This is a genomic window from Curvibacter sp. GW821-FHT09D12 (assembly GCF_059416245.1).
The window spans coordinates 338,707-395,866 of sequence record NZ_JBWKOU010000005.1 but is presented as its reverse complement, the minus strand read 5'-3'; the positions used below and the strand labels follow the sequence as shown (position 1 = coordinate 395,866).

47 protein-coding genes (2 of these 47 running past the window's edge) are annotated in these 57,160 nt (G+C 66.3%); 20 read left to right on the top strand and 27 right to left on the bottom strand.

The window, feature by feature from the left end; genetic code table 11:
• Positions 1-97 carry the final stretch of an HDOD domain-containing protein gene (locus AC07PT_RS11270; RefSeq protein ID WP_494656709.1) on the top strand. It extends 1,043 nt beyond the left edge of the window, so only the last 97 of its 1,140 coding nucleotides appear in the window; its start codon lies beyond the left edge, outside the window; its stop codon occupies positions 95-97.
• 105 nt (positions 98-202) lie between these two features.
• Entirely contained in the window at positions 203-1,222 is a 1,020-nt protein-coding gene (locus AC07PT_RS11265; protein WP_492347074.1) for a GGDEF domain-containing protein, read from the top strand.
• Between the two features lie 76 nt (positions 1,223-1,298).
• On the opposite strand, the gene boxA is transcribed toward AC07PT_RS11265, so the two are convergent.
• The 4 genes from boxA to AC07PT_RS11245 all read right to left on the bottom strand — a co-directional run bounded on the left by boxA (position 1,299) and on the right by AC07PT_RS11245 (position 7,009).
• On the bottom strand, positions 1,299-2,573 hold the full coding sequence (gene boxA, locus AC07PT_RS11260; RefSeq protein WP_494656708.1) for a benzoyl-CoA 2,3-epoxidase subunit BoxA: 1,275 nt from the start codon (positions 2,571-2,573) through the stop codon (positions 1,299-1,301).
• 200 nt (positions 2,574-2,773) lie between these two features.
• Positions 2,774-4,201, bottom strand: a complete 1,428-nt coding sequence (boxB, locus tag AC07PT_RS11255) for a benzoyl-CoA 2,3-epoxidase subunit BoxB (RefSeq protein ID WP_027478232.1) — start codon at positions 4,199-4,201, stop codon at positions 2,774-2,776.
• Positions 4,202-4,289: 88 nt separating this feature from the next.
• Positions 4,290-5,948 (bottom strand): 2,3-epoxybenzoyl-CoA dihydrolase, encoded by a 1,659-nt coding sequence (boxC, locus tag AC07PT_RS11250; protein WP_492347076.1) that lies wholly within the window; start codon positions 5,946-5,948, stop codon positions 4,290-4,292.
• 119 nt (positions 5,949-6,067) lie between these two features.
• Positions 6,068-7,009 carry a helix-turn-helix transcriptional regulator gene (locus AC07PT_RS11245; protein ID WP_492347077.1) on the bottom strand — a complete coding sequence of 314 codons (942 nt, stop codon included), beginning with the start codon at positions 7,007-7,009 and terminating at the stop codon, positions 6,068-6,070.
• Between the two features lie 116 nt (positions 7,010-7,125).
• Here AC07PT_RS11245 and AC07PT_RS11240 point away from each other — a divergent pair, with 116 nt between their 5' ends.
• From AC07PT_RS11240 to AC07PT_RS11225, 4 genes are read left to right on the top strand one after another with little or no spacing between them, the layout of a single operon-like run.
• Positions 7,126-7,641: a 4-hydroxylaminobenzoate lyase gene (locus AC07PT_RS11240; RefSeq protein ID WP_494656707.1), complete on the top strand. Its 516-nt coding sequence runs from the start codon at positions 7,126-7,128 to the stop codon at positions 7,639-7,641.
• Positions 7,638-9,185, top strand: coding sequence for a 3,4-dehydroadipyl-CoA semialdehyde dehydrogenase (locus AC07PT_RS11235; RefSeq protein ID WP_494656706.1), 1,548 nt, complete (start codon positions 7,638-7,640; stop codon positions 9,183-9,185). The genes AC07PT_RS11240 and AC07PT_RS11235 overlap by 4 nt, the downstream gene beginning before the upstream one ends.
• Positions 9,186-9,213: 28 nt before the next feature.
• Positions 9,214-10,797: a benzoate-CoA ligase family protein gene (locus tag AC07PT_RS11230; RefSeq protein WP_494656705.1), complete on the top strand. Its 1,584-nt coding sequence runs from the start codon at positions 9,214-9,216 to the stop codon at positions 10,795-10,797.
• Positions 10,794-11,615 carry an alpha/beta fold hydrolase gene (locus AC07PT_RS11225; protein WP_494656704.1) on the top strand — a complete coding sequence of 274 codons (822 nt, stop codon included), beginning with the start codon at positions 10,794-10,796 and terminating at the stop codon, positions 11,613-11,615. The genes AC07PT_RS11230 and AC07PT_RS11225 overlap by 4 nt, the downstream gene beginning before the upstream one ends.
• Here the strand turns inward: AC07PT_RS11225 and AC07PT_RS11220 are convergent.
• Together AC07PT_RS11220 and AC07PT_RS11215 are read right to left on the bottom strand one after the other, a co-directional pair.
• A complete protein-coding gene (locus tag AC07PT_RS11220) occupies positions 11,599-12,621 on the bottom strand; it encodes a pyridoxamine 5'-phosphate oxidase family protein (protein WP_494656703.1) in 1,023 nt (340 codons plus the stop codon). The genes AC07PT_RS11225 and AC07PT_RS11220 overlap by 17 nt on opposite strands.
• A gap of 46 nt (positions 12,622-12,667) precedes the next feature.
• Positions 12,668-13,030, bottom strand: coding sequence for a single-stranded DNA-binding protein (locus tag AC07PT_RS11215; RefSeq protein WP_494656702.1), 363 nt, complete (start codon positions 13,028-13,030; stop codon positions 12,668-12,670).
• A 224-nt stretch (positions 13,031-13,254) separates the two neighbouring features.
• Here AC07PT_RS11215 and AC07PT_RS11210 point away from each other — a divergent pair, with 224 nt between their 5' ends.
• On the top strand, positions 13,255-13,635 hold the full coding sequence (locus tag AC07PT_RS11210) for a hypothetical protein (RefSeq protein ID WP_494656701.1): 381 nt from the start codon (positions 13,255-13,257) through the stop codon (positions 13,633-13,635).
• A 136-nt stretch (positions 13,636-13,771) separates the two neighbouring features.
• On the top strand, positions 13,772-15,124 hold the full coding sequence (gene miaB / locus AC07PT_RS11205; RefSeq protein ID WP_492347085.1) for a tRNA (N6-isopentenyl adenosine(37)-C2)-methylthiotransferase MiaB: 1,353 nt from the start codon (positions 13,772-13,774) through the stop codon (positions 15,122-15,124).
• 46 nt (positions 15,125-15,170) lie between these two features.
• Here the strand turns inward: miaB and ffh are convergent, their stop codons facing one another.
• Positions 15,171-16,544 carry a signal recognition particle protein gene (gene ffh, locus AC07PT_RS11200; RefSeq protein WP_494656700.1) on the bottom strand — a complete coding sequence of 458 codons (1,374 nt, stop codon included), beginning with the start codon at positions 16,542-16,544 and terminating at the stop codon, positions 15,171-15,173.
• Between the two features lie 109 nt (positions 16,545-16,653).
• Between ffh and AC07PT_RS11195 the strand changes: the two genes are divergently transcribed.
• The 8 genes from AC07PT_RS11195 (at position 16,654) to AC07PT_RS11160 (ending at position 27,078) form a co-directional block, all read left to right on the top strand.
• Positions 16,654-17,454: a cytochrome C assembly family protein gene (locus AC07PT_RS11195; RefSeq protein WP_492347087.1), complete on the top strand. Its 801-nt coding sequence runs from the start codon at positions 16,654-16,656 to the stop codon at positions 17,452-17,454.
• The gene (locus tag AC07PT_RS11190) at positions 17,451-17,717 is read left to right on the top strand and encodes a PP0621 family protein (RefSeq protein WP_492347088.1); all 267 of its coding nucleotides are present in this window, start codon (positions 17,451-17,453) and stop codon (positions 17,715-17,717) included. Before AC07PT_RS11195 ends, AC07PT_RS11190 begins: the two co-directional genes overlap by 4 nt.
• Entirely contained in the window at positions 17,714-19,444 is a 1,731-nt protein-coding gene (locus AC07PT_RS11185) for a sensor histidine kinase (RefSeq protein ID WP_494656699.1), read from the top strand. The genes AC07PT_RS11190 and AC07PT_RS11185 overlap by 4 nt, the downstream gene beginning before the upstream one ends.
• 2 nt (positions 19,445-19,446) lie before the next feature.
• Entirely contained in the window at positions 19,447-21,015 is a 1,569-nt protein-coding gene (locus tag AC07PT_RS11180) for a sigma-54-dependent transcriptional regulator (RefSeq protein WP_494656698.1), read from the top strand.
• Positions 21,002-21,607, top strand: coding sequence for a 1,6-anhydro-N-acetylmuramyl-L-alanine amidase AmpD (gene ampD / locus AC07PT_RS11175; RefSeq protein ID WP_494656697.1), 606 nt, complete (start codon positions 21,002-21,004; stop codon positions 21,605-21,607). Before AC07PT_RS11180 ends, ampD begins: the two co-directional genes overlap by 14 nt.
• 350 nt (positions 21,608-21,957) lie before the next feature.
• Positions 21,958-24,873 (top strand): ribonucleoside-diphosphate reductase subunit alpha, encoded by a 2,916-nt coding sequence (locus AC07PT_RS11170; RefSeq protein WP_492347092.1) that lies wholly within the window; start codon positions 21,958-21,960, stop codon positions 24,871-24,873.
• Positions 24,874-25,092: 219 nt separating this feature from the next.
• A complete protein-coding gene (locus tag AC07PT_RS11165) occupies positions 25,093-26,256 on the top strand; it encodes a ribonucleotide-diphosphate reductase subunit beta (RefSeq protein ID WP_492347093.1) in 1,164 nt (387 codons plus the stop codon).
• 177 nt (positions 26,257-26,433) lie between these two features.
• On the top strand, positions 26,434-27,078 hold the full coding sequence (locus AC07PT_RS11160) for a histone (protein ID WP_494656696.1): 645 nt from the start codon (positions 26,434-26,436) through the stop codon (positions 27,076-27,078).
• Positions 27,079-27,174: 96 nt separating this feature from the next.
• On the opposite strand, the gene AC07PT_RS11155 is transcribed toward AC07PT_RS11160, so the two are convergent.
• From AC07PT_RS11155 to AC07PT_RS11125, 7 genes are all read right to left on the bottom strand, one after another.
• Positions 27,175-28,071 carry a carbohydrate kinase family protein gene (locus AC07PT_RS11155; protein ID WP_494656695.1) on the bottom strand — a complete coding sequence of 299 codons (897 nt, stop codon included), beginning with the start codon at positions 28,069-28,071 and terminating at the stop codon, positions 27,175-27,177.
• A gap of 27 nt (positions 28,072-28,098) precedes the next feature.
• Positions 28,099-29,727, bottom strand: coding sequence for a zinc-ribbon and DUF3426 domain-containing protein (locus AC07PT_RS11150; RefSeq protein WP_494656694.1), 1,629 nt, complete (start codon positions 29,725-29,727; stop codon positions 28,099-28,101).
• 79 nt (positions 29,728-29,806) lie between these two features.
• Positions 29,807-30,694 carry a 50S ribosomal protein L11 methyltransferase gene (gene prmA, locus AC07PT_RS11145; protein ID WP_494656693.1) on the bottom strand — a complete coding sequence of 296 codons (888 nt, stop codon included), beginning with the start codon at positions 30,692-30,694 and terminating at the stop codon, positions 29,807-29,809.
• A 57-nt stretch (positions 30,695-30,751) separates the two neighbouring features.
• Complete coding sequence (accC, locus tag AC07PT_RS11140) at positions 30,752-32,101, bottom strand: acetyl-CoA carboxylase biotin carboxylase subunit (protein WP_019577108.1); 1,350 nt, start codon at positions 32,099-32,101, stop codon at positions 30,752-30,754.
• Positions 32,102-32,211: 110 nt separating this feature from the next.
• Positions 32,212-32,664 (bottom strand): acetyl-CoA carboxylase biotin carboxyl carrier protein, encoded by a 453-nt coding sequence (gene accB, locus AC07PT_RS11135; RefSeq protein ID WP_492347098.1) that lies wholly within the window; start codon positions 32,662-32,664, stop codon positions 32,212-32,214.
• 173 nt (positions 32,665-32,837) lie between these two features.
• Positions 32,838-33,401 (bottom strand): TlpA family protein disulfide reductase, encoded by a 564-nt coding sequence (locus AC07PT_RS11130; RefSeq protein ID WP_492347099.1) that lies wholly within the window; start codon positions 33,399-33,401, stop codon positions 32,838-32,840.
• On the bottom strand, positions 33,398-33,991 hold the full coding sequence (locus AC07PT_RS11125) for a hypothetical protein (protein WP_492347100.1): 594 nt from the start codon (positions 33,989-33,991) through the stop codon (positions 33,398-33,400). Before AC07PT_RS11125 ends, AC07PT_RS11130 begins: the two co-directional genes overlap by 4 nt.
• 168 nt (positions 33,992-34,159) lie before the next feature.
• On the opposite strand from AC07PT_RS11125, the gene mpl reads away from it, so the two are divergent.
• The gene (gene mpl, locus AC07PT_RS11120) at positions 34,160-35,545 is read left to right on the top strand and encodes a UDP-N-acetylmuramate:L-alanyl-gamma-D-glutamyl-meso-diaminopimelate ligase (protein ID WP_494656716.1); all 1,386 of its coding nucleotides are present in this window, start codon (positions 34,160-34,162) and stop codon (positions 35,543-35,545) included.
• 11 nt (positions 35,546-35,556) lie between these two features.
• Here the strand turns inward: mpl and phnE are convergent, their stop codons facing one another.
• The 5 genes from phnE to AC07PT_RS11095 form a co-directional block, all read right to left on the bottom strand.
• Positions 35,557-36,417, bottom strand: coding sequence for a phosphonate ABC transporter, permease protein PhnE (gene phnE, locus AC07PT_RS11115; RefSeq protein ID WP_494656692.1), 861 nt, complete (start codon positions 36,415-36,417; stop codon positions 35,557-35,559).
• A complete protein-coding gene (locus AC07PT_RS11110; protein ID WP_492347102.1) occupies positions 36,414-37,247 on the bottom strand; it encodes a PhnE/PtxC family ABC transporter permease in 834 nt (277 codons plus the stop codon). The genes phnE and AC07PT_RS11110 overlap by 4 nt, the downstream gene beginning before the upstream one ends.
• Positions 37,244-38,080, bottom strand: coding sequence for a phosphonate ABC transporter ATP-binding protein (locus tag AC07PT_RS11105; RefSeq protein ID WP_492347439.1), 837 nt, complete (start codon positions 38,078-38,080; stop codon positions 37,244-37,246). The genes AC07PT_RS11110 and AC07PT_RS11105 overlap by 4 nt, the downstream gene beginning before the upstream one ends.
• Positions 38,081-38,108: 28 nt before the next feature.
• On the bottom strand, positions 38,109-38,996 hold the full coding sequence (locus AC07PT_RS11100; protein WP_492347103.1) for a putative selenate ABC transporter substrate-binding protein: 888 nt from the start codon (positions 38,994-38,996) through the stop codon (positions 38,109-38,111).
• 77 nt (positions 38,997-39,073) lie between these two features.
• Complete coding sequence (locus AC07PT_RS11095) at positions 39,074-39,319, bottom strand: hypothetical protein (RefSeq protein WP_492347104.1); 246 nt, start codon at positions 39,317-39,319, stop codon at positions 39,074-39,076.
• A gap of 267 nt (positions 39,320-39,586) precedes the next feature.
• Between AC07PT_RS11095 and AC07PT_RS11090 the strand changes: the two genes are divergently transcribed.
• Both AC07PT_RS11090 and AC07PT_RS11085 read left to right on the top strand, forming a co-directional pair.
• Positions 39,587-41,410: a sensor histidine kinase gene (locus tag AC07PT_RS11090; RefSeq protein WP_494656691.1), complete on the top strand. Its 1,824-nt coding sequence runs from the start codon at positions 39,587-39,589 to the stop codon at positions 41,408-41,410.
• 87 nt (positions 41,411-41,497) lie between these two features.
• The gene (locus AC07PT_RS11085) at positions 41,498-42,160 is read left to right on the top strand and encodes a hypothetical protein (RefSeq protein ID WP_492347106.1); all 663 of its coding nucleotides are present in this window, start codon (positions 41,498-41,500) and stop codon (positions 42,158-42,160) included.
• A 75-nt stretch (positions 42,161-42,235) separates the two neighbouring features.
• On the opposite strand, the gene AC07PT_RS11080 is transcribed toward AC07PT_RS11085, so the two are convergent.
• Genes AC07PT_RS11080 through AC07PT_RS11055 form a run of 6 tightly spaced genes read right to left on the bottom strand, consistent with a single transcriptional unit; the run spans position 42,236 to position 46,892 of the window.
• Positions 42,236-43,015 (bottom strand): lysophospholipid acyltransferase family protein, encoded by a 780-nt coding sequence (locus AC07PT_RS11080; RefSeq protein WP_494656690.1) that lies wholly within the window; start codon positions 43,013-43,015, stop codon positions 42,236-42,238.
• 31 nt (positions 43,016-43,046) lie between these two features.
• On the bottom strand, positions 43,047-44,354 hold the full coding sequence (locus AC07PT_RS11075; RefSeq protein WP_492347108.1) for a dihydroorotase: 1,308 nt from the start codon (positions 44,352-44,354) through the stop codon (positions 43,047-43,049).
• Between the two features lie 14 nt (positions 44,355-44,368).
• Positions 44,369-45,331: an aspartate carbamoyltransferase catalytic subunit gene (locus AC07PT_RS11070; RefSeq protein ID WP_019577122.1), complete on the bottom strand. Its 963-nt coding sequence runs from the start codon at positions 45,329-45,331 to the stop codon at positions 44,369-44,371.
• A 36-nt stretch (positions 45,332-45,367) separates the two neighbouring features.
• Positions 45,368-45,874 carry a bifunctional pyr operon transcriptional regulator/uracil phosphoribosyltransferase PyrR gene (gene pyrR / locus AC07PT_RS11065; RefSeq protein ID WP_492347109.1) on the bottom strand — a complete coding sequence of 169 codons (507 nt, stop codon included), beginning with the start codon at positions 45,872-45,874 and terminating at the stop codon, positions 45,368-45,370.
• Positions 45,871-46,296 carry a Holliday junction resolvase RuvX gene (ruvX, locus tag AC07PT_RS11060; RefSeq protein ID WP_494656689.1) on the bottom strand — a complete coding sequence of 142 codons (426 nt, stop codon included), beginning with the start codon at positions 46,294-46,296 and terminating at the stop codon, positions 45,871-45,873. Before ruvX ends, pyrR begins: the two co-directional genes overlap by 4 nt.
• Entirely contained in the window at positions 46,293-46,892 is a 600-nt protein-coding gene (locus tag AC07PT_RS11055) for a YqgE/AlgH family protein (RefSeq protein ID WP_492347111.1), read from the bottom strand. The genes ruvX and AC07PT_RS11055 overlap by 4 nt, the downstream gene beginning before the upstream one ends.
• A gap of 21 nt (positions 46,893-46,913) precedes the next feature.
• Between AC07PT_RS11055 and AC07PT_RS11050 the strand changes: the two genes are divergently transcribed.
• Positions 46,914-48,389 (top strand): cryptochrome/photolyase family protein, encoded by a 1,476-nt coding sequence (locus AC07PT_RS11050; protein ID WP_494656688.1) that lies wholly within the window; start codon positions 46,914-46,916, stop codon positions 48,387-48,389.
• A gap of 39 nt (positions 48,390-48,428) precedes the next feature.
• Here AC07PT_RS11050 and AC07PT_RS11045 read toward each other — a convergent pair whose 3' ends face one another.
• The gene (locus tag AC07PT_RS11045) at positions 48,429-54,956 is read right to left on the bottom strand and encodes a hybrid sensor histidine kinase/response regulator (RefSeq protein ID WP_494656687.1); all 6,528 of its coding nucleotides are present in this window, start codon (positions 54,954-54,956) and stop codon (positions 48,429-48,431) included.
• Positions 54,957-54,994: 38 nt separating this feature from the next.
• Positions 54,995-57,160 carry the 3' portion of a methyl-accepting chemotaxis protein gene (locus AC07PT_RS11040; RefSeq protein WP_494656686.1) on the bottom strand. 159 nt of this gene lie beyond the right edge of the window, so only the last 2,166 of its 2,325 coding nucleotides appear in the window; its start codon lies beyond the right edge, outside the window; it ends in the stop codon at positions 54,995-54,997.

The following is a 57,160-nucleotide window of genomic DNA, read 5'->3' as shown; positions in this document are numbered from 1 at the left end:
GCTGCCGGCACTGACACCTCTGCCTGATCTGCTGCAGGGGCCGGAATTGAACCGCCACCTGAAACAGATGCAGCAGGCGCTGCAGACTCGGATTTGACCCTCTGATCCCGCTGCGCGGATGATTGTCAGAAATTTACAATAGAGTTACTTTTCAGTCACAATCAGCGCAGATCCCAACCTCCTCACTGGCCCGCGGGCATCCATGCGATACACAGAATCCAAGGCCCGCAGCGCCGAGTTGCTGCGACTGACGCTGGCCAACATGGGCCATCACACAGCCGCCTTCAACCCCATCACGTTCACGGTGTGGTACGAACATGCCGCTGGCATCAACCCGAAGCTGAATGCCGACATGAGCCAGTGCCTGAGCAAGGGCCTGGCCATGGACGACGAGATGATGCTGCGCTTGTACCGCGACCACATCACGCCCGCGGACACGGAGCAGATGGAGTTGATCGCCCACGAGATGCAGCGCCTGATGCGCAACATGGCCGATTCGGCCGCCGCGACGGGCGAACAGGCCGGCAGTTTCGGTCAGCAATTGGTGGAACTGAATGAAGCCCTGACGGCGACTGAGAACAGCCCTTTGAGCACCCAGGTGACACGCGCCCTGGAGGGCACGCTGGAGATGAAAGCCGCGGTCGACACCTTGCAGGCCCGGGTCAACCAGAGCCAGGAAGAAATCAAGCGCCTGCGCCAGGACCTGGAACGCACGCGTGAGGAAGCCATGCTGGACCCGCTGACCGGCCTGCTCAACCGCAAGGGTTTCGACCAGCGCCTGCAGGCCCTGTTGAGCCAGGCGCCCGACTCAAGCGAAAGCCATTGCCTGCTGATGCTGGACATCGATCACTTCAAGCGCGTGAACGACACCCACGGACACCTGATGGGTGACCGCGTGATCCAGGGCCTGGGCGAGATCCTGCGCACCTCGGTCACCCACCCCAGTCACGCGGTAGCCCGCTACGGCGGCGAAGAGTTTGCCATCGTGCTGCCCAACACCAGCCGCGCCGAGGCCACGCAGATCGCTGAAACCATCCGTGCCCGCACCAAGGCGATGAAGCTGCGCAATCGATCCACCCAGGAGGTGGTGCTGACCGTGACCATCTCCAGCGGCATCGCGACCCTGCGCCAGGGCGACGATGCACACTCGCTGATTGCACGCGCCGATGCTGCGCTGTATGCCTCCAAGAAGGGCGGTCGCGACCGCGTCACTTGCCAGTGACGCCGCCGCGAACAGCCTGCGCCCCCGACCGAAAACAGCCGCGGGCGCATCGGATCGTCGGATCCTCGTCGGATCCTCAATAGGTTTCGAGGTGCAGGCGGGCGCCCTGACGCAAGCCGGGGCCCACACTGTCCCAGGCCAGGCCGGCCTGCTGGGCCACATCGCGCAGGGCCAGCACCACCCCTTCCTCCATGGCCTTGAGGCCGCAGACGAAGAAATAGGTGTCCGGATCGGCCAGCAAGGGCCCCAGGTCGGCTGCGCGTTCGCGGATCAGGTCCTGCACATAGCGCTTGGGAGCCCCGGACTGACGCGAGAAGGCAAAGTTGATGTCGATGAAATCCTTGGGCAGATTTTGCAAGGGCCCAAAGTACGGCAGTTCTTCAGGCGTGCGGGCGCCAAAGAACAGCATCAGCTTGCCGCCCTCGAACTTGCCCGACTGCCGCAGACGGCGGCGCCACTCGGTCATGGCGCGCATCGGGGCACTGCCGGTGCCGGTGCAGATCATGACGATGTTGGAGCGCGGGTGGTTGGGCATCAGGAAGCTGGCGCCAAAGGGCCCGATCACCTGGACCTTGTCCCCCACCTGCAGGTCGCACATGTAGTTGCTGGCCACGCCCCGCACGGGCTGGCCCTGGTGGTCTTCCAACACGCGCTTGATGGTCAGCGACAGGTTGTTGTAGCCCGGTCGCTCGCCATTGCGCGGGCTGGCGATGGAGTATTGGCGGGCATGGTACGGCCGGCCCTGGGCATCGGTGCCGGGTGGGATCACACCGATCGACTGCCCCTCGAGCACCGGAAACGGAAGGTGGCCGAAATCGAGCACCACGTGATGGGTGTCGTAGTCCTTGCCGACTTCGGTGACGCGCACATTGCCGACCACGGTGGCGGTGATGAACTTCTCGGACGCCTTGGGGCCGTAGAGGTTGGTGTAGGCATGGGCCGCCGACCAGGGCGGCAGGGTGGCGCCATATTGGGCGCTGTTGAAACGTTCGCCTTCACCAGGCCCCGCCGGTGCGGTGCTGACGGCAGGGGCCTGATCCGGCGCAGTGGCCGCACCGGCCGCCGCCAGTTGCTCGGCACTGAGTTCGTCGGGCAGGTTGTCCCAGCCCAGTTGGGCCTCGACCGTGTAGGCCATCGCGCGCGGCATGTTGCGCCAGTTGTCGATCGAGCCCGTGGGGCAAGGCGGCACACAGGCCATGCACAGGTTGCACTTGTCGGCGTCGACCACGTAGTTGCGCGAATCGTGGGTGATGGCCGCGACCGGGCAGGTGGCCTCGCAGGTGTTGCAGCGGATGCAGATCTCGGGGTCGATCAGATGCTGCCGGATGACTTGGGGTTCGCTCATGTCCATGGCTGTCTCGACTTGTTGTGGGCGGTGGGGCGGTTCTGGAGCGGGATCTTGAAGGCGGGAAAGGGGGCTGGCAAGCCCCCTTTCCTCAAACCCCGGAGGGCTCGGCGAGGGGCATACCCCGCCGCCGGGCCGCCCCAAGGCGGGGTACGGCCCCCTTGGGGGGCAGCGCATGACATGAAATGCAAAGCGTGGGGGCCATTTCAGTTGAAGCGGACATATTCGAAGTCCACGGGCTGGCGGTTGATGCCCATGACCGGCGGCGCGATCCAGTTGGCAAACTTGCCGGTGTCGGTGACACGGCCCATCAGGCTGGCCACAAAGGCCCGGTCTTCGGCGCTGGGCAGCCAGTCGTTCTTCTTGGCTTGCCATTCGGCTTCGGACACCACACGCCCGTCAGGCGACACCTTGACCCCGGCCAGGGAGCCGATGTTGCGGTGGAAAGCCTTGTGCGGCACGGTCAGGCGGAACGGGATGCCGTTCTTTTCGATCACCTTGTTCCAGCGCTCCACGCCGCCGATCGAATCCTTGATGTAGTCGTCGCGCAGCACTTCGTTGAGTGCATTGAGCATGGGCACTTCCTTCTCGACGAGCTGGCCGTTCTGCACGTTCAGCACCTTGTAGCTCTGGCCGCGCAGCTGGTGGTCGTCGGTGCGCTTGCCTTCTTCAAAGCGGCCCTTGAGACCCGTGCTGTAGAAGGTGGCCGCATTGCTCGACTCGTCGGCACCGAACAGGTCGATGGTCACGCTGAAGTGGAAGTTCAGGTAGCGCTGCAGAGTGGGCAGATCGATGACACCGGCAGCGCGCAGCTTGGCAGGGTCGTCGGTCTTGAGCTCGTTCATGACCTGGCAGGTGCGCTGGATCACGCGGCTCACGCCCGACTCGCCCACGAACATGTGGTGGGCTTCCTCGGTCAGCATGAACTTGGTGGTGCGGGCCAACGGATCGAAACTCGACTCGGCCAGGGCACACAGCTGGAACTTGCCGTCCCGGTCGGTGAAGTAGGTGAACATGAAGAAGCTCAGCCAATCCGGCGTGGGCTCGTTGAAGGCCTGCAGGATGCGGGGGTTGTCCTGCTGACCGCTGCGGCGCTCCAGCAGGGCTTCGCCTTCCTCGCGGCCGTCGCGGCCGAAGTACTTGTGCAGCAGGTAGACCATGGCCCACAGGTGGCGGCCTTCTTCGACGTTGACCTGGAACAGGTTACGCAGGTCGTACTGGCTGGGCGCGGTCAGGCCCAGGTGGCGCTGCTGCTCGACCGAGGCCGGCTCGGTGTCGCCCTGGGTGACGATGATGCGGCGCAGGTTGGCGCGGTACTCGCCGGGCACGTCTTGCCAGGCGTTCTCGCCCTTGTGGTCACCGAAGTGGATCTTGCGGTCTTGTTCGGCCGGATTGAGGAAGATGCCCCAGCGGTAGTCGGGCATCTTGACGTGGCCAAACTGCGCCCAGCCCTGCGGATCCACGCTGACTGCCGTGCGCAGGTACACATCAAAGCCGTGGCTGCCGTCCGGACCCATGTCGTTCCACCAGTCCAGGTAGTTGGGCTGCCACTGCTCCAGCGCGCGCTTCAGGGTGCGGTCTTCGGCCAGGTTGACGTTGTTGGGGATCTTTTCGCTGTAGTCGATCGTGGACATGCTTGTCTCCAGGTAAGTGGTCAGTCAGTCATCAAGAAAATCACACCAGGTTTGAGGGGTGTGGCTGCCGTCACCGGCAGATACCCCCTCAAACCCGGTTCCAGTCGAAGGCGGCCTTGTTGCCTTTGCCGTAGACCTTCAAAGCGCCGTATTCGCCCACCGCATTGGGGCGCTGGAAGATCCAGTTCTGCCAGGCGGTGAGGCGGCCGAAGATGCGGGTGAACATGTTTTCAGGCCCGTTGAAGCGCAGGTTGGCTTCCATGCCGGTCAGGGCGTCGGGTGACATGGCCACGCGCTCTTCGATGGCGATGCGCACCTCGTCGGCCCAGTCGATGTCGTCGGGGTTGCTGGTGACCAGGCCCAGGGCGTAGGCGGCATCGGCATCCAGGGCACGGCCGGCGGCGGCGCGCACGGCCTCCAGCGGAGCGACTTCGTCATAGAAGCGGCGGCCCAGGCGGCTCTGGCCGGTGACCATGGGGTACAGGCCGAAGTTGGCCTCGCCCACCGTGATCTTCGGGGCCTGGTCTTCGTCGTCGGGCAGGGCCAGGTGGTAGCTGCGGTCGCAGGCCAGGGCCAGCTCCAGAAAGCTGCCGGCAAAGCACGAGCCCGGCTCGATCAGGGCGAACAGGCTGCGGCTGGACACGTCCAGGCGGCTGAAGGTGCGGCGCAGCAAGCCGATGGTTTCGCGCACCAGCCAATGGCTGGCATGGGCGCTCAGAACGGCGTCCATGGCCAGCACCGCGGCGGCATCGCCCTGGGTGGTGATCAGCCAGGTGCCGATCTCCAGCTCATTGGTGCGCATGGACAGGATGGCGTCCTCCAGTTGGCGCGCCAAGGCCAGCGGGTACCAGGCGGCCCCTGCGGCTTCGATCCCGGCCACATCGGCGGGTTGGGCACCGGCAGGGGCCTTGACCACGAACGTGGCCGTGCGCTTGGCGCGGTCGATGTTCACGCTGACATGGTCGTAGTGCAGGGCATCGGCCTCGGTCCGGCGCTGCAGGGCCACCAACTCGACCCCGCGGCCATCGGCCGGGCGGTCGCTCTGGGCGGCCAGTTGTTCGGCGCGTTCGCGCACCTTCTGGGCGAACACGGCGGGCTTGGCAATGTCGTCAACCAGGCGCCAGTCCTTGGCCTTCTGGCCGCGCACACCTTCAGTGGTGGTGCAGAAGATGTCGGCCAGATCGTGGCGCACATGGCGCTTGTCGGTGACACGGGTCAGGCCGCCGGTGCCGGGCAGCACGCCCAGCAAGGGCACCTCAGGCAGGCTGACCGCGCTGGAGCGGTCGTCCACCAGGATGATCTCGTCGCAGGCCAGAGCCAGCTCGTAGCCGCCACCGGCACAGGCGCCGTTCACGGCCGCCAGGAACTTCAGGCCGCTGTGCTGGGAGGAGTCTTCAAGGCCGTTGCGGGTCTCGTTGGTGAATTTGCAGAAGTTCACCTTCCAACCGTGGCTGGACACGCCCAGCATGAAGATGTTGGCGCCCGAGCAGAACACCTTTTCCTTGGCGCTGGTGACCACCACGGTGCGCACCTCGGGGTGCTCGAAGCGGATGCGGTTGATGGCATCGTTGAGTTCGATGTCCACGCCCAGGTCGTAGCTGTTGAGCTTGAGCTTGTAGCCGGGGGCCAGGCCACCGTTTTCGTCGAAGTCGGCCGTCAGCGTGGCGATGGCGCCATCAAAGCTCAGTTTCCAGTGCTTGTACTGGCTGGGATGGGTCTGGTAATCGACGCGGGGCGCGGTGCTCATGGTGTGTCTCCGTCGGTGGAAAAATAATGCATTCTTGCGAAACTGACTGCATGTTAGTACATGCATTAAAGTGCGTCAAGCAAGATGCAGTAAATTTCCTATCGCCCCACCACCCAGGGTCAGACCGGCAGTTTCAAGGCCTCCCGGACCTGGGTGCGCAACAGCTTGAAGGTGTCCTGCAGCGGCTGCGAGCTGGTGTTCAGACGCAAATCAGCCTTCGAATAAAAGGCTGAGCGCCCCGCCAGGATCTGCCGTAGGTCATTCATGGCCTCGGCACTGGCAGCCATGGGGCGCAGATCCCCTTGCTCGGCCACGCGCTGCATGTGGTCTTCGGGTTCGGCCTGCAGCCACACCGTGGTGCAGTGCGACAGCAGCAGATTGAAGGTGGCCGCATCGGACACCAGGCCGCCGGGGGTGGCGATCACCACCTCGGGGTAGATCTGGATGGCCTCTTCAAGGGCGCGGCGCTCGTAGCGGCGGTAGGCATTCATGCCATACAGGCCCTGGATTTCAGAGATGCTGCAGCCGGCAAACTTCTCGATCTCGCGACTCAACTCGACAAAGGGGTACTCCAGGTCGTCGGCCAGCATCTGGCCCAGCGTCGATTTGCCCGCACCGCGCAGCCCCACCAGCGCCACCCGCGGCCAAGCCGCGCCCGGCGTGTGCCCACTGACACTGCCATTGCCCAACAACTCACCAATGGCCACGCGCACCCGGCGCAGCGTGGCCTCGTCACGGTGCTCCAGCAACTCGCGGATCAACAGCCACTCGGGCGAGGACGCAGTGATGTCGCCGATCAATTCGGCCATGGAGCATTGCAGTGCACCCGCCACCTGCTGCAGCACCAGAAAAGAAGCATTGCCGGTGCCGTACTCCAGGTTGGCCAGGTGACGCTCGGACACATCGGCCGCCAAGGCCACGGCCTTGCGCGTCATGCCTCGGCGCGCGCGCAGGCTGCGCACCCGCTCGCCCAAGGCCACCAGCGAGGCGTGGCGCTCTTCGCCGGCGGCGTCAGGGGCAGCGGCAATGGCGGGCGCCACCGGGGTGATGGAATCTTGCATCTTGATGATATGGGTAAACCCTGATTTATGAACTATAGTGCTTGACGCCGCTCAGGGCGAGCATTAGCCTTCACGACATGCACAATACTTCACCAGACTTGCCGATGCAAGCCTGCATGTCAAACGGAGGCCCGACTGTGGCACAAAATGCGTTCCGTCAAACCCTGGCCCGGCTCACCGCCGACATCGCGGCCCATCTGGCCGGGCGCCCCCTGGACAGCGAACTGGGCACCTGGCTGAACGCCGACCATGGGGCTGACAGCCCCACCTGGCAGACGCTGAAGCAGCAATGCCTGACCGGCGTGGAACAGGGCTGGCTGTGCGAGCGCGAGGGCGGTGGCATCCGCTATGGCCGCGTCTTCAAACCCGCCGCAGACCTGCACGGTTTCTCGGTCGACGTGGTGGACATGCACGACATTGCCGGCCCGCACCACAGCCACCCGCTGGGAGAGATCGACCTGATCATGCCCCTCGACGGCGAGGCGCAGTTTGACGGCCACCCGGCCGGCTGGCTGGTCTACCCCCCGGGCAGCGCCCACCGCCCCACCGTGAGGCCTGGCCGCGCCCTGGTGCTGTACCTGCTGCCCGAGGGCCGGATCGAATTCACCCGCACGAAAGAAGCCGCCCAATGAGCCCCTCTGAATTGCTGCTGAACCACCTGGGTGGCCAATGGGTTGCCGGCCGCGGCACCGGCACGGCCTTGTTCGACCCGGTGCTGGGGAACGAGCTGGTGCGCGTGGACGCAACCGGGCTGGACCTGCGCGCCGGTTTTGCCTTCGCCCGTGAGCACGCCGGCCCCGCCCTGCGCGCGCTGGGCTATGCCCAACGCGCCGCCCTGCTGGGGGCGGCCGTGAAGGTGCTGCAGGCGAATCGCGACACGTACTACGAGATCGCCACGGCCAACAGTGGCACGGTGAAGAACGATTCGGCAGTGGACATCGACGGCGGCATCTTCACCCTCGCTCACTACGCCCGACTGGGCGAAAGCCTGGGAGACCGACCGCATCTGCTCGATGGCGAGGCCACCCGACTGGGCAAGGACCCGCTGTTTCAGAGCCAGCATGTGCTGAGCCCGGCACGGGGCGTGGCCTTGTTCATCAATGCCTTCAACTTTCCCAGTTGGGGCCTGTGGGAGAAAGCCGCCCCCGCCTTGCTTTCGGGTGTGCCGGTGGTGGTCAAGCCCGGCACCTCGACCGCCTGGCTGACCCAGCGCATGGTGCAGGACGTGGTGACGGCCGGTATTTTCCCGCCCGGTGCGCTGTCAGTGGTGTGCGGCAGCTCGGCTGGGTTGCTGGAGGCGCTGACACCATTCGACCTGATCAGTTTCACCGGCTCGGCTGACACGGCCGAACTGATCCGCTCGCACCCGGCGGTGGCGCGGCGTTCGGTGCGCTGCAACATCGAGGCCGACAGCGTGAACTCGGCCCTGCTGCTGCCGGGCGTGGGCGCTGACAGTGAAGCCTTCGAACTGCTGGCCAAGGAGGTGGCTCGCGAGATGACGGTCAAATCGGGCCAAAAATGCACCGCGATCCGCCGCATCTTCGTGCCCCAGGAACACTACGACACCGCCGCCCAGGCCATCAGCGCGCGGCTGGCCCGGACCACGGTGGGCAACCCACGCAACGAGTCGGTGCGCATGGGCGCCTTGGTCAGTCGCGCCCAGTTTGATGCCGTGCAGGCCGGCCTGACCCGCTTGCAGCAACAGGCCAGCACCTTGCACGACGGCAGCCGCCACCCGCTGGTCGACGCCGACCCTGCCGTGGCCTGCTGCCTGGGCCCCACCTTGCTGGGCAGCCGCGATGCCGAGGCCGATGTGTTCCACGACACCGAGGTGTTCGGCCCGGTGGCCACCCTGCTGCCCTACCGCGACCTGGACCACGCCCTGCACCTGGTGCGTCGCGGCGAAGGCTCGCTGGTGGCCTCGGTGTTCGGCAGCGACGACCAGGCCCTGCAATCGGCGGCCCTTGAACTGGCCGACAGCCAGGGGCGGGTGCACGTGATCTCGCCCGAGGTGGGCGGCCTGCACACCGGCCACGGCAACGTGATGCCCCAGTCGCTGCATGGCGGCCCGGGCCGTGCCGGTGGTGGCGAGGAACTGGGCGGCTTGCGCGCCCTGGGCTTCTACCACCGCCGCTGTGCCCTGCAGGCATCGACCAGCGTGCTGCAAGGGCTGTGACCCCCTCAGAACCAGACAGGAGACCGACATGAACACCCCCACAGCGCCAATAGCCAACGTGCCCCCACCGGGACCCAGTTTCAACTTTGCCCAGCACCTGATCGAGCGCAATGCCGGACGCGGCGCCAAGGCCGCCTACATCGACGACCAGGGCCAGCTGAGCTACGGCGAACTGGCCCAGCGCATCCGCCGCCTGGGCTCGGCCCTGCTGGCCAGCGGCGTGCATCGCGAGGAGCGTGTGCTGTTGCTGATGCACGACTGCAACGACTGGCCGGTGGCCTTTCTGGGGGCCATGCACGCGGGCATCGTGCCGGTGGCCGTGAACACCTTGCTGACGGCCGACGATTACGCCTACATGCTGGAGCACAGCCGTGCCCGCGCCGTGCTGGTGTCGGCCGCGCTGCTGCCGGTGCTGCAATCGGCCATGACCCGGGGCGAGCACGAGGTGCGGCGAGTCATCGCCTCGCGCCCCACCGGCCCGCTGGCCGAGGGTGTGATGGACTTCGAAAGCTTTCTGAGCCTGGGTGAGCCCCATGCTGCCCCCGCCGCCACCGGCCCGGATGACCCTGGCTTCTGGCTGTACTCCTCGGGCTCCACCGGCCGCCCCAAGGGCACGGTGCACCTGCAGGGCAACCCGTACTGGACGGCCGAGTTGTATGGCGGCCCGATCCTGGGCCTGCGCGAGGACGACATCTGCTTCTCTGCGGCCAAGCTGTTCTTTGCCTACGGCCTGGGCAACGCACTGAGCTTTCCGCTCAGCGTGGGGGCCACCACCGTGCTGATGCCCGAACGGCCCACGCCGGACGCCACCTTCCAGCGCTGGACCGAGCAACGCCCCACGGTGTTCTTCGGCGCCCCGACCGGCTTTGCCGGCATGCTGAGTTCGCCCAGGCTGCCCGCACGCGATCAGGTGGCGCTGCGCCTGTGCTCGTCGGCCGGGGAGGCCCTGCCGGCCGACATCGGCGAGCGCTTCACCCGCCACTTCGGGGTCGAGATCATCGATGGCATCGGCTCCACCGAGATGCTGCACATCTACCTGTCCAACCGGGTGGGGGCGGTGCGCTATGGCACCACCGGCACGCCGGTGCCCGGCTATGACATCGACCTGCGCGGCGAGGATGGCCAGCCGGTGCCCGATGGCGAACCCGGCGATCTGTACGTGCGCGGGCCCTCGTCCGCCCTGATGTACTGGAACAACCGCGAAAAGACGCGCGAGACCTTCCAGGGCGGCTGGACCAAGAGCGGCGACAAATACATCCACAACACCGACGGCACCTACACCTATGCCGGGCGCAGTGATGACATGCTCAAGGTCAGCGGCATCTATGTGTCGCCCTTCGAGGTCGAGGCCACGCTGGTGCAGCACCCGGCGGTGTTGGAGGCGGCCGTGATCGGGGTGCCCGACGCCGAGGGCCTGACCAAGACCAAGGCCTTTGTGGTGCTCAAGCCCGGCCAGGTCTGCAGCGAAGACGAGCTCAAGGCTTTCGTGAAGGAACGCCTGGCACCGTACAAGTACCCTCGCCAGATCGAGTTTCTGGAGGAGTTGCCCAAGACCGCGACCGGCAAGATCCAGCGCTTCAAGCTGCGCGAACTGGAGGCCTCGCGTCCATGAGCGCGCAGCACGTGCCCGTGGCCTGGAACGGGGGGGCGGTCGAGATCGAGGTCGCCTGGATCAACCCGGACCGCATCACCACCCCGGTGCTGGTGTTTCTGCATGAGGGCCTGGGCTCGGTGGCGATGTGGAAGGACTTTCCGCAGCGCCTGTGCGATGCGCTGGGCTGGCGTGGCCTGGTGTACTCCCGCCCGGGTTATGGCCGTTCGACGCCGCGCCCGGCCTCAGACGTCTGGGGCCCCGACTTCATGCACCGCCAGGCCCATGAGCTGCTGCCGGCCCTGCTGCAGGCCCTGGGCCTCAGCGGCCCGCAAGCGCCGGCACTGTGGCTGTTCGGTCACAGCGATGGGGGCTCGATCACCCTGCTGTACGCCGCAGGCGCCGGCACGGCCTTGGCGGGGGCCATCGTGCTGGCCCCCCACATCCTGGTGGAAGACATCTCCGTGCGCAGCATCGAAGCGGCGCGCCAGGCTTACGAAAGCGGGACGCTGCGGACCGGCCTGGCCCGCTACCACGACGACCCGGATTCGGCCTTCTGGGGCTGGAACCGCATCTGGCTGAGCCCGGATTTCCGCGGCTGGAACATCGCGGCCGAACTGCAACACATCCGCTGCCCCGTGCTGGCCGTGCAAGGGCTGGACGATGAGTACGGCACGCTGGAGCAGATCCGGGGCATTGCTCGCCAGGCCTCGCACACGCAACTGCTGGCGCTGCCCGACTGCGGCCATTCACCCCACCGGGACCAGCCCGAGCGGCTGATCGCGGCCGTGCAGGCTTTTGTCTCCGACCCAGCGCCAGCGCTCAATCGACCAGCGTGAGGGCGTCGAAAGACAGGTGGTGCATGAACTCACGCAGGATCAGCACCGCGGCGGCAAAGGCTTGGCCTTCGGGCAGCCCTTCGGTGACGGCGGGCCGCCCTTCAGAGACTGCACACACGCGGTTGAAAAGGCGCTCAAGGGCGTCCAGGCTCAGGGTGTTGCCACCGCCGGCCTGCTCCACGATCTGACGCAGCAGAGGGTCAGCACCGTGCAGGGCCGTGCCCACCGGCAGGCGCGGCACCAGGCGCATCAGCTCGTCTTCGACCTCGGCAATCGCGACTTCCAGCTCGGCGGGCCGGGGCGGATCATGCCGCCACAGGCGTTCGGGCAGGCTCAGCGTGCCCAGCGGCAGCTCCAGGGTCAGCGCGGCTTGCTCGCCATCACCGACCAGCACCTGGCAGCGCTGCGACCCCAGTTGCAGCAGGCTGATCAGCCGAGGGGGACGGGGTTCTGGCAGGTTCCGCAGCACGGCCTGCAGACGGCGCAGCCCCGCATCGGCCTCGTAGCTGCCGGACAGGGGGCGCAGCAAAGGCTGCAGTGACTCGGGCTCCAGCGTGCGCGCCGCACCAAAACCGGCGATGTGGCGGCCCGACGTGGGGGTGAGGCACACAAAACGGAAATCACCCAGTTCGGTCATGGGAGCGGCCTCAGGGAAGCGACTCAGGTAAGCGGCACGGCACAAAAGCCACTCGGCATGGTCGGGCCCCTCGGCTTGCAGCACCCTGGCCTGAGCCTGCAGCGTGAGCCGCTGCAGATCATGCACCGGCGCACCCGCCACTTCGGCCTGGGTGATCAACAGCGAGACCGCGCTGCGGGCCTGCAAGTAGCGCGTGTGGGCCGCCAGGGCACTCACATGGATCACCACCCAGGGCCCGTCGGCCACGAGGGCAAAGGGCACCATCGACACAGAGGGCTCACCCGTGTCGGTGCAGGTGCCCAGGGCGGCCACACGGGTGTCGGCCAGCAATTGACGCAGTGCACCATCAAGCCGGGATTCATGGGCCATGCCAGGCTCCTCGTTGTTCAGGGATGGGCCGGAGCGCATGCGGTCTTCAGCGCTCGTGGTGGTCTGGAAACAGGGCATCGTCGTGGCCAGCAGCCAAGGCACGGCGGTGTTGCACGTGGTAGGCCGTCACCACCTGATGGGCCACCATGTCGAGCGAAGGCCGGTGATTGCCTTGTTTGTCGGTCCAGACTCTCGGCGTCAGGCTGCCCGACAGGGCCACTGAATCGCCGTCGCCCAGGGCCAACAGGCCGTCCACCACCTCAGTGTCAAAGGCAATCACGTTCACAAACAGATTCTCGCCATCGCTGGCCGAGGCCCGCACCCGGGCCACCGCAAAAGGCTGGTTGTGCCGGTCGATACGCGACTCAGGGGCGCCATGCAGTCGGCCACAAATCAATCCATCAATCATTTTTCTCAATCCTTGCAAGGCATGCGCCACCACGCCGGTGCCACCCGATAGCTTACCCACATGGACGCGCCCCAAAAGGCAACGCCGCTGAGGGCGGTGTATTTTTCAGTGTCGCCCAGGCTCTGGCACAATCGCGCCCGGACTGACGCTCAAGCGGCCCAGTCTCCCACGCCCCGGGGCTCAGCCTGTCTGACGCCCTTCCGCACAGCCTCTGGATATACACCATGAACCGCTGCCTGAACATTTTTTTACACCATGCCCCGCGCTGGGCCATGCTGGCCAGTGTGATGGCCGTCGCGGCCCATGCGGAGGTGCGTGAGTTTCCGGCGTCCGCACTGCGCGGCACGCTGGTGGTCACCCAACCACCCATCGTGTCCCTGGACGGGGTGCAGACCCGGCTGTCGCCGGGTGCCCGCATCCGGGATGCCCACAACCTGATGGTGCTGTCGGGCTCGCTGGTCAACCAGAGCCTGACCGTGAACTACACCCGTGACACGTACCAGCTGGTGCATGAGGTGTGGATCCTGACGGCCGAAGAAGCAGCGCTCAAACGCGCCTCGGCCGCCCCGACCACCAACATCGTCGTCACGGTACCGGTCAAATAAAAAGCGCGTTGACCTGAGCGCGGTGCCCCGTCGACGCGCCGGGACCAAGCCGCCCCAGGGCGCACCTGCCTGCCCTCCTTTTTCTGAGCCCGCCGAGCCTCGATGGCCCGCGCCCCCCCCACGAACGAGAACTGCCATGAGCAAAAAAGTCTTCATCAAAACCTTTGGCTGCCAGATGAACGAGTACGACTCGGACAAGATGGCCGACGTGCTCCATGCCGCCCAGGGCTATGAGCCGACCCAGAATGTGGACGAGGCCGACCTGATCCTGTTCAACACCTGCTCGGTGCGCGAAAAGGCCCAGGAGAAAGTGTTTTCGGACCTGGGCCGGGTGCAGCACCTGAAGAAAAAGGGCGTGCTGATCGGCGTGGGCGGCTGCGTGGCCAGCCAGGAAGGCGCCGAGATCATCAAGCGTGCGCCCTACGTGGACGTGGTGTTCGGGCCACAGACCCTGCACCGACTGCCCGAGATGCTCAAGGCCCGCGCGCGACTGGAGCGCCCCCAGGTGGACATCAGCTTTCCCGAGATCGAAAAGTTCGACCACCTGCCGCCGGCCCGTGTGGAGGGGGCCTCGGCCTTTGTGTCGATCATGGAAGGCTGCAGCAAGTACTGCAGCTACTGCGTGGTGCCCTACACCCGCGGTGAAGAGATGAGCCGCCCCTTCGAGGACGTGCTGGTGGAGGTGGCGGGCCTGGCCGACCAGGGCGTGCGCGAAGTCACGCTGCTGGGGCAGAACGTGAACGCCTACCGCGGCACCATGGGCGACACCGCCGAGATCGCCGACTTTGCGCTGCTGATCGAGTACATCGCCGACATCCCCGGCATCGAGCGCATCCGCTACACCACCAGCCACCCGAATGAATTCACCCAGCGCCTGATCGATGTGTACGACAAAGTGCCCAAGCTGGTCAGCCACCTGCACCTGCCGGTGCAGCACGGCAGCGACCGCATCCTGATGGCCATGAAGCGCGGCTACACCGCCATGGAATACAAGAGCACGGTGCGCAAGCTGCGCGCCATCCGCCCTGACATGGCCATGAGCAGTGATTTCATCGTGGGCTTTCCGGGTGAGACCGAGGACGATTTCAGCAAGATGATGAAGCTGATCGACGATGTGGGCTTTGACAACTCGTTCAGCTTCATCTTCAGCCCGCGCCCGGGCACCCCGGCCGCCAACCTGCCTGACGACACCCCGCACGAGGTCAAGCTGCGCCGCCTGCAGCAGGTGCAGGCCGCCATCGAAGACAACATGAAGCGCATCAGCGACACCCGCTTCGGCACGGTGCAGCGCATTCTGGTGGAAGGCCCGTCACGCAAATCAAGCGCCGAGAACCCCGAACTGATGGGCCGCACCGAATGCAACCGGGCGGTGAACTTCCCGGCCGGCCCCAACCCTCAGCGGCTGATCGGCCAATTGATCGACGTGAAGATCACCCAGGCCATGCCGCACTCGCTGCGCGGCGAAGTGCTGGTGCGCGAAAGCGCCTGAGCCCCCGCCCTGGGCAAGGCGCCCCTGCGGAGGGGCGCCCCGGGCTTCAGAAAGGCATGCCCGGCATGCCTTTCATGCCCTTCATTCCGCCCATGCGCTTCATCATCTTCATGAGGCCGCCGCCCTTCATCTTCTTCATCATCGTCTGCATCTGCTCAAACTCGTTGAGCAGGCGGTTCACTTCCTGCACCTGAACACCCGCCCCGTTGGCAATGCGGCGCTTGCGCGTGGCCTTGATCAACTCGGGCTTGCGGCGCTCCAGGGCAGTCATGCTGCAGATGATGCCTTCCTTGCGGCGGATGTCGCGCTCGGCCTTGTCCATGTCCATCTGGCCAGCCTTGGCGGTGAGCTGCGCCGGCAGCTTGTCCATGAGGCTGGACAAGCCCCCCATCTGCTTCATCTGCTGGATCTGGGACAGGAAGTCGTTCAGGTCAAAGCCGTCGCCACTCTTGACCTTGGCCGCCAGCTTCTGGGCAGCCTCCAGGTCGACCCCGGCCGTGACCTGCTCGACCAGGGCCACGATGTCGCCCATGCCCAGGATGCGACCGGCATGGCGCTCGGCATCGAACACCTCCAGACCATCGATCTTTTCGGACACCCCGGCAAACTTGATCGGGGCGCCGGTGACCTGGCGCACCGACAGGGCCGCACCACCACGCGAGTCACCGTCGAGCTTGGTGAGCACGATGCCGGTCAGCGGCAGGGCCTCCTTGAAGGCCTTGGCCGTGTTGACCGCATCCTGACCCTGCATGGCGTCGACCACGAACAGGGTTTCGACCGGCTTGAGGGCCACGTGCAGCTGCTGGATCTCCTGCATCAGCACTTCGTCTATGGCGAGGCGGCCGGCCGTGTCAACCAGCAACACGTCAAAGTAATGTTTCTTGGCGTAATCGAGGGCCGCATGGGCAATGTCCAGGGGCTTTTGATCCGGGGTGCTGGGAAACCACTCGGCACCGGCCTGGGCCGTGACGGTCTTGAGCTGCTCGATGGCGGCAGGGCGGTAGACGTCGCCCGACACGGTCAGCACCTTCTTCTTGCGCTTTTCGATCAGGTGCTTGGCCAGCTTGGCGGTGGTGGTGGTCTTGCCGGCCCCCTGCAGACCCGCCATGAGGATGACCGCTGGCGGCTGGGTGGCCAGGTTGATGTCGGCGATGCCTTCACCCATGGTCGCGGCCAGCTCGCGGTTGACGATGCCCACCAGGGCCTGCCCGGGCTTGAGCGAGCCCAGCACGTCCTGGCCCAGGGCCTTGTCCTTGACACGGGCAATGAAGTCGCGCACCACCGGCAGGGCCACGTCGGCCTCAAGCAACGCCATGCGAACCTCGCGCAGCATGTCGGCCACGTTGGACTCGGTGATGCGCGCCTGGCCGCTCATCTGCTTGACGAGGCGCGAAAGTTTGTCGGTAAGGGCGGAGGCCATGTTTGATGTTCCGAGAGGGTTGAGCGGGCTGGGCCTGCAGGGCTTGCGCCAGGCAAAGACGGCGGGCAGCGCGCCGGGCACCCATGTGCAAGACGCTAAACTGTGATCCATGATTTTATCCAGTGAGTCCACCGGTCTGGTGCTGCTGGGCCTGGCAGCCGCCGCCGCCTACGCCGTTCCTGCGGCCGCCGCCTCGCGCATCGCGCCGCGCGGCGTGCGCTTTTCCCTGCTGCTGGCCTGGTTGCTGCACGCCGGCGTGTTGATGCTGGGGCTGGCTGGCGAGCCACCCCGATTCGGTTTTGCCCCGGCCCTGTCCGTCACGGCCTGGCTGGTGCTGACGGTGTACGCCATCGAGAGCCGGCTGTTTCCACAACTCCAGGCCCGCTGGGCCCTGGCCGGCCTGGGCGCCTTCACCGTGCTGCTGTCGCTGGTGTTTCCGGGGCAGGCATTGCACGTCAGCGCCTCGCCCTGGCTGCCGCTGCACTGGGCACTGGGCATTGCCTCGTACGGCATGTTCTCGGCGGCCGTGGTGCATGCCTGGCTCATGACCCGGGCTGAACACCGCATCCGGCAGGCTGCCGACCCGCACAGCGGGGTGCCGCTGCTGACACTGGAGCGCCTCACCTTCCGCTTCGTGGCCGCCGGCTTTGTGCTGCTGACCGCCACCCTGCTGGCCGGTTGGTTGTTTGGTGAGGTGCTTTACGGCCAGGCCTGGCGCTGGAATCACAAGACCGTGTTCTCGGTGCTGTCCTGGCTGACCTTTGCCGTGCTGCTGCTGGGCCGCTCGCGCTTCGGCTGGCGGGGGCGCCGGGCACTGCGCATCCTGTACATCGGCTCGGGCCTGCTGCTGCTGGCCTATGTGGGCTCGCGCTTCGTGATGGAAGTGCTGCTGAGCCGGGGGGGCGCATGAGCAAATACCTGTTGATCATTGGCATTGCGCTGGGCGTCTACTGGCTGTGGCGCCAGGGGCGCATGGCAGAAACCCGGGACGCCAGACCGGCGCCCCCTGCGGCGCGACCTGCCCCACGCACCGGTGCTGAGCCGCAAGACATGGTGGCCTGCGCCCACTGCGGCCTGCACCTGCCCCGCAGTGAAGCCCTGGCCGACGGCCCGGGCGGCAGTGCGCCGTTCTACTGCAGCGCGGCCCACCGCCAGAGCGGCCGCCAGGCATGAGCGCTGACGACGCACCGGCGTCCTGGTTCAGCGCACTCGACCCCGAATCATCCGAATGGCTGTCGCCGCCGGGCACGCCGTCCCGGCTGTGGCACGGGTTTCTGACCGCCCGGCTGATGCTGGCCCTGGCCTTGCTGATGCTGCAGGGCCTGAGCAACCTCCTGACCCCGCCGATCAACATCTGGGTGATGGGCTTGGGCGGGGTGTATTTCGGTCTGACACTGCTGGCCCGCTGGCGAGCGACACCGCAGCCGCCCAATCCGGAGATGGGGCCCCACTGGTTGCCCACCCTCGGGCTGGATCTGCTGGTGTTTTCGGGCTTGCAATGGTTGCAGAGCGGCAGCATGAATTACACGCCCCTGATCGTGATGCCGGTGCTGATGGCCGCCACGCTGGGCTCGCGCCTGCTGACGCTGTCGAGTGCGGCGGCCGGCACGCTGCTGCTGCTGGTACAGACCTGGAGCCAGCACCTGCTGACCGGCAACGATGCGGCGGCCCCGCTCATGCAGGCCGGCATCACGGGTGGTGGCTACTTCGTGGTGGGCCTGCTGGTGCATCAACTGGCCCAGCGCCTGGCCCGCGAAGAGCGTATTTCAAACAGCAGCCGGCTGGCGGCCCAGGTGCAGGCCCAGGTCAACACCCTGGTGATCGAGCACCTGCGCGATGGGGTGCTGGTGATCGACGCCCGCGAGGTGGTATGCGCCCTGAACCCGGCGGCTCGTGCCTTGCTGGGGCCGGCGGCGGCCCAAGCCGCGCCGGGCTTCTGGCTGGGCACCCACCCGCAGTGGCAACCCCTGCTGGACCTGGCCCGTGCCACCTTTGGCCAGGCCTTGCCACAAGTGCAGGACACCGAACTGCGCCTGGACGCCCAAAGCCTGGCCCAAGTGCATGTGCGCACGCAGCTGACCCGCAGTGGTCAGCAAGGGGCCGGCAAGCTGTGCGTCATGTTCGTGCACGATCTGCGCGAGCTGGAGGCCCGGCTGCGCACCGAGAAGCTGGCGGCCATGGGTCGGGTGTCGGCCGCCATGGCGCATGAGATCCGCAACCCGCTGGCGGCCATCACCCAGGCCAACGCCCTGCTGGAAGAAGACGTGCAGGACCCGGGCCAGCGAAGGCTGGTGCAGATGGTTCAACACAATGCGCAACGCTTGGCCCGCATCGTCGAAGAGGTGCTCGACATTGCCCGGGTGGAACATCAGCCGGGCGCTGACCCGGCCAGCGCCATGGCGCTGGATGCCAGCGTGGCGGCCTGCTGCCGGGAATGGTGCCAGCGCGATCCAGCCAGGCGACGCGTGCAGCTGGATCTTCAGGCGGGCCTGACGTCGGTCCACTTCGACCCCGAGCACCTGCGCCGGGTGCTGGACAACCTGCTGGACAACGCCCTGCGCTACCAGGGAACCCATCCCGACTCGCTGCAGGTGTCGACCCGGTCTCGGGCGGGTCAGGCCCCCGGCCTGATGGTGTGGAGCGATGGTGCCCCCATGGAGCCCAGTGTGGAGCGCCACCTGTTTGAACCCTTTTTCTCGTCCGAGAGCCGGTCTTCCGGACTGGGTCTGTACATCTGCCGCCAACTGTGCGAGCGCCATGGCGCCCACATCGCCTACCGCCGCACCCCGGCGGCCACGGCCCGCGGCACCTTGGACGGCAATGCCTTCGTGCTTGATTTCACGGCTGCCCTGGCCAGTGATGGACAGCCCCAGCTTGCGTTTGACACAATGCCCAGCTGACCATGTCCAGTCTCCCCTCCCCATCGCTGCCGGCGCCGGCCCACATCCTGGTTGTGGATGACGAGCCCGATCTGCGCACGCTGTATGAACTCACGCTGCTGCGCGAGGGTTACCGCGTGGAGGCCGCGGGCAGCCTGGCTGAAGCCAGGGCCTGCCTGGACGAGCGCAGTTTCGACGCCGTGATCACCGACATGCGCCTGCCTGACGGGCTGGGGCTCGATCTGCTCAAGCAATTGCGGACCCGCCAGCGCCCTGAGCGCTGCGTGGTCATGACCGCCTATGGCTCGGCCGAGAATGCGGTCGAGGCCCTCAAGGCCGGCGCCTTCGACTACCTGACCAAGCCGGTCGACCTCAAGCAGTTCCGCACCGTGGTGGCCTCTGCGGTACAAGGCAGCCGGGAGACGCTGGTGATTGCTGCCCGCGAAATGGCCCACCCCGTCGAGCCCGGCCTGGGCACTCCACCCGGCGGCTTGCAGGCGCTGGAGCGGCTGGTCGGCCAGTCCGAAGCCCTGCAGTCGGTCAAGCAGCGCGTCGGCAAGGTGGCGCGCGGCATGGCCCCGGTGCTGGTGCGCGGCGAGTCCGGTACCGGCAAAGAGCTGGTGGCGCGTGCGCTGCACGCCTGCAGCCAGCGCGGCCACGGGCCACTGGTGGCGGTGAATTGCGGCGCCATTCCTGAAAGCCTGCTCGAAGCCGAGTTCTTCGGGGCCCGCAAGGGCTCCTACACCGGGGCCCAACAGGACCGCGAGGGCTACTTCCAGGCCGCCAGCGGCGGGACGCTGTTTCTTGACGAGATCGGCGACCTGCCCCTGGCCATGCAATCCAAACTGCTGCGGGCGATCCAGGAACGCAGCATCCGCCCCCTGGGCTCGACCCAGGAGATCCCGGTGGACGTGCGCATCGTCAGCGCGACCCACAAGGACCTGGCCGCCGAGGTGCTGGCCGGGCGTTTCCGGCAGGACCTGTACTACCGCCTCAATGTGATCGAAGTGGTGGTGCCGCCGCTGCGCGAGCGGCGCGAAGACCTGCCCCTGCTCTGTCAGGCCTTGCTTGACCGCATCGCGCGCGAGTCGGGGTTGGCCGCACCACGCCTGACCGAACAGGCCATGGCCCCGCTGTATGCCCTGCCCTTGGCGGGCAATGTGCGCGAACTGGAGAACCTCCTGCACCGCGCGGTGGCCTTGAGCGAAGGCGATGAACTGGCCATGGATCAGGCGCTGTGGCTCCAGGGAGACGCCCTCCCCTGCAAGGCCGAAGCCCCTGCAGCCCTCCCCACGGCCAGCCAGGTGTCGACCGCCCAGCCGACCCTGCCGCACGGGGACGCCAGCACGCCGCAACCCGCCTCCGCGGCAGGCGGCGCCCCCCCTGCACCGCCTGATCCACTGCCCTTCGATCTGCAGGCCTATCTGGACGAACAGGAGCGCGCCATCCTGATGCGAGCCCTCGAAGACAACCAGTTCAACCGGACCGCCACCGCAGCCCGCCTGGGTCTGAGCCTGCGCCAGATCCGCTATCGGATCGAACGCCTGAACATTCCCATTCCCCAGGACAGCGAAAGCCATGAAGCCGGCTGACCCGGCGCTCCCCTTGTGGCGAGGGGGCTGGTACACCCCTGCCCGGGCCCTGGCCTCACCCAACTTCGGCCCGCGCCCCGAGCGCGCCTGCATCGACCTCATTGTGCTGCACTCGATCAGTCTGCCACCGGGCCAGTATGGTGGCGACGAGGTGCAGCAGCTGTTCACCAACCAACTGGATTGGGACGCCCACCCCTACTTTGATCAGATCCGTGGACTGGAGGTGTCCTCGCACTTCTACATCCGACGCGATGGCGAGCTGTGGCAATTTGTCGATTGCAATGAGCGGGCTTGGCACGCCGGCCGCTCGCATTACCGGGGCCGGGACAACTGCAATGACGACTCGATAGGCATTGAACTCGAAGGTCTCGAAGGAAGCACTTTCACGGTGGCACAATACGCGACCCTGATCGGGCTGTGTCAGGCTTTGCGCTGCCACTACCCCATCGCTCACGTGGCGGGTCACGAACACATTGCACCGGGTCGCAAACACGATCCCGGGGCGGGTTTTGACTGGCCTGGGCTGATCGGCCAGCTCGACTGGCCCTCAGGATTTTTCCCTATGGCCGTGGCGCATTTGCCGCGGTCCTGATTTTTTTGCGGCTTCAGGTGCTGCTCGGACGCCGCGGCGATGCGCAGAAACCATGCGGTCCGGCAGCCTGAAATGCCCGGCAAAGCCATGAAACAAGCGGCTCGCTGACTTGAAGCGCAGTCCTGGCGCGGCTTTTGAAGCCGCCCCTCATACAGCAATCACAAAGTGAAATAAAGACCCTTTGCCTGCGCCCATCTTTGGGCTTGGTACACTACAGGTAGTGTCTTGAATTCACTCAAGGCCCCAGATATAGTGTGTAACGATCGGTTCGATCGAACCACCCCCATCACTCGCACGCTCCCACCCGAGCCGTGCCTTCTCCCCTGAAAACAGTTCAAGAAGAGGAATCCATGCAAGTTGCCACGAACGCCCCGGCCTCGGCCTCGACCAGCACCACCTCGCCTCCCGAAGCCGCCGAATCCGGCGTGCCCAGCGTGCTTGCGCACTACCAGATCATCCGCCGCAACGGTGCGGTGGTGCCCTTTGAGCCGCAGAAGATTGCCGTGGCCATGATGAAGGCCTTCCTGGCTGTGCATGGCACACAAGGCGCGGCTTCGGCCAGCGTGCGCGATGTGGTCGATGCCCTGACCCAAGGCGTGGTCAAGGCGCTGATGCGCTCGCGCCCAGGTGGCGGCACCTTCCCGATCGAAGACGTGCAAGACCAGGTTGAACTGGGTCTGATGCGTGGCAGCCACCATGAAGTGGCCCGAGCCTACGTGCTGTACCGTGAACGCCGCGCCCAGGAACGTGCTCACCAGGTCGAGCAAGCCAAGCCCCCAGTGCCGACCCTGCACGTGACCGAGAACGGCCAACGCCTGGCCCTCGACGAGGCCTACCTGCGTTCGCTGATCGTCTCGGCCTGCCAAGGCCTGAGCGCCGACGTCAAGCCCGAACCGATCTTTGCCGAGACCATGCGCAACCTGTACGACGGTGTGCCCATGGAAGAGGTCTACAAGGCGTCGATCCTGGCTGCCCGTACCCTGATCGAAAAAGACCCGGACTACACCTACGCCACCGCTCGCCTGCTGCTGCACACGATCGCCAAGGAAGTGCTGGGTCGCGAAGTCAGCCCGGCCGAAATGGCCAGCAGCTACGCCGAGTACTTTCCTCAGTTCATTCAGAAGGGCGTGGCCAACGAACTGCTCGACGAAAAGCTGCTGAGCTACGACCTGACCCGCCTGGGCGCAGCCCTCAAGGCCGAACGTGATCTGCAGTTCGACTACCTGGGCCTGCAGACCCTGTACGACCGTTACTTCCTGCACGTGCGCAAGACCCGCATCGAACTGCCGCAGGCCTTTTTCATGCGCGTGGCCATGGGCCTGGCATTGAACGAGACCGACCGCGAGGCCCGCGCCATCGAGTTCTACGAAGTGCTGTCGTCCTTCGACTTCATGTCCAGCACCCCGACGCTGTTCAACAGCGGCACGCTGCGTTCGCAGCTTTCCAGCTGCTACCTGACCACAGTGCCTGACGACCTGGACGGCATCTACGAATCCATCAAGGAAAACGCCCTGCTGTCCAAGTTTGCCGGCGGCCTGGGCAATGACTGGACCCGTGTGCGCGCCCTGGGCTCGCACATCAAGGGAACCAACGGCGAATCACAAGGCGTGGTGCCGTTCCTGAAGGTGGTGAACGACACCGCCGTGGCCGTGAACCAGGGTGGCAAGCGCAAAGGCGCCGTCTGCACCTACCTGGAGACCTGGCACCTCGACATCGAAGAGTTCCTGGAGCTGCGCAAGAACACCGGCGATGACCGCCGCCGCACCCACGACATGAACACGGCCAACTGGATCCCCGATCTGTTCATGCGCCGCGTGATGGAAAAGGGCACCTGGACCCTGTTCTCGCCCTCCACCGTGCCCGATCTGCACGACCTGTTCGGTGCTGACTTCGAGCGCGCCTACGTGGCCTACGAAGAGAAGGCCGCCCGTGGCGAAATCAAGCCCAGCCGCACCCTGCAGGCCACTGACCTGTGGCGCAAGATGCTGACCATGCTGTTCGAGACTGGCCACCCCTGGATCACCTTCAAGGACGCCTGCAACGTGCGCTCGCCGCAGCAGCACGTGGGCGTGGTGCACTCGTCCAACCTGTGCACCGAGATCACGCTCAACACCAGCGACACCGAAACGGCGGTGTGCAACCTGGGCTCAGTCAACCTGCTGCAGCACATCACCGACGGCAAGCTCGATCACGAGAAGCTCAAGCGCACCATCAAGGTGGCCATGCGCATGCTCGACAACGTGATTGACATCAACTACTACGCGGTCAAGAAGGCCCGTGATTCGAACCTGCGCCACCGCCCGGTGGGCCTGGGCCTGATGGGCTTCCAGGACAGCCTGTACGAATTGCGCATCCCCTACGCGTCGCAGGCCGCTGTTGAGTTCGCCGACCGGTCGATGGAAGCCATCTGCTACTACGCCTACTGGGCTTCGTCCGAACTGGCCAAGGAGCGTGGCAAGTATTCGAGCTACCCGGGGTCGCTGTGGGACCGCGGCATCCTGCCCTTCGACACCATCGACATGCTCGAAAAAGCCCGCGGCGGCTACATCGAAGTGGATCGCTCGGCCACGCTGGACTGGGATGCCCTGCGCAAGAAGATCGCGGCTGACGGCATGCGCAACTCCAACTGCGTGGCCATTGCCCCCACGGCCACCATCTCCAACATCATTGGTGTGGATGCCTCGATCGAGCCGTGCTTCGGCAACCTCTCGGTCAAGTCCAACCTGTCGGGCGAGTTCACCGTCATCAACGGCTACCTGGTGCGCGACCTCAAGCGCCTGGGCCTGTGGGACGACGTGATGGTGATGGACCTCAAGCACTTTGATGGCTCGCTGCGCCCCATCGACCGCGTGCCGCACGAAATCAAGGCGCTGTATTCGACCGCCTTCGAGGTGGAGACCACCTGGCTGGTCGAAGCCGCAGCACGCCGCCAGAAGTGGATCGATCAAGCCCAGTCGCTGAACATCTACATGGCCGGCGCCTCGGGCAAGAAGCTCGACGACACCTACAAGCTGGCCTGGTTGCGTGGCCTCAAGACCACCTACTACCTGCGCACCGTCGGTGCCACCCACGCCGAGAAATCGACGGTGGCAGCAGGCCGCATGAACTCCGTGTCCTCGGGCAGCGAACCCGGCCTGAGCGCCGCGCCCAAGCCCAGCGCCCTGGAAGCCGCCGCCGCGGCCGCCCGAGCACAGGCCGATGCGATTCCGGCCACGGACATCAAGTTCTGCGCCATCGACGACCCGGGCTGCGAAGCCTGCCAGTAAGGCCTTTGATGAAGCCCCTGCATCGAGAGTCAGGGGCTTCGTCGATGCACTGGATGCCACGCATGCCCGGACCTGTTTCGACCAGAGACAGCCGCGTCATGCAAGGGCCACAGCGTCGATGCGACAGAACAACAAACCTCTCACAAACAAGGCAGCCACGCCCATCGGGTACTTTCCAATTTGCATGGCTGCTTTCATAATCCGGACATTGGAAAACCTATGTTGACCTGGGACGAAGAAGTCAAGCCCTCATCGCAAAATTCACTCGCCGGCGAACTGCAAAACAGCCGCACGGCCGAGGCCGCGTCTCCCACTGAATTCGGCACCCCATCCGCCTCGACAACCGAGGTCGCGGCCGGCGCCAAACGCCGAGTCAACGCAGCCGACAAGCGCATCATCAACGGCCAGACCGACGTCAACCAGCTGGTGCCCTTCAAGTACAAATGGGCCTGGGAAAAATACCTGGCCACCTGCGCCAATCACTGGATGCCGCAAGAGGTCAACATGACCCGCGACATCGCGCTCTGGAAAGACCCCAATGGGCTGACCGAAGATGAGCGTCGCATCATCAAGCGCAACCTCGGCTTCTTCGTGACGGCCGACTCGCTGGCTGCCAACAACATCGTGCTGGGCACCTACCGCCACATCACCGCCCCCGAGTGCCGTCAGTTCCTGCTGCGCCAGGCCTTCGAAGAAGCCATCCACACCCATGCCTACCAGTACATCGTGGAGTCGCTGGGCCTGGATGAGAGCGAGATCTTCAACGCCTACAACGAGGTGAAGTCGATCCGCGACAAGGATGAATTTCTGATCCCGTTCATCGACGCGATCATGAACCCCGAATTCAAGACCGGCACTGTCGAGACCGACCAGACCTTGCTGAAGTCGCTGATCGTGTTTGCCTGCCTCATGGAAGGCCTGTTCTTCTACGTGGGCTTCACCCAGATCCTGGCGCTTGGCCGGCAGAACAAGATGACCGGTGCTGCCGAGCAGTATCAGTACATCCTGCGCGACGAGTCGATGCACTGCAACTTCGGCATCGATCTGATCAACCAGCTCAAGCTCGAGAACCCCCACCTCTGGACAGCCGACTTCAAGAACGAGATCAAGGCCTTGTTCATGAAGGCCGTCGAACTCGAATACGCCTACGCCGAAGACACCATGCCCCGCGGCGTACTGGGTCTGAACGCCTCGATGTTCAAGGGCTACCTGCGCTACATCGCCAATCGCCGTGCCACCCAGATCGGGCTCGAGGCACTCTTCCCCAACGAAGAGAACCCCTTCCCCTGGATGAGCGAAATGATCGACCTGAAGAAAGAGCGCAACTTCTTCGAAACCCGCGTGATCGAGTATCAGTCGGGTGGCGCGCTTTCCTGGGACTGATCACCGCAACGCCATGGCCACCCCATTCATGCCCACCGACCACGCAGCGGCCATTGCGCCTGCCGTGGCGTTGCGCGCCCCCATTCAGACCTGTGGGCACAGGCCCAGAGACCTGGATCGCTTGACGCCGACATGCGAGCGACAAGTGTTCATTGCAATCCGACCAAGGAGAAAATGATGGCAACTGCGAAGAAACCGGCCGCCAAGAAGGCCGCTGCACCTGCAAAGAAGGCGGCTGCACCCGCCAAGAAGGCCGCCGCCCCAGCCAAGAAGGCTGCTGCACCCGCCAAGAAGGCCGCTGCTCCTGCCAAGGCTGCAGCACCCGCCAAGAAGGCCGCAGCACCTGCCAAGGCCGCTGCACCCGCCAAGAAGGCTGCTGCGCCTGCCAAGAAGGCCGCTGCGCCCGCCAAGAAGGCTGCTGCGCCTGCGAAGAAGGCCGCTGCACCCGCCAAGAAGGCTGCTGCGCCTGTGAAGAAGGCTGCTGCTCCTGCCAAGAAGGCCGCTGCACCTGCCAAGAAGGCTGCTGCACCTGCCAAGAAGGCCGCTGCGCCTGCCAAGAAGGCTGCCGCGCCTGCAAAGAAGGCCGCCGCACCCGCCAAGAAGGCTGCTGCACCTGCCAAGAAGGCCGCTGCACCGAAGAAGACCGCAGCCACTGTGGCCAAGAAGGCTCCGGCCGCCAAAAAGCCTGCTGCCAAGAAGGCTGCTGCGAAGAAAGCGCCCGCCAAGCCTGCCGCTGCCCCTGTGGCTCCTGCTGCTCCGTCGGCTCAGACCACACTCAACCCTCAGGCTGCCTGGCCCTTCCCGACCGGCAACAAGCCCTGAACAACACGTTCTCCAACGTGCCAGCCCGACGCCTCACGGCCTCGGGCTTTTTTAATGGGCGAAGCCGCCAGTGCCAGCCGGCCCCTGAGAGCCTGTTCAGGGCTGAAAGTCGAGCTGGTAGTTCTGTGGCCCGCGCTGGGCAATCTTGAGGGCCCCGACGCGGCTGCCGAGGGCGGCACAGCGCACCAGGTCCCAGCCTTGTTCCAGACCGAACAGCAGCGCGCCGCGCCAGGCATCACCACAACCGGTCGGGTCGACCACGGCCTGCGCCTGCACCGGGGGCACATGGGTGCGCTGCCCCGCCACCCAGACTTCGCTGCCTTCGGCACCCAAGGTGATCACCAGGCCGCCCTGCACGCGCTGCGAAATCTCGGCCGGGGTCCAGCCGGTACGGTCGCACAGCATCTTGCCTTCGTAGTCGTTGACCGTGACCCAGGTGGCCTGGTCCACAAAGCGGGCCAGATCGGCGCCGTCGAACATCGGCAAGCCCTGACCCGGATCGAACACGAAGGGAATGCCGGCGGCCTTGAACTGCGCGGCATGCTCAAGCATGGCATCACGCCCATCGGGCGAGATGATGCCCAGGCGCACATCAGGGCGTGCCTCGATGCGGGTCTGGTGCGCCTGCATCATGGCCCCGGGGTGGAAAGCCGTGATCTGGTTGTTGTCACGGTCAGTCATGATCATGGCCTGGGCCGTGTAGGTGTCCGCAACCTGACGCACATACTCGCAGCTGATGCCCAGGGTGCGCAGGCGCTCCAGGTAGTCTGCACCGTCATTGCCGACAGTGGCCATGGGCAGGGGCGTGCCCCCCAGCAGCTTGAGCGCATAGGCGATGTTGCCGGCACAGCCGCCAAAGTCACGCCGCAGGGCCGGCACCAGAAAAGACACGTTGAGGATGTGCAACTGATCCGGCAGGATCTGGTCCGCAAAACGCCCCTCGAAGGTCATGATGGTGTCGAAAGCCAGGGAACCACAGATGATTGCTGCCATGTTGTTGAATTCGTTTCTTGAAAGTCGTCAGGGATAAAAAACCAGCACCCGGTAGCCCGCGATGCGCAAGGTGGCGGCCCCCGCCACCCGCACGGGCAGAGTGGCATTCCACTCGGCCCCAGGGCCCAGCATTGGCGGGGCACCCAGCTCGGTCGGCAGGAACACGCGGCGCAACACGGCCTGGTCCTGCGAATCGGTCAGGCTGAGTTCGGCCGCCGGCATGCCCAGAGGCAAGGCACCGGTGTTGCGAATGGCCAGGGCCAGCTGAAAGCCCTCGCCATGGGTTTTGTTGAAGGCGGAGGACTCGATGACGAAGGCCTCGATGCGGCGCAAGGGAGCCAGCTCGCAACCCGTCACATCGCACAGGGCCTGCAAAGTGGGCCGAAGCGCCGGCTCGGCAGCGGCCAGGCGGGCACGCTCGTGCAGCGCCCACTGGAGCAGCAGCAGCCCCGACAGCAGCAACACGGCCAAACCCAGCCCTGCTCGCACCCAGGGACGTCGCCAGAAGGCCTCGCGGCGCGCACGGCGCAGAAACTGCAAGCCCTTGAGCACATCCGGGCCGAAAGCATCGACTTCATCCTCAGCCCGCCGTGCAGGCGCTGCCGCCATGGCCTGGGCAGGCGCTTCGGCAGCCCACTGAGTGGAGAGATCGCCCGGTGCATCGGCCGCCACCGACTCGGACAACAGACTGGGCGACACCTCGTCAACCAGGCCTGCCGCGTTCAGCATGGAATCGGTCTTCGGTGCCGCCGGGGGGAGCTCGGGGCCGGGCGCATCGGCCGGCGCCGGGTCATCCGGAAACCGCAACGCCGCGAGCGTGACCCCGGGCGGGTCGGCACGGGGCGGCCGCGGGGCCCCTGGCAGGTCGAGCTCTGGCACCGACAACACTGGAAACCGGTCCCCCTGGGGACGCACGCGCGGCTCGGCCGGCTCGGCCATCGGTGCGAAATCGACCCGCACGGGGGGGGCATCGACTTCGGGCTGAGGCGCGAAGACATCGTGCAGATCGAGATCGAACTCATCGTCATCCAGCGTGGGTTCGACCTGACGCCGCGCATCGGAGGTGGCCAGATCCAGATCCAGGCGAGCCAGTTGCTCGGCCAGCAAGTCGTCTGCGCTGCGTGGCACGGCAGGCTCGGCCACCGGCGCGGATGCGGGGGACTCGGGTGCATGCACGCGCACCGGCTGCACTGGTGGTGGCGGCGGTAGCGGTGGGGGTGGCAACACCAGATCCGGCATCACCAGCTCTGGCATCACGGGTTCACGGCTGGGGCGAGCTGGCGGTGGGGGAGCGGGCGGGGGCTGCGTCGCCAAGACCGGCTGCACGGCTGAGGCCGGCAAAGGTGCGTGATCGGCCACCGAGGCCGGCGGGTGGGTGGGCGCCGGTGCCGCCACCGGTGCGGCCGCTGGCATGGCCGAGACCGGCGAGTGGGCTGGTGCACGCAAAAACGCCGGGGGTTCCGGCCGGTGACTTCGCGATGCCGCAGGCCCGCTCGTGGCCAGCGGGCTGGCATCACCTTCCTGGACCAGGTTGGCCGTGGCGTCGAACACCTCGGTGCACTGCCCACAGCGCACCCAGCCATCGGAAATCCTCAATTGGTCTGGCACAACCTTGAAGGTCGTGGCGCAGGCTGGGCAACGTGTGATGAGGCTCATGGATGCGCCTGATTGTAGAGGCGCGGGCGCATTTTTCACCCGGCTCGTCACCGGGAGACACCACCGCTGTGGCGCAGGCTTAACGCTGCGCGGTCATCAGGATCCAGCCGTCCTCGCTGTCGGCCACCGACAACTGCAGCCAGGGCGCATAGGCGGCCTTCAGCTCATCGGCCTGGCGCTCCAGGATGCCAGCCAGCACCAGCGAGCCGCCTGCAGCCACATGGGCGCACAGCAGCGGTGCCAGCACCTTGAGCGGGGTGGCCAGGATGTTGGCCAGCACCGTGTCGTACACCCCGTGCGCCTTGTCCGGCAGGCCAGCGTTCAAGGCCACGCCATTGGCCTCGGCATTGAGGTGCGTGGACTGAACCGCCGCCTCGTCGATGTCGACCGCATCGATGGCCTGCGCGCCATGCTTGGCTGCACCGATGGCCAGGATGCCCGAGCCGCAACCGTAATCCAGCACCCGACCCAGCGTGGCCGTGGCCGGCCGCCGCGCGATCCAGCGCAGACACATGCGGGTGGTGGGGTGAGTGCCGGTGCCAAAGGCCAGCCCGGGGTCCAGGCGAATCACCTGGCGGGCCTGCGCTGGCGGCTCGTGCCAGGTAGGCACGATCCAGAACTCAGACGTGATCTCGACCGGCGAGAACTGGGATTGGGTCAGGCGCACCCAGTCTTCGTCCGGCACCTTGGCCAGCCCCAGCAGACGGCAGTCGGCAAAGAAATCCTGCAACTGCAGCAACTTGGCCGCCTCGTCAGCGCTGGCCTCGTCTGGAAACAGCGCAATCACGCGCGAACGCTGCCAGCCTTCTTTGGGCGGCGGCATGCCGGGTTCACCGAACAGCGCCTGCTCGGCGTCGGTCTGGGCATCGGCGTCTTCGACGCTGACGCTCAGGGCATCCAGCGCATCGAGCGCGTCGCTCACCGTTTCAACGTGGTCTTCGGGGCACAGCAGCCGGAGTTCAAACATGGCGTTCCTGGGGTCTTGGGAGGCCGGCCGCCCGCGAGGGGCGCCAGCCGGGGCCGATCAGCGCTTGTGGTGGCCCAGCCACTCTTCAAGGTAGTGGATGTTGGTGCCGCCGGCCATGAACTTGGCATCCACCATCAGCTCGCGGTGCAGCGGGATGTTGGTGTTGATGCCTTCGACCACGGTCTCCAGCAAGGCGGTGCGCATGCGGGCCAGGGCCTGCTCGCGGGTATCGCCGTGCACGATGATCTTGCCGATCATCGAGTCATAGTTCGGCGGCACGAAGTAGTTGGTGTAGACGTGCGAATCCACGCGCACCCCCGGGCCACCCGGGGCGTGCCACATGGTGATGCGACCCGGCGACGGCACAAACTTGTAGGGGTCTTCGGCATTCACGCGGCACTCGATGGCGTGCCCCCGGATCTCGATCTGGCGCTGCGTGAAGGGCAGCTTCTCGCCTGCGGCGACCATGATCTGGGTCTTCACGATGTCAATGCCGGTGATCAGTTCGGTCACCGGATGCTCCACCTGCACACGGGTGTTCATCTCGATGAAATAGAACTCGCCGTTTTCATACAGGAACTCGAAGGTCCCCGCACCGCGGTAGCCAATCTTCTTGCAGGCGGCGGCACAACGCTCACCGATCTTTTCGATCAGCTTGCGTGGAATGCCAGGGGCCGGCGCTTCTTCAATGACCTTCTGGTGGCGACGCTGCATCGAGCAGTCACGCTCACCCAGGTAGACCGCATTGCGGTGCTTGTCGGCCAGGATCTGGATCTCGATGTGGCGCGGGTTCTGCAGGAACTTTTCCATGTAGACCGCAGGATTGCCGAAAGCAGCCCCCGCCTCGGCCTTGGTCATCTGCACGGCATTGACCAGCGCGGCCTCGGTGTGTACCACGCGCATGCCGCGGCCACCGCCGCCGCCGGCGGCCTTGATGATGACGGGGTAGCCCACGGTCTTGGCGATGCGCTTGATCTGCACCGGGTCATCAGGCAGTTCGCCCTCGGAACCCGGCACGCAGGGCACGCCAGCCCGGATCATGGCCTGCTTGGCCGACACCTTGTCGCCCATGATGCGGATCGACTCGGGTGAGGGGCCGATGAACTGGAAGCCACTCTTCTCGACGCGCTCGGCAAAGTCGGCGTTTTCGCTCAGAAAGCCGTAGCCGGGGTGGATGGCTTCGGCGTCGGTCACCTCGGCTGCCGAGATGATGGCGGGCATGTTGAGGTAGCTTTGAGGCGAAGGGGCCGGGCCGATGCACACGGCCTCTTCCGCCAGCTTGACGTACTTGGCATCGCGGTCGGCCTCGGAATAGACCATCACCGCCTTGACACCCAGTTCGCGGCAGGCCCGCTGGATGCGGAGGGCAATCTCCCCCCGATTGGCAATCAGGATTTTCTTAAACATCAGTGCTCCCGGGGCGGCAGAGCCCCGCACGCAGCGCGTGCACTATCTCTGGGATGGGCACCCGACAGCCGACGGCCCAAGAGGCCCGCCGTCCCGGCACCCCCATGCGATCACTCGATCACGAACAAGGGCTGACCGTACTCGACGGCCTGGCCGTTCTCGCCCAGGATCTGGGTCACGGTACCCGACTTGTCGGCTTCGATCTCATTGAGGATCTTCATGGCCTCGATGATGCAGATGGTCTCGCCTTCCTTGATCTGGCTGCCCACCTCGACAAAGGCCTTGGCGCCCGGGCTGGAGGCACGGTAGAAAGTACCCACCATGGGCGACTTGACCACATGCCCGGCAGGTGCTGCCGCGACGGCGGGAGCGGCGGCGGCGGCGGCGACAGGCGCGGCGGCCACGGCAGGCTGAGCCAGCACAGGGGCAGCCACCATTTGCTGAATCACGGCCCCGCCGCCCTTCACGATGCGCACCTTGCCTTCGGCTTCAGTGATTTCCAGTTCTGAAACATTGGATTCAGACACCAGATCAATCAGGGTCTTGAGTTTTCGCAGGTCCATGTAAGCTCCAACAGCTAAAACGATAACAGGCGCGAATTTACTGCAAAACAGCGCCAAGTCTCATCATCAGCAGACAAATTAATTACAACTTCATTCGGGCAGATCAAAGAAAATACCCTGGAAGTGTGCAGAAAGGCCCCTGAGCAAAAGGGGCCTCAAAGACAGCCCGACGGTCAGCCGGGCTGGGTCCACACCGTCAGTTCCTGAGGTGTGATCTGGCCCATTTTACGCTGTATTACCCGCCCATCGGCCGCGATCACCACCGAAAACGGCAAGCCGCCGTTCTCGTTGCCCAGGGCGCGGCTGAGTTCGGTGCCGCCCAGACCGGCCAGCCCCACGGGAAAGCCCAGGGGGGTGCGGCTCAGAAAACGGGCCACCGAACTGGGCTGGTCAATGGCCAATCCAAGCACTTGCCAGCCATTGACCGAAGTTTCGCGTTGAAACCGATCCAGCATGGGCAGCTCCTCCACACAGGGTGGACACCAGGTGGCCCAGAAGTTGATCAGCAGCGGTTTGCCCTTGAAATCGGCCAGCACCAACTCACCGCCACCCGCCCGATCGAACTTCAGGCCCCACAGCTCGGACAAGGCCGCCCCGGCCTGGGCGTCCGTGCCTTGGGGTCGCGTGCGCCACCAGCCCAGCCCCGCTCCGGCCACCGCAGCCACGCCCGCGGCCGATGCCCACAGCCATCGGCGCCGGCCGGCGCCGGGCGATTTCAACTCCTGGGAATTGCTCATGCTTCAGCTTCCTTCAACAAGGCCTGAACGGCGGCCAGAGAGCCCCGAGGCGCACGCCCGCGGGCATCAGGCACCAGAGCGCCCCGCAGATCGTCCAGGTCGTAGATCAACAGATGGACACCAATCACCTCGCCCAGCGCCTTGCTGGGCGAGCCCAGGGACAAGGCCTCGACCGGCTCGCCCCGAAAACCCTGGACCGTCTGCGGCTCGTAATCGACGTTGTGATCGATCAATCGAATCTCGGCCGACTTGGGGTCATCGCAAAACAGCTGGATGCGGATGTCCGACAGCCGCGTCGCGGTGCCCTGCCAGACCGCCCCCGTCAGGTGTGGGCGGAATTCCGACATGCGCTCCATCCAGACCAGGGCCAGTTCGCGCAGCGCACGAAGCTCTGCCGGCTGGGTGTCGGCACAGAACAATTCGATGTACTCCAGCACCGCATCTTCGACCGCGAGGTTGTCGGGCAAGGCCGTGCGGGCCGGCAAACCCAGCTGCTTGACGGCACGGCGCTTGGCAGCACCGTACTCCAGGCCTTCTTCCACCACCATGCGGGCAGCGGTTGCGGCAATTTCCGAGGCAAGACTTTCCATGGAGACGGGTCGGGCGGGCCATCAGCACACGCACCGCAGACATTGCAAAGCGGGCATTTTGCGCTTTTTCGCCGCTTCGCCCCGCCGCTACCAGTTTGATAGCTTGCCAGCCCGCCCCCACGCAGGCCACGCCCGACATGGCGCATGACCCCACGTAAAATCGGTTTCATGCACATTCACATCCTGGGTATTTGCGGCACCTTCATGGGCGGCCTGGCGGCCCTGGCCCGCGAGGCGGGTCACCGCGTCACCGGTTGCGACGCGGGGGTCTACCCCCCGATGAGCGATCAGCTTCGGTCTTTGGGCATCGATCTGATCGAAGGCTTCTCAGCCGATCAGATGGCTCTGAAACCGGAACTTTTCGTCATTGGCAACGTGGTCAGCCGCGCCAGAACAAACGACGGCAGCCCCAAGTTCCCGCTGATGGAAGCCATCCTGGACCAGGGCGCACGCTACACCAGTGGCCCTCAGTGGCTGGCCGAGCATCTGCTGCACGGCCGCCACGTGCTGGCCGTGGCGGGCACGCACGGCAAGACCACCACCACCTCGATGCTGGCCTGGGTGCTGGACCAGGCAGGCCTGCAACCCGGCTTTCTGGTGGGGGGCGTCCCGCTGAACTTCGGGGTTTCGGCGCGCCTGGGGGAAGGCAGCGCCTTCGTGATCGAGGCCGATGAGTACGACACCGCCTTTTTCGACAAACGAAGCAAGTTCGTGCATTACCGCCCGCGCACCGCGGTGCTGAACAACCTGGAGTTCGACCACGCCGACATCTTCGACAACCTGGCCGCCATCGAACGTCAGTTCCATCACCTGGTGCGCACCGTGCCGGGCCAAGGCCGTGTGGTGGTCAATGGACTGGAAGAAAGCCTGACCCGGGTGCTGGCCCAGGGCTGCTGGAGCGAGGTGCGCAGCTTTGGCAGCACGGTGAGCGATTTTTCCGCCGAGGGTGAAGCCCATGATTTCGCCGTGCTGCACCAAGGCCGGCCCGTGGCGCGCGTGCAGTGGACCCTCAGCGGGGCCCACAACCAACTCAACGCCCTGGCCACCCTGGCCGCGGCCGACCACCTGGGCGTGCCGGCCGAGGTGGCCGCCAAGGCGCTGTCACGCTTCCAGAACGTGAAGCGCCGCATGGAGGTTCGCGGCCAGGTCGGTGGCATCACCGTGTACGACGACTTTGCCCACCACCCCACCGCCATCCGCACCACGCTGGACGGCCTGCGCCAGCGCCTGGGCCCGGTGACCGACGCTGGCGGACGCATCCTGGCGGTGTTCGAACCGCGCAGCAACACCATGAAACTGGGCACCATGAAAGCCCAGTTGCCCTGGTCGCTGGCCAGTGCCGAACAGGCCTTCTGCCACACCGGGGGCCTGGACTGGGATGCCGCAGAAGCCCTGGCGCCCCTGGGTGAGCGCGCGCACACGGCCCCCGACATCGCGACCCTGGTGCAGCAGGTGAGCGCCGCGGCACGCCCCGGTGACCACGTGGTGTGCATGAGCAACGGCGGCTTTGGTGGCGTGCACCAGCGCCTGCTAGAGGCCCTGTCACAGGCCTGAGCGAAGCCTCCTCAGCGCATCAAGGCTCGACGTGCCAATAGGCTGAGCGCATCCACCGCCGCCACCATCAACAGCATCGCGGCCAGGATGGTGGCCGTCTTGCCCATGTGGAACAGGCCCATGTGAAAGGCCAGCAACTGGCCCAGGCCGCCCGCCCCCACCACGCCCAGCACGGCGGCGGCGCGGATGTTGTTCTCCCAACGGTACAGGGTGTAGCTCAGCCACTGGGGCAGCACCTGAGGCAGGCTGGCATAGGCCAACACCTGCACCCGCCCCACCCCTTGCTGGCGCAGCGCCTCGGCCGGGCCCGAAGGGGCGTTCTCAAGGGCTTCGGCGAACAAACGGCCCAGCACGCCCAGGGTGTGACAGGCCAGGGCCAGGGTGCCGGCAAACGGCCCCAGGCCCGCCGAAATCAACAACAGCGTGGCCCAGACCAGCTCGGGAATGGAGCGCAGCGCATTGAGCAGCCAGCGCGTCGGCCCCCGCAGCCAAGCCCGCTCACCCGCTTGCAACCGGCTTGCCGGCAGGGCCAACAGCAGGCCGCCCAGCGCCGCCAGCCCGGTGCCCAGCAAGGACATGGCCAAGGTCTCCCAACTGGCCACCAGCACCTGACGCAGCAGGCCGGGCGACAGGTCGGGTGGGTAAAACTCCCCCAGGAAGCGGCCCATGCTGTGCAGGGCCTCCAGCGACAGGAACTGCTGCCATTGCAAATCCAGCGATGCCGTGCTGGCCACGACCAGCAGCAGCACACCGACGGTGAACCACAGGCCGGGCCGGCGCCAGGGCGCAGGCGCCTGCAGATCGGACAGGCGACGGGCCGGCAGCCTGGAGGGCAGACCGGGGGGCGAACCGGGCGAGGCGGCAGGCTTCATCCGAGCAGCTTTCGCAAACCGGCGCTGACGCGGTCGGCCAGGGCCACCAGGGCCATGAACACCAGCAGCATGCTGGCCACCTCAGCGCCATTGAACATCTTCATCGAGTTGTCGAGCTGCTGACCCAGGCCGCCAGCGCCGACAAAACCCAGCACCACCGATGAGCGGATCGCACACTCCCAACGGTAGACGGTGTAAGAGCTGAGCTCGGCCGCGCAGGTCGGCAGCAGCCCGTGGAAAAAGGCCTGCAGGCGGCTCGCGCCATTGCGCAACAAGGACTGGGCGGCATGCTGCTCGCCACTTTCCAGGATTTCGCCATAGACCTTGCCCAGCATGCCGGCATAGGTGAGCGCGATGGCCAGCACGCCAGCGGTGGGCCCGAGCCCCACCACCCGCACAAACACCAGCGCCCAGACCAGCTCGGGCACGCTGCGCAGCACGATCAACAGCGCGCGCACGCCCTGGCGGGCCCAGAACGGCCCTCGGGCCATGCGCCCAGACAAGGCCGACACCGACAAAGCGGCGGTCGACAGCAAGGTGAGCGGTACGGCCAGCAGCCAGCCCAGCGCCACACCGACCGTGGCCATGGCCACGGTGCGCCACGATTCACGCGCCAGCAGGCTCAGGAACTCGGCGCCCCCCGCCAAGGGCCAGAAGCTGGCCAGAAAGCGCCCGCTGAAGGCCAGTGAATCGGGCTGCAGCAGGATCCAGGGCTTGAATTCAGTGGCCTGCAGCAGCGGCCACAGCAGCACCAGCAAGGCGCCGCCAAGAGCCAGGCGTCGGGGCCAGGCCGGGTCGCGCAGCGGGGCGCTGCGGGCTGCCGGATTCATCGACACGACAGACCCACGGGCTCGGCCAGGGCATCGGCGCTCAAGCCAGCGAGGGGCGCGGCCTCGCCGCGCAACTCATGCTCGTGCTGGGCATACAAGCGGGCCAGCCGCTCCGGGCTCACCTCGGCGGCCGGCAGGTCAAACATCAGCCCCCCCTCACGCAGGCCCAGGATGCGGTCAAAGCAGGCCAGGGCCACATCCACCTGATGCAGCGAGGCCACCAAGGTGATGTCACGCTCGCGGGCCACCCCCTGCAGCGTCGCCATGGCCTGGCGGGCCCGGGTGGGATCCAGAGCCGAAAGCGGCTCATCGACCAGCCACAGCGAAGCCGGCGCCAGCAGGGCACGGGCCAGGCCCACCCGCTGGCGTTCACCGCCCGACAGGCGATCCACTCGCTCGAACAGTTTGTCACCCAGGTCGAAGTGCTCCAAGGCATCAAATGCCGCCGGCAGGTCGCTGGGATGGAACAAGGAAACCAGGCTGGCCATCAGGCCCATGGCTGGCAAGCGCCCGGCGAGCACCGAGGTGACCACGCGCTGCCGGGGAGGCAGCGGCGGCACCTGAGGCGCCAGGAACAGACGACCACGCAACTGCTGCAACTGCCGGCGCGGCAATTGCCAGGGGTCACGCCCGTCCAACCTCAGTTGTCCGGTGGTCGGCGGCAAGGCACAGGCCAGCACCTGCAACAGACTGGTCTTGCCGGCGCCCGAGGGCCCGATCACGGCGACTTGTTCACCCGCTCGGAGGCACAGGCTCAGACCAGCCAGCGCGGCACGCGCGCCCGCACGCGCCGCCGGGTGCAAAGCGCCGATCTGGTCGAGTTCAATCATCAGGCCCAAGTGCGGCTCCGTGGCTCGCCCATCAGAGCAGGCCGGCGCTGCGTGCGGCAGCCTCGATGCTCTTGTAGTTCTCGACCTTGGTCGGGACGAAGCGGGTGGCGCGCTGCAGCTCCAGCACCTCTTTGCCCTCGGGCGTGTTCTTGTTGAGTGCCAGGAAGGCCTGGGTGATCTTGTCGCGCAGGGCGGCCGGCATGTCGGCGTGCACGGCCCAGTTGTAGTCGTAATACGGCGGCGTGGTGTAGAACACCTGCACCTTGCTGGTGTCGACCTTCTTGTCGGCCACGAACTTGTCCCACACCGAAATATTGAGCGCGCCAGCCTGCACCTTGCCTGAGGCCACGGCCGCGATGGTGGCGTCATGGGCACCGCTGTAGGCCACGCGACGGAAATCATGTTCGGGGTTGAGGCCGGCCTGCAACAGGAAACTGCGCGGCATCAGATGGCCGGAGGTGCTGCTTTGCGAGCCAAAGCTCACATCCTTGCCCTTGAGATCGGCCAGCGACTTGATGGCCGGATCGGCGCTGATGAAGACCGACTTGAACTTTTCGTCCTCCTCACGTTGCACCAGGGGAATGATCTTGCCGTTGGAGCGCACCTGGGCCTGCACAAGAGTAAAGCCGCCGAACCAGGCCATGTCCACCTTCTTGTTGACCAGGGCCTCCACCGAGGCCGCGTAGTCGGTGACCGGGGTGTACTCCACCTTCACGGACAGCTTGCCTTCCAGGTACTTCATCAGCGGTGCAGCCTTGCGGGCCAGTTCGGTGGGCGACTCGTCGGGGATGGCGGTGACACGCAGCACCTGCTGGGCCTGCCCCAGCGGGGCCAGGCTCAGCAAGGCGCACGCCAGCAGGGCGCGCAAGGTGGTGGCGCGGGTGATCGAACGGGCGGCCACAGGGGTGAACAGAGACATGAAGAATCCTTACAGATCAGAATGGCCGGCAGGTTACACCGAAAGACGGGCGGTGGCCTGAGAACACCAAGGCCTGTTCAGGCTTTCGCATCGGGCTGGCGCGCAGACTTCGGCTCACGCGCATCGGGCAGGCCCAGCACCAGGAAACAGCTGTCGCAACGTGCGTAGGCGACTGGATCGCTCAAGGGCCAGGCCAGATGCTTGTCCTTGGTCCGGGCGCCGCAGTAGACCGCCTCGTCGATCTCGCTCAGCCGCGCCTGCCCACAACGCGGGCAGCTCAGCTTGGACAGGTCGATGTTGAATGCGGCAGCTTTGTTCGGCATGGCGATCCGGAAATCCGTGGACAGGCGACAGGGTTCAGGTCGGTCCCGCCCTGATCCAGCAAGACGGGATCAGGCGAGCCGCTGAGTTGGATCTTGAAGCAAATGCTGCACCGCAGCAACCACACGGGTGTCAGACCTGAGAAATAGTTGGCGACAGGGCAGCCCCTCGCGTTGGAAAACCCTCATTTCTGCCGCATTTGTTCGATAGTCGGACCACGTTACCGCCCCTGCTGTTGCTCAGCGGTCAAACGGTGGTACCGAGCGGATATGGCACCGTATGATGGCAAAAACCACAACGCCACCATGTCCGAAGCCCCGGCGACACCCGCTCCCAGCCGCTCTCTGATCCCCCCCTCACTTTTGATGCGGGGTTTCACGGGTTCGCGCCTGAGCTGGATGGTGGCCCTGTCGGTGCTGGCCCTGCTGGCCATCGGCTGGGTGGCGGTGGTGCTGACACTGGATCTGAAAGCCCGCGATGCCGTGGCGGCTGAGGTGAGGCAAAACACCAACCTGGCCCGCGTGCTGCAGGAGCAGACCGTGCGCGTGCTGGCATCGGTCGACCAGGCCACCCTGCGCATGCGCGATGCCGCCGTGGCGGGCGAACTGACACCCGCTGACTACGGGCAATTTGCCAATGAAACCGGCCTGGTACCGCAAATCCTGACCCAGCTGTCGTTGATCGACGCTCAGGGCCGCTTCGTAGGCAGCAACATCGACCCGACCGGCGAGAAGACGGGCCACGTGGATCTGTCGGCACGCGAGCATGTGCAAGTACACCTGGCGCCCGACAAGGTGCCCGACGCATCACAGCAGATGAGCCCCGACGGCCTGTTCATCGGCAAGCCGGTGCTGGGCAAGGTCTCGAACAAATGGACCATCCAGCTGTCGCGCAAGATCCAGCGCAGTGATGGCCGGGTTCTGGGGGTGATCGTGGCTTCACTCAACCCGGCCTACTTCGAGCAATCCTACAGCGGGGTCAATCTGGGGCCCAAAGGCGGCGTCACCTTGCTGGGCAACGACCGCAGCGTCCGCGCCCGGGTGATCGGCGGGACCCCCACCGGCATGGGCACCACCCTGTCGAACAGTTCAACCATGGCACGTCTGCCCCAGAACGAACGGGCCGGCTGGTCCATCGTCACCAGCAACATCGACAAGGTCGAGCGCGTGGCGGCCTACCACCGGGTGGCCGACTACCCCTTGCGGGTGTACGTGCTGACCAGCACCGCGGGGGCCTTGAGCGACTGGCGCAGCCTGCGCAACGTGACCGTGACACTGATGGGCTTGCTGACCCTGGCTTCGCTGGCCGGTGCGGGGATGTTTCTGCGCAGCCTGCGTCAGCTGGAAAACACGAACCATGCGCTGCAGATCAGCGAGGCCCAGGCCCAGTCGGCCAGCCGCGCCAAGAGCGAGTTCCTGGCCGCGGTTTCGCATGAGCTGCGCACCCCCTTGACCAGCATCCGCGGCTTTGCCGAACTGATGGAGATGCGCCTGGAGCAGCCTCGCTTCAAAGACCAGGCGCGCATGATCCGCAAGGCCGCCGAGCACCTCAATGAGTTGCTCACCGAAATCCTGGACCTGGCCAAGGTCGAGGCCGGGGCCATGCCGGTCACACCCGAGCCGGTGGCCTTGGCCGAGCTGCTGCAATCCACGCTGGATTTCTTCAGTGTCACCGCGGCACAGAAATCGTTGGATCTCAAATTGCAGTTGGCCCCCAGCACCCCTCAGACCCTGTTGTGCGACGGATTGAGGCTCAAGCAGATCCTCAACAACCTGTTGTCCAACGCGCTCAAATTCACCCAGGAAGGCTGCGTGACCATCGAGGTGGAAGGCAGCGAAGACCGGGTGAGCTTCCATGTGGTCGACACCGGCCCCGGCATCGCCCCCGAACTGCACGACACCATCTTCGAGCGCTTCCGCCAGGGCAATGACCGGGTCAGTTACGAGCATGGCGGCACGGGCTTGGGCCTGTCGCTGTCGCGTGCGCTGGCGGGCCTGATGGGTGGCACGCTGACCGTGCAATCGAGCCCGGGCGAAGGAGCCCGGTTCACCCTGCAACTGCCTCGCCCGATCGTCCCCAGCGCTGCAGCCTGAAACGCGGCGCAAGGACCTGGCGCCGTCGTCATGTCGGCGTCACGGGCCGCCCGAAGAATGGCGCTCGTGATGGCCAACAGCAACCCCATGCAAGCATTTGAACGGCAGCGCGCCAGCCCGGCCTGGCGACCCGCATGGCCGACCGCGCAGGCGACGACGACCGCCACGGCTCAGGCAACAGCGCCCATGGGGCCTGATGCAACGGCCACCCGGGAGGCCTTCGCCGCCTGCGCCCAGCACCCTGGCCTGCTGTTCTTTCATGCAGGCACCTTCCATGCCGAACTGGTGCAGGCCGCCACCCAGCGCTTGCGCCAGCGCCTGGCCGAAATGGAGGCCCCTCAGCCCGCCAAGGACCGCCTGTTGCGCGTCTTCATCGAACTGACCCGTCAGTTGGCCAGCCGCGGGCCCGAAGCCACCGAACCCCAGGGGCGCATCGCAGTCGGCGGCGTGGGCGAACATTTCTGGGTTCTTTGCAGTTGGCGCCTGACGGCCGAGCGGGTGGCACAGCTGCGCCCGCACCTGGAGGCCGTGCACCGCATGAGCGCCGAGGAACTCGCCAACCACACGCCCGCAGGGCATCGGTTCGGAGCCCTGACTGAACCCGCGCATGCACCGTTGGCCCAGGCCCCGGACGATCTGGATCCTGCCTGGCTGCAAGTGGCTCGCCATTGCTCGGCCCCGATCGAATATGGCTTCTCCGGCCCACAGCCGGATGGAGGGGCTCGGCTTCATGTGCGGGCCTGGATCTGAGCGGAGGTTCCGAGCCCAGGCTCCGAGCCGACGCCATCAGCCGCCGTTCTGAGCACGCTCGAGGCGCGGCCTCACTCAGTCGGCCAGCCGGCTCACCTGCTGGTGCAACTCGGCCGCCCAGCGGCGGCGATCACGCCCGCCGGCGTGCTGCAGCTCGCCATAGTGCACCACCGCCACGATGGGCTCGCTGGTCAACGTGCGCCACAGGGAGCCGACCAGGGTGTCGTCCCCCACGTAGCAGGGGGCCAGTGAGCGCGTCCCACCGGCCGCCGTGACAAACTTCAGCGCCACCGGCTGCACCGGTGCCGCCGCCGACACCGCGGCCTGCAGCAAATTGGCATGGAATGGCAGCACCTGCAGACCGTCACCCGTGGTGCCTTCGGGAAACACGGCCAGCACGTCGCCGCGCCGCAGGCTGTCGCTCATGTCGTGCACCACCCGCATGGCGTCGCGGCGGGAGGCACGTTCGATGAACAAGGTCCCTGCCGCCGCGGCCAGGGCGCCGATCAGGGGCCAGTGCCGCACCTCGGATTTGGACACGAAGCGGCAATGCCGGCTGGCGTGCAGCACCACGATGTCCAGCCAGGAGATGTGGTTGGACACCAGCAGGGCCGGGCCCAGCGCGACCGGCGTACCCTGGACGCGCAGGCGGATGCCCAGCACTTGCAGCAAACGGCTGGCCCAGGCCTGCACCCGCATTTCACGCTGCTCAGGCCCCAGGCGCGGGAACTGCAGCAGCACCGTGTGCAGACCAGCCAGCACGTGCAGCAGCACGCGCCCCAGGCGCCAGACGGCCCTGGGGGCCCGCAGCCAGCGGCTCGAAGCCCCAGCCTGGCGGTGAGCGGAGGGGTTCATGACGCCGCCGGGCCCTGACCGTGACCGCGTCTCAGACGCGCTCGAAGGCCACCTGGCCACCCACCACCGTGTAGCGCACCTGGCCCGGCATGGCCGTGCCGGTCAGCTCGTAGGCAAACGGGGTGTGCTTTCCCTGGCTGCGCAACGCCTGCGGCAGCACCTGCCACACGGCTTCGGGGTCGAACAGGCAGAGGTCGGCCACGCCGCCTTCGATCACCTGGCCCACGCTGGCCTGCAGGGTGCCCAGCGCCGAACCCAGCACCTGGGCCGGGTCGCGCGTCAGCACCGACAGCGCCCGGGGCAGGCTCAGGCCCAGGTCCTGGCCCCATTTGAGCGCCAGGCTGAGCAGCAGCTCGAAGCCGGTGGCACCGGGCTCGCTCTCGGCAAACGGCAGGGTCTTGGCGTCTTCATCCACCGGGTTGTGGTCGGACACCAGGGCATCGATGGTGCCGTCGGCCAGCGCTTCGCGCAGCGCGTCGCGGTCGCGCTGCTGACGCAGTGGCGGCGTGAGGCGGGCGCGGCTGTCGAAGAAGCCGATGTCGGCATCGATCAGGTGCAGTGAGTTGATGCTGACATCGCAACTCACGGGCAGGCCCTCGGCCTTGGCCTGGCGTACCAGGGCCACGCCGGCGGCGCTGCTGAGGCGGCACAGGTGAACCCGGGCGCGGGTGCTGCGCTGCAACTCGAAGATGGTGTGCAGGGCGATGGTCTCGGCGGCCACCGGCACACCGCTCAGGCCCAGGCGGGTGGCCAGCGGGCCGCTGGCCGCCACACCCTTGCCCAGGTACAGCTCTTGCGGACGCAGCCAGACGGTGTAGCCGAAGGTGCTGGCGTATTGCAGGGCCCGCTGCAGCACCTGGGTGCTGACCAGGGGCACCTCGGCCTGACCGAAACCGATGCAGCCGGCCTCGGTCAACTCGGCCATCTCGGTGAGCACTTCACCAGCCAGGTTGCGGGTCAGCGCCCCCAGGGGGAACAGGCGCGACTGGTGCAGCTTCTCGGCGCGAAACTTGAGCATCTCGACCAATCCGGGCTCGTCGAGCACCGGATCGGTGTCGGGCAGGCAGACCACGCTGGTCACGCCACCGGCCACCGCCGCAGCCATTTCAGATTCGAGCATGCCTTCGTGTTCGTGGCCGGGTTCGCGCAGGCGCGCCGCCAGGTCCACCAGGCCAGGCGCCACCACCAGACCGGTGGCATCGATCACGCGCTGCGGCGCGAATTCGCCACGCACGGCGCCGATGGACACGATGCGGCCCGCCGCCACGGCCACGTCGGCCACCTCGTCGCGGCCCGAAGCCGGGTCGATCACACGGCCGTTCTTGATCAGCAGATTCATGGTGCTCTCCTCCCTCAGGCCTCGTTGCCGGCCACGATGCTCATCACGGCCATGCGGACCGCGATGCCGAAAGTGACCTGCGGCAGGATCACCGATTGCTTGCCGTCCACCACGGCCGAGTCGATCTCGACGCCGCGGTTGATCGGGCCCGGGTGCATCACGATCGCATCGGGCTTGGCCAATTGCAGCTTTTCCTCGGTCAGGCCGAAGCTCTTGAAGAACTCCTGGCTGGACGGCAGCAACGCGCCACTCATGCGCTCGTTCTGCAGGCGCAGCATGATCACCACGTCGCAGTCCTTGATGCCCTCTTCGAGGGTGTGGAACACCTTCACGCCCATCTGCGCCATGTCGCTGGGCACCAGGGTCTTGGGGCCCACCACACGCACCTCGGCACAGCCCAGGGTGGTCAGGCCGTGGATGTCGGAACGCGCCACACGCGAGTGCAGCACGTCGCCCACGATGGCCACCGTGAGGTTGGAGAAATCCTTCTTGTAGTGACGGATCGTGAACATGTCGAGCAAGCCCTGGGTGGGGTGCGCATGGCGCCCGTCACCGGCATTGATCACATGCACATGGGGCGCCACGTGCTGGGCGATCAGGTAAGGCGCACCCGACTCGCTGTGCCGCACCACGAACAGGTCGGCCGCCATGGCCGACAGGTTGGCAATGGTGTCGAGCAGCGACTCGCCCTTGGAGGCCGAGGAGCGCGCGATGTCAAGGTTGATCACATCAGCCGACAGGCGCTTGGCCGCGATCTCGAAGGTGGTGCGGGTGCGCGTGCTGTTCTCGAAGAACAGGTTGAACACGCTCTTGCCGCGCAGCAGGGGCACCTTCTTGACCTCGCGGTCGCTGACGCTGACGAAATTGGCCGCCGTGTCCAGGATGTGGGTCACGATGTCCTTGGGCAGGCCTTCGATGGAGAGCAGGTGGATCAGCTCGCCGTTCTTGTTGAGTTGGGGGTTTCGTTTGTGGAGCATGGCAATTCCCTGTGGGATTCAGGCGAAATCTGGGGCTCAGGCGGGTTCGACGTGGAAGCTGAAGCCGCCCGCATCGCTGCGAGCCAGCGCCAGGGTGCTGCCCTCAGGCAGGGCCACACGGGCCGCCGCGTAGTCGGCCTGGATCGGCAGCTGGCGGCCGCCACGGTCCACCAGCACAGCCAGTCGCACGCTGGCGGGCCGGCCGTAGTCGAACAGTTCGTTGATCACGGCGCGCAGGGTGCGGCCGGTGTAGAGCACGTCGTCCAGCAACAGGATGTCGGCGCCATTGACGTCAAAGGGCAGCAGGGTCTGCCCCGCCGAACTGAGTCCACGCTGGGCAAAGTCGTCGCGGTGCAGGGCGGACGAGATCACGCCGGGCTGACCGGGCAGCCCCAACTCCTTTTGCAGGCGCTCGACCAGCCAGGCGCCCCCCGAGGTGATGCCCACCAGGCGGGTTTCAGGCCCCATCAGGGAACGGACACCGCGCACCAGCTCGCGGTAAAGTGCTTCGGCATCCAGCACCAGGCTTCCGGTGGAACTCAAGGCAGACTCCTCAAAAACTGTTCAAGAATGATGCACGCCGAGGCCGCATCGGCATCGGCGGCACCCAGGGAATGGGCTTCGGTGGTGCTGTAGCGCTCGTCCACCTCGAACACCTGCAGGCCGTAACGGCCCTTGAGCTGGCGCGCAAAACGACGCGCCTTGACGGTGTTCTCGTGCTCGGCGCCATCCGGATGGAAGGGCACGCCCACCACCAGCGCATCGGGCTGCCACTCAGCCAGGACCTTGCCGATCGCTTCGAAGCGACGGTCGCCCTCAGCCGCAATGGTCTTCTGCGGCGTGGCCGAACGGGTGAAGCGGTTGCCCACGGCCACCCCGGTGCGCTTGGCGCCGTAGTCAAAAGCCAGAAACGATTGGAACTGGGCAGGAACCGCTGGAACGCCGGGGCGGTCAGCAGTGCTCATGCGTGCCCCGCCTCGGGCGACAACATCCAGGCCTGCAGGCCCAGCAAGGCCAGAGCCTGGTCGTAGCGCTGTTCGATGGGGGTGTCGAAGATCACACGGCTGTCGGCATCGACCGTGAGCCAGCTGTTTTCAGCCAGCTCGGACTCCAGTTGGCCACCGCCCCAGGACGAGTAGCCCAAGGTGACGATGACCCGTCGCGGGCCGGCCCCAGTGGCCAAGGCCTCCAGCACGTCGCGCGAGGTGGTCATTTCGAGCCCCCCGGGGATGGTCATGGTGGACGCATAGGCCGACTGGTCGCCCTCGGGCGTGTCGGCCACCATGGCGTCATGCAGCACAAAGCCGCGTTCGGTCTGGACCGGGCCACCTTGCAGCACCGGCGCGTCGGACAGGTCAGGCCGACGCAAAGACAGATCGACCTTGTCAAACAAGGCCTTGAGTGAGAGATCGCTGGGTTTGTTGATGATGAGGCCCAGCGCGCCGCGCTCGCTGTGCTCGCACAGGTAAACCACACTGCGCGCAAAAGCCTCATCCTCCAGCCCGGGCATGGCGATCAGGAAATGATTCGTCAGGTTGATGGGGGCAGAATCAGAAGGCATCCCGCGATTTTAACGGTCCCTATGCCCAAGCCTTACCCGATCGGTCTTTTCTGGTTCCGGCGCGACCTGCGCGCCCATGACAATGCCGGCCTGCACCAGGCCCTGAGCCAGTGTGCGCAGGTGCACACGGTGTTCGTGCTCGACACCGACATCCTTGACGGCCTGCCGCGGCAGGACCGGCGCGTGGACTTCATCGTGCAAAGCCTGGCCCAGCTCGATGAGGCCTTGCGCAGCCTGGCCGGACGGGCCGGTGCCGGCCTGATCGTGCTGCACGGAGCGGCCCGCGACGAGGTGCCGGCCCTGGCCCGGCGCCTGGGTGCCCAGGCGGTGTTCACCAACCACGACGACGAGCCGGCCGCCTTGCAGCGCGACAGCGAGGTGCGCACGGCCTTGAGCCGGCAGGGCATGGCCTTCCACACCAGCAAAGACCAGGTGATCTTCGAGCGCCGCGAGGTGCTGACCCAGACTGGCTCGGTGTATGGCGTGTTCACGCCCTACAAGAACGCCTGGCTCAAGAAGATCACGCCCTTCTACCTGAAGAGCTACCCGGTGGAACGTCACGCCAGCGCCCTGGCCGAGCGGCCTGAGGGCCTGCGCCACGCACCGCCCAGCCTGGAGTCCATCGGCTTTCAGCCCAGCAACCTGGGCCAGCTGCGCCTGCCGGTGGGCCTGGCCGGCGCACGCGCGCTGCTGGACGACTTCCGACCCCGACTGGAGGCCTACCAGCGCACGCGCGACTTTCCAGCCCTCAAGGGGCCCAGCTACCTCAGCACCCACCTGCGCTTTGGCACCGTCTCGATCCGCGAGTTGGCAGCCCTGGCCCACCAGGCCAGCAGCCACGATCCGGCCGACACCGGCGCCGCCACCTGGCTGAGCGAGCTGATCTGGCGCGATTTCTACATGCAGATCCTGGCCAACCACCCGGGCGTGGTGACGAACAGTTTCAAGCCCGAGTACGACGCCATCGAATGGGAACAGGGCCCCGAGGCCGAGGCCCTGTTCCAGGCCTGGTGCGAGGGCCGCACCGGCTACCCGCTGGTGGATGCGGCCATGGCCCAACTCAACCAGACCGGCTACATGCACAACCGCCTGCGCATGGTGGTGGCGAGTTTTCTGGTCAAGGACCTGGGGATCGACTGGCGTCGAGGTGAGGCCTATTTCGCGCAGCAGCTCAATGACTTCGACCTGGCGGCCAACAACGGCGGCTGGCAGTGGGCCAGCTCCAGCGGTTGCGATGCGCAGCCGTATTTCCGCATCTTCAACCCGGTGAGCCAGAGCGAGAAATTCGATGCCGAGGGGCGGTTCATCCGCCGCTACCTGCCTCAGCTGGCGGGCTTGCAGGGTGCAGCCCTGCACGCCCCCTGGCAGGCCCGCCCCATCGACCTGCAGGCGGCCGGCCTGCGCCTGGGTGAGGGCTACCCGCTGCCCATCGTGCAGCACGACGAAGCACGCCAGCGCACGCTGGCGCGTTACGCGGTGGTCAAGAAGCCCAGCTGATCCCATGACGGGGCCAGGGCCCCGCCGGCAGCGGCGTGCTCAGGCCGGGGTGTCGGCCACCACGCCCTGCCCGGCATAGTGCCGCACCAGGCTCAGCAGCTCTTCTTCGGCGTAGGGCTTGCCCAGGTAGTGGTTGACGCCCAGTTCCAGGGCATGCTCACGGTGCTTGGCGGCAATGCGCGAGGTGATCATGATGATGGGCAGCTCATGCAGGGCCGCATCGTGGCGGATGTTGCGCGCCAGATCGAAGCCATCCATGCGGGGCATTTCGATGTCGGACAGCACCACCACCGGGCGCTCATCCTGCAGGCGCTCCAGGGCCTGCAGCCCGTCGGCGGCCAGGGTCACCCGGTAGCCTTCGCGCTGCAACAGACGCTGGGTCACGCGGCGCACGGTGATCGAATCGTCCACCACCAGCACCAGCGGGGCCTGGGCATCGGACAGCACAGCCGGTTCGGCCACGCCGCCCGGGGCATCGGCCGCAGGGGTGACCGGCTGGGCCAGGCGGGCCCGGATCTGATCGCCATACACGTTGGCCAGCGCCACCGGGTTGTAGATCATCACCACCGCCCCGGAAGCCAGCACCGACATGCCGGCCAGGCCGGGCAGGCGCGAGAGTTGCGGCCCCAGGTTCTTCACCACCACCTCCTGGTTGCCCAGCACTTCATCGACGTGCACCGCGATGCGCTGCGCCGCGCTGTGGAAGATCACCACGGGCCGCGTGCGGGCCGCCGCCTCGGTGCTGTGCGCCGCCAGTTGCAACAGTGCCCCGCCCCAGTAGAAGGGCACGGTCTCGACCCCCAGATCGAACTGGCTGCTGCGGTAGGCTTCATCCAGTTCGCCGGGGCCTGAGCGGCGCACGATCTCGACCAGGCTGGCCGGCACGCCGAGGGTAGCCTGGCCGATGCGCAGCATCACCACCTGGGTGACCGCCGTGGTCAGGGGCAGCACCAGCTTGAAGCGGCTGCCCTGCCCGCTGCGGCTGCGGGTTTCAATGCGCCCACCCAAGGCGTTGACCTCGGTGCGCACCACGTCCATGCCGATGCCGCGGCCCGCCAGTTCGGTGACCTCGCTGGCAGTGGTGAAACCGGGCATGAAGATCATCTGGGCGGCCTCGTCCTCGGACAGGACGTGACCGGGCGCCATCAGGCCCTGGCTTTGGGCACGCTCGCCAATCGCCGCGAGATCCAGCCCGGCACCATCATCGGCGAACTCGACCGACACATCGTTGCCGCTTTGCGTGACCTGGATGCCGATGCTGCCGGTGGCCGGCTTGCCGGCGGCCGCGCGCTGCTCGGGGCTTTCGATGCCGTGCGCCACCGCGTTGCGCAACAGGTGTTCGAAGGCCGGGGTCATGCGGTCCAGCACGCCGCGGTCCATCTCGATGCTGCCGCCGGTGATGTCGAGCTTGATCTGCTTGCCGGTTTCCTTCGCTGATTGGCGTGCGATGGCGTACAGACGCTCGGCAATGCCGTCAAACTCAACCATGCGGGTGCGCAGCAGATCACGCTGCAGTTCACGCGCCTGGCGGGCCTGGGCCACCAGCTCGTCTTCGGTGCTGTCCACCGTGCGCTGCAGATTGCGCTGCACCATGGCCACGTCGTTGACCGACTCGGCCATCATGCGGGTGAGCTCCTGCACCCGGGTGAAACGATCAAACTCCAGCGGGTCAAAGCCCGCATCCGAATCCTTGGCCTGGGCCAGGCGCGACTGCATCTGCGACTCGGCCTGAAGCTCGATGTCGCGCAACTGCTCGCGCAGGCGATCCAGGTTGCCGGTGAGCTCACCCAGCGAACTGCGCATCTGCCCCACGCGCGACTCCAGGCGTGATCGCGAGATCATGACCTCGCCGGCCTGATTGACCAGCCGGTCCAGCAGTTGCGAGCGCACCCGCACCGATTGGCCTGCCAGCGTCTTCTGCGGCACCCACTGAACGGTTGGGGGCAAGGCTGGCCGCGGCACGGCGGCCGCCACAACCTCGCCTGACAACACTTGGGTGGCGGCCTGCAGATCGGCCTCGGTGGCCGCATCGCTGTAGCCCCGCAGCGCATCAAAATTGGCCTGCAAACCGTCAAAGCGGTTCACCAGGGCGTCCAGGGCCGAAGCATCGGCACCAGTTTCGTCCAGCCCTTCGATCACCGACTCCATGCGGTGGGCCATCTCGCCCAGGCGCAGTGCGCCCGCCAGGCGCGCGCTGCCTTTGAGGGTGTGCAAATGCCGCAGCAACTCGGCCCGCGGCTCGGCCTGGGTGGGCTCGTCCTGCCAGTGGCGCAGGCTGGCCGCCACCCGCGGCAACAGTTCGAGCGCTTCTTCTTCGAAGATCGGGAACAGGTCGGGGTCGATCACGTCGACCGCGTCAAATTCGTCGTCGTAGGCCCGCTCAGGCGCGGCGTCGAGGGCCGAGGGCTGCGGGGCTTCCAGGCTTGGCTGCGCGTTGGGCGCAGGCTCTTCGGCGGACGGCAGGGGGTCCACCGGCAGCACTTGCGACGCATCCGCCAAATTCGCCACATCGGCCACAGCGGCCACATCCGACACCTGCTCTGCCTGCCACGCGGGCACCGGCTCAAGCACCGGCTCAGGGCTCAGGGCCACGTCCACCAGGTCGGTGGTGGGCGCCTCCGTCACGAGGAGGGGCTCCGGCTCGGCTTCAAGCAGGGGCTCGGGCATGGGCACGGACATGGGCGCGTCCATGTCGCCCGGCAGGGTCAGTGGCTCTGGCTGACCCAATTCAAGAGTTTCAACCGTTTCGATCGCTTCAACGGCTTCAACGGCTTCATCCAGCCCGGCCTCATCGAAGGCCGGTTCATCAAAAGCCGGTTCATTCGAGGCTTGCGCCGGCGCATCGATCCACTCCGAGGGCTCGGCCAGGGCCAGGCCCTCCGGCAAGGGCGCGCCTGCCTCGGTCGCCAGAATGGCCTCCAGGGCCTGCACCACGGCCGGCTGCGGCTCTTTGAGAAAGCCCGCCGCAAACTGATGCAGCAGGCGGCGGATGTCGTCCGCCGCATCGACGAAGGCACGCGCATCCGACTCGGTGCCCCGGCTTTGCAGCTGCACATGCTGCAGCGCATGCTCCAGCGTGCGGGCCAGCGACGACAAGGCCTTGAAGCCCACCGTGGCCGAACTGCCGGCCAGGGAATGGGCCAGCGCCACCGCCGTATCGGGCACAGGCTCGTGCAACTCCAGCGCCCACTCACCCAGCGAGGTCTGCAAACGCCGCGACCACTCGTCAGCCTCATTGAGGTAGACGTTGTAAAGCGGAATGCTCAGGCGCAGGTCGCCAATGACCCGGATTGATTCATCATCACCGGCAGGCATCAGCAAGTCGACGGGCTCGGGCTCGGGCTCGGGCTCGGGCTCGGGCTCGGCAGGATGGTCCTCTGGCGCCATGGCGGGGTCGGCCAGCGCAGGCTCCAGATCCCCGTCGGACTCGGGCGAAGGTGGCGGTGGTTCCTCGGCGGCATCCGCGGCCAGGAGCAAGTCCGCTTGCAAGGTGTCCTGCGGGATGTCATGCGGGGTGTCCAGCAGCGCATCCGGCAGGGCTTGCAGCCCGGGTTCAGACAGCGATTCAGCCGCGGGTTCCAACGACAGGGCCTCGAAAGAGCGCAACAGCTCATCGTCCAGGGCGGCATCCACGGCCGCATCCAGACTGGCTTCATCCAAAGGCAAGGCCGGCGGCTGTGGACGCTCCAGTCCGGCATCGGCCTCCAGCGGAAAGTCCAGCTCAAAGTGGGGCAAAGCGTCGGCCTGCGGCGCTGCCTCGGCCTCAGCGTCAGTCTCTACGCCCGGCAAATCAAGCAGCAGCTCCGGCAGGGCCGCATCAGGCGGCACATCGTCGACAGGCGCGACAGCCTCTGCAGGGGCTTCGGCCAGGGCTGCCTCGAACTGGGCGAAATCAATGTCCTCAACATCGAACGATGCCGTGGCCGCCTCGGGTGCGGCAGCGGTCTCGACCGGCGCCTCGTCAGCGAACGACATCATTGCCGTGGGCGCAAAGTCGACCAGCGGTACGCCGTCGTCTTGGGCCACCGGCAGCCCCGCATCGAGGGACAGGCCGTCGAGCGACAGGTCCCCATCAGCGCCCTCACCGACCTCTTCCGGTGCCAGCGGCGGCAGCTCAGGCAACCCGGTGGGTTCCGGCGTGGGCTCAGCCACGGCATCGAGCAGGGGCAACAGGCGATCTTCGAGCCGCAGGGCATCGGCGGCCTCGCGGAAGGGTGCGGCGCGCCAGGCATGGGCCTGGTGGGCGGCAATGTCGTCCACCCAGCGCGAGAACTGATTCAGGGCCTGGATGGACAGGGTCAGCACAGGCTTGCTGGCAGGCTTTTGGTCGGCCAGCCAGGCGTTGTGCAATTGCTCAAGTGCCCAGGCGGCTTCGCCAAACTCGCCCAAGCCCACCATGCGCGAACTGCCCTTGAGGGTGTGGAAGGCTCGGCGCAAGGCCGTCTGGTCGCCCAGGGAGGCCGGGTCGTGGTGCAGCGCATCGATGGTGGCGGCCCCCTGGGCAAAGACCTCGCGGGCCTCTTCCAGGAAAACGTCGATGAGTTCGTCCTCTTCGATCGCGGGCGCCTCGGTGCGGGCGGGCGGCGGCAACGAGGGGGCTGCGACTTCGTCGCCCAGTGCGTCGTCACCGAGCTCGGCAGGCTCGGGGGCCTGGACCGGCGCTGCAGGGGACGGCAGGGCCGTGCCGAGCGGGGCCTCCTGGGCTTGCGCAAGACCAGACGACGGGGTACCCAATGCCAGTGAGTCCACAAACAGCGGTGGCTCGAGCGGGGTTTCAGGGCTTTCGGTGGGGCCGAACTGCTGGCGCTGGCGCCCGCCCAGGAACTTGAGTTCGCCCGCCTCTTCGTCATAAACAAAGAGCTTGCGGGCCAACGTGCGCTGGTAGCTCAGCATGTCGATCAGGAACCCCAGTGCCCCCAGGCTGTTGCCCAGGCGCTCGAAGGTGCCGGCACGCACGGCGTCGCTGGTGACTTCATCGACCATCAGCCGCTCGACGCTGTCGCGCATGCGCATGGCCGCGTGGGCGGCCTGCTCCAGCCCCAGCACCGAAAGCACCCCACGCATCTGCGACAGGCGCGCCGGCACCGCCGTCAGAACCTGGCTGTCGGAAGGCTGGCGGAAGAAGGTATCGAGCGACTTTTCAACTTCGGTCAGGGTGGAGCGCAGTTCCTCAACCACACTGCCCATGGTCTGGCGATCGCTGACACGCCGGTACAGCTCTTCCATCCAGGGTTCCAGAGGGCCCACTTCCTCGCCGGCGAGCACGCGGTCCAGGCGATCAGCGAGGGCTCGCGAGCGCTCGCTCATCTGGGCTTCGTCAATGTCCATTTCCTGGTAGCAGGCCTGCAGGAACAGCACGGCCGTGGCCACTTCCATGGCCACCGATGCCCCAGGTGCGTCGCCCCCGTGAGCCGTGGCTTCGGCCGCCCGTTGCAGCGCCTGGCCCAAAGGCTGGCTACCCGGGTGCAGCTTGGACAGCGATTCACCCACCAGGGCAAACTGATCGACGGCGCTGCGCAACTTGTTGCGGTCGCCACCGGCCAGGGCCGACCAGGTGTCGGTGGCCGTGGCGATGCGCTTGCGCGCCTGCACCAGCACGGCCGGGTCAAAACGGCCGAAACGGCGCGCCTCGTAATCGGCCGGGGCGTGGCGTTGCAGGCCATAGGCCTCGCGCACGGCACGCAGCAGGGGTGCAGGTTGCTGCTCGGTCAGGCGGGCCTGTGCGCAGTAGAAAAGCAGGTCCTGGAACAGACGCTCGGACACCGCGGCTTCGCCACGGGCCAGCGCCGAGTACTGCACCAGCACACGCGAGATGACCCGCTTGACGTAGACATCCAGCGGCACCAGGCCCAGGGACAGTCCTTCAAAGAAACCCGCCGCCACCTTCCAGAACAGACGCCCGCCCTGGGTGCCCGCATGGGCCAGGCCAGCAGCGATCTGGGCCATGGCACGGGCCCCCGAGGGGCGTCCGGTCTTGACCAGCTTGAGCATGGCGTGGTCGAAACGAGAGCGCACCTCGGCGTCATAGGCCAGCGGCACCAGGCCGTCGGGCAACACCGGATCGGCCACGCGGCGCTCGTTGCCCCACAGATCGGCCGGATGAATGCGCTCGACGCCCAGCCACTGCTGCACGTCGCGGTACTGAGGAAACAGGCTGACCGCCGACACTTCGTGGCCCGCCAGCACCGCCTCCAGATACTCGCTGATGGCAAAGCTGGCCCGCTCGATCACGGCGATGGCATCGTCGGTGCAACTTGATGGGGCCTGGATGAACTTCTGTGTCATCGCCTCCAGGGCCCGCATCATCAGCGCCACCGGCGCCATGCCCACCATCTCAAGCGCCCCGGTGGCCTGGTGCATCTGCTGTCGCGCCAGGCGCAGCGCACTCACATCCGCGCTGGCCAGTTCGGCCCCGTGGCTCAGCAAAGCCTCGCGCACATGGCGGCGCATGGCCTTGATCGAGCCGTCAAGGGATTTGCGCAGTTCGTCCAGCACCCAGGCCAGAGGGCCCAGGTCATGGTCTGCCGCATCCAGGGCAGCGGGGGACACAGCGTCGGTGGGTCGCATGAAGGGTTCCGGTCAGGCGTTGGGGCGACTGGCCCCGATCAGGCGATCTTGAACCGCGCCACGGAGTGACGCAGTTCATCGGCCATCTGCGACAGTTCGCGCACCTGCTGGGCTGTGGTCCGAGTGCCCTCCCCGGTCTGTTCGGTCACGGCAAAAATGTGCTGGATGTTGTCGGCCACCTCGTTGGCCAGCGTGGCTTCCTTGGAGGCTGACGACGAGATCTGTTCGATCAGCTCGGCCAGTCGCTGCGACACGCGGTCGATCTCGGTCAGAGCAGTACCGGCGCTGTCGGACAGTCGAGCCCCTTCCACCACACCCTGGGTGGAGCGCTCCATGGCGGCCACGGCGTCCTGGGTGTCGGTCTGAATCGCCTTCACCAGCGCCGCGATCTGGCGCGTGGCGTCGGCCGAACGCTCAGCCAGACGCTGCACTTCTTCCGCCACCACCGAGAAGCCTCGACCGGCTTCACCGGCGGAGGCGGCCTGGATGGCGGCGTTCAGGGCCAGCACGTTGGTCTGCTCGGTAATGTCAGAGATCAGCTCGGTGATTTCACCGATCTCTTGCGAGGATTCGCCCAGTCGCTTGATGCGCTTGGAGGTTTCCTGGATCTGGTCACGGATGGCGTTCATGCCCCCGATGGCGTTCTGCACCGCTTGCAGACCTGAGTCGGCCGCCTGCAGCGATTGGCGGGCCACCGAGGCGGACTCTTGCGCCTGCGCCGACACACCATTGATGCGCGAGGCCATTTCAAGCACCGAGCGGCCGGTTTCACGGATCTCACGCAGTTGCTCGGTGGAGGCCGCCAGCAGCTCGGTCGAGGTGTTGTCCACCTGGGCCGTGGTCTGGGCCACGCGGGTGGCCGTGTTCTGCACGTTGCCCACCAGAACACGCAGCTCTTCCACCGTGTAGTTCACCGAGTCGGCGATGGCGCCGGTGATGTCTTCGGTCACCGTGGCTTCCTGGGTCAGATCGCCTTCGGCCACCGTCTGCAGTTCGTTCATGAGTCGCAGAATGGCGGCCTGGTTGGCGTCGTTGACGCGCTTGGCCTCTTGCTCCTGGCGTTGGGCTTCAAGCTGCTGCAACTCGGCAGCGGTCTGGCGGTTGCGGCTGTCCAGCAGCTGCACACGGGCCAACCCGAAAGCACAGATCAACACGAAGAACGAAGCCACCACCAGGGACAGGATGGAGGTCAGGCTCAGACCGGTCTGCGAGGACAGGCGACCCTGCAGGTCTTCCAGGCCCCGGCGCAGCGGCTCGGAGTCGTTGAGGATGGCGGACTGCGCCTCACGGGCCGACACCAGCCCTTGCAGGTTGCCCAAAATCGCACCGGCCTGGCTGCGGGTCTGGTCATAGACCTTGATCAGGCTTTCGAGCTGCTCGCGGGTCTGGGCGTCCTTGGAGGCGGCCAGACGCAGTTCCGGGCTGCCGTTGAGCAAACCCTGGGCGATCTCGCGGAAGGAGTTCAAATCCTTGCCGAGCAGGAACACGGCTTCGGGGCTGACCCCTTCGGTGGTCTGGAACTCGTTGGCGGATTTGCCGATGCGCTGGGTCAGCATCACCAGTTGGCCGGCGGCCGAGATCTCGGACGCCGGTGCGTTCTGCTGCAGCTTGAGCGAGGAGATGGTTTCGGCGATCTCCAGCAGGTCGGCAGACTGGCGGTTGATGGTGCGCAGGGCCTCACCCACCTGGGTCAGGATCTTCTGCTGGCTCATCACCACGGATGCATTGCGTTCGGCACGCTCCATCAGCGGCATGACCTTGTCCAGGTCGGCCTTGAAATCGGTGCCCAGCGGATCCAGGCGCATCTGGTCATCACCATTGGTCAAGCCACGCACGGTCTTGACCAACACCCCCGCGCTCTCGACGACGTCAGGGAAAGCCTGCGGGCTGCCGACCAGGGCCTGTGATACCGACTTGGCCAGGCGCTGCGACTGCATCAGCGACTGCCCTGAGGCTGCAAGCTGCTGAGCCACCTTGTCCGCCTGGCTCAGCGCCACACCGGCAATGGCGGCCAGCACCAGCAAGGCCACCCCCAACAGAATGAACAGCACGCGCTGATGGCGTGCCACGGTGCCGCGCCCCAGCAGGGGCAACTCGATCTGCCCTTCGGTGGCATCCTTGATCTCGGATTCAGCCAGGCGCGTTTCGGCAAAGTTGACCTGGCGGTTGTCCAGTTCGGTTTCAGGGGCCAGAGAGTCGCCCAG

What these genes read in the sequence shown, in the direction of transcription:
- AC07PT_RS11220 (WP_494656703.1), bottom strand. Translation starts at nt 12,621, where the DNA reads ATGGCCCATGAATCCCGGCTTGATGGTGCACTGCGTCAATTGCTGGCC.
- AC07PT_RS11080 (WP_494656690.1), bottom strand. Translation starts at nt 43,015, where the DNA reads ATGAACCCCTCCGCTCACCGCCAGGCTGGGGCTTCGAGCCGCTGGCTG.
- miaB (WP_492347085.1), top strand. Translation starts at nt 13,772, where the DNA reads ATGAGCAAAAAAGTCTTCATCAAAACCTTTGGCTGCCAGATGAACGAG.
- AC07PT_RS11050 (WP_494656688.1), top strand. Translation starts at nt 46,914, where the DNA reads ATGCCCAAGCCTTACCCGATCGGTCTTTTCTGGTTCCGGCGCGACCTG.
- accB (WP_492347098.1), bottom strand. Translation starts at nt 32,664, where the DNA reads ATGGACCTGCGAAAACTCAAGACCCTGATTGATCTGGTGTCTGAATCC.
- mpl (WP_494656716.1), top strand. Translation starts at nt 34,160, where the DNA reads ATGCACATTCACATCCTGGGTATTTGCGGCACCTTCATGGGCGGCCTG.
- AC07PT_RS11190 (WP_492347088.1), top strand. Translation starts at nt 17,451, where the DNA reads ATGAGCAAATACCTGTTGATCATTGGCATTGCGCTGGGCGTCTACTGG.
- AC07PT_RS11085 (WP_492347106.1), top strand. Translation starts at nt 41,498, where the DNA reads ATGCAAGCATTTGAACGGCAGCGCGCCAGCCCGGCCTGGCGACCCGCA.
- AC07PT_RS11070 (WP_019577122.1), bottom strand. Translation starts at nt 45,331, where the DNA reads ATGCTCCACAAACGAAACCCCCAACTCAACAAGAACGGCGAGCTGATC.
- AC07PT_RS11195 (WP_492347087.1), top strand. Translation starts at nt 16,654, where the DNA reads ATGATTTTATCCAGTGAGTCCACCGGTCTGGTGCTGCTGGGCCTGGCA.
- phnE (WP_494656692.1), bottom strand. Translation starts at nt 36,417, where the DNA reads ATGAAGCCTGCCGCCTCGCCCGGTTCGCCCCCCGGTCTGCCCTCCAGG.
- boxC (WP_492347076.1), bottom strand. Translation starts at nt 5,948, where the DNA reads ATGAGCACCGCGCCCCGCGTCGATTACCAGACCCATCCCAGCCAGTAC.
- AC07PT_RS11100 (WP_492347103.1), bottom strand. Translation starts at nt 38,996, where the DNA reads ATGTCTCTGTTCACCCCTGTGGCCGCCCGTTCGATCACCCGCGCCACC.
- AC07PT_RS11265 (WP_492347074.1), top strand. Translation starts at nt 203, where the DNA reads ATGCGATACACAGAATCCAAGGCCCGCAGCGCCGAGTTGCTGCGACTG.
- boxB (WP_027478232.1), bottom strand. Translation starts at nt 4,201, where the DNA reads ATGTCCACGATCGACTACAGCGAAAAGATCCCCAACAACGTCAACCTG.
- prmA (WP_494656693.1), bottom strand. Translation starts at nt 30,694, where the DNA reads ATGTTTGAACTCCGGCTGCTGTGCCCCGAAGACCACGTTGAAACGGTG.
- AC07PT_RS11225 (WP_494656704.1), top strand. Translation starts at nt 10,794, where the DNA reads ATGAGCGCGCAGCACGTGCCCGTGGCCTGGAACGGGGGGGCGGTCGAG.
- AC07PT_RS11165 (WP_492347093.1), top strand. Translation starts at nt 25,093, where the DNA reads ATGTTGACCTGGGACGAAGAAGTCAAGCCCTCATCGCAAAATTCACTC.
- AC07PT_RS11170 (WP_492347092.1), top strand. Translation starts at nt 21,958, where the DNA reads ATGCAAGTTGCCACGAACGCCCCGGCCTCGGCCTCGACCAGCACCACC.
- AC07PT_RS11160 (WP_494656696.1), top strand. Translation starts at nt 26,434, where the DNA reads ATGGCAACTGCGAAGAAACCGGCCGCCAAGAAGGCCGCTGCACCTGCA.
- AC07PT_RS11185 (WP_494656699.1), top strand. Translation starts at nt 17,714, where the DNA reads ATGAGCGCTGACGACGCACCGGCGTCCTGGTTCAGCGCACTCGACCCC.
- AC07PT_RS11125 (WP_492347100.1), bottom strand. Translation starts at nt 33,991, where the DNA reads ATGGAAAGTCTTGCCTCGGAAATTGCCGCAACCGCTGCCCGCATGGTG.
- ruvX (WP_494656689.1), bottom strand. Translation starts at nt 46,296, where the DNA reads ATGAGCACTGCTGACCGCCCCGGCGTTCCAGCGGTTCCTGCCCAGTTC.
- AC07PT_RS11180 (WP_494656698.1), top strand. Translation starts at nt 19,447, where the DNA reads ATGTCCAGTCTCCCCTCCCCATCGCTGCCGGCGCCGGCCCACATCCTG.
- accC (WP_019577108.1), bottom strand. Translation starts at nt 32,101, where the DNA reads ATGTTTAAGAAAATCCTGATTGCCAATCGGGGGGAGATTGCCCTCCGC.
- AC07PT_RS11155 (WP_494656695.1), bottom strand. Translation starts at nt 28,071, where the DNA reads ATGGCAGCAATCATCTGTGGTTCCCTGGCTTTCGACACCATCATGACC.
- AC07PT_RS11240 (WP_494656707.1), top strand. Translation starts at nt 7,126, where the DNA reads ATGTCAAACGGAGGCCCGACTGTGGCACAAAATGCGTTCCGTCAAACC.
- AC07PT_RS11235 (WP_494656706.1), top strand. Translation starts at nt 7,638, where the DNA reads ATGAGCCCCTCTGAATTGCTGCTGAACCACCTGGGTGGCCAATGGGTT.
- boxA (WP_494656708.1), bottom strand. Translation starts at nt 2,573, where the DNA reads ATGGACATGAGCGAACCCCAAGTCATCCGGCAGCATCTGATCGACCCC.
- AC07PT_RS11150 (WP_494656694.1), bottom strand. Translation starts at nt 29,727, where the DNA reads ATGAGCCTCATCACACGTTGCCCAGCCTGCGCCACGACCTTCAAGGTT.
- AC07PT_RS11055 (WP_492347111.1), bottom strand. Translation starts at nt 46,892, where the DNA reads ATGCCTTCTGATTCTGCCCCCATCAACCTGACGAATCATTTCCTGATC.
- AC07PT_RS11110 (WP_492347102.1), bottom strand. Translation starts at nt 37,247, where the DNA reads ATGAATCCGGCAGCCCGCAGCGCCCCGCTGCGCGACCCGGCCTGGCCC.
- AC07PT_RS11075 (WP_492347108.1), bottom strand. Translation starts at nt 44,354, where the DNA reads ATGAATCTGCTGATCAAGAACGGCCGTGTGATCGACCCGGCTTCGGGC.
- AC07PT_RS11090 (WP_494656691.1), top strand. Translation starts at nt 39,587, where the DNA reads ATGGCACCGTATGATGGCAAAAACCACAACGCCACCATGTCCGAAGCC.
- AC07PT_RS11095 (WP_492347104.1), bottom strand. Translation starts at nt 39,319, where the DNA reads ATGCCGAACAAAGCTGCCGCATTCAACATCGACCTGTCCAAGCTGAGC.
- AC07PT_RS11215 (WP_494656702.1), bottom strand. Translation starts at nt 13,030, where the DNA reads ATGATTGATGGATTGATTTGTGGCCGACTGCATGGCGCCCCTGAGTCG.
- AC07PT_RS11245 (WP_492347077.1), bottom strand. Translation starts at nt 7,009, where the DNA reads ATGCAAGATTCCATCACCCCGGTGGCGCCCGCCATTGCCGCTGCCCCT.
- AC07PT_RS11210 (WP_494656701.1), top strand. Translation starts at nt 13,255, where the DNA reads ATGAACCGCTGCCTGAACATTTTTTTACACCATGCCCCGCGCTGGGCC.
- ffh (WP_494656700.1), bottom strand. Translation starts at nt 16,544, where the DNA reads ATGGCCTCCGCCCTTACCGACAAACTTTCGCGCCTCGTCAAGCAGATG.
- AC07PT_RS11045 (WP_494656687.1), bottom strand. Translation starts at nt 54,956, where the DNA reads ATGCGACCCACCGACGCTGTGTCCCCCGCTGCCCTGGATGCGGCAGAC.
- AC07PT_RS11230 (WP_494656705.1), top strand. Translation starts at nt 9,214, where the DNA reads ATGAACACCCCCACAGCGCCAATAGCCAACGTGCCCCCACCGGGACCC.
- ampD (WP_494656697.1), top strand. Translation starts at nt 21,002, where the DNA reads ATGAAGCCGGCTGACCCGGCGCTCCCCTTGTGGCGAGGGGGCTGGTAC.
- AC07PT_RS11130 (WP_492347099.1), bottom strand. Translation starts at nt 33,401, where the DNA reads ATGAGCAATTCCCAGGAGTTGAAATCGCCCGGCGCCGGCCGGCGCCGA.